The sequence below is a fragment of the Chromobacterium subtsugae genome, from assembly GCF_035919665.1.
In the GTDB taxonomy this organism is placed as follows: Bacteria; Pseudomonadota; Gammaproteobacteria; order Burkholderiales; family Chromobacteriaceae; genus Chromobacterium; species Chromobacterium subtsugae.
Genome location: NZ_CP142381.1, coordinates 113,993 through 168,504, shown reverse-complemented (window position 1 = coordinate 168,504; position 54,512 = coordinate 113,993). Strand labels below are relative to the sequence as shown.

The following is a 54,512-nucleotide window of genomic DNA, read 5'->3' as shown; positions in this document are numbered from 1 at the left end:
AGCGCGATGCTGGCGCTGGCCGCCGGCGTGCTGCAGCCGCTGGGCGTGGTGGCGACGGCCGCCGCCGCCGGCCTCACTTGCAGCCTGCGCCGCTATCCGCGGCCGGAGTGGTACCTGGTGTGGGTGGCCTTGCTGCTGGCGCTGGCGGTGCACGCGCTGCCCGGCTTCGACAACCCCTTGCTGTGGCAGGGCAAGGCCAGCGCCGCCAGCGCGCCGTACCGGCTGTTCTGGAGCTACGACAAGGGCCTGGCCGGCTTGCTGCTGCTGCTCAACCTGTGCAATGCCCCGCTGCCCGGCCGCACGCTGGGCTGGCCGGCGGCGGCGGTGGGCGGCCTCGCGCTGCTGTTCGTGCTGGGCATCGCCGCCGGCTTCGGCATCATCGGCCTGGCGCCGAAATGGCCGGCCTGGCTGCTGCCCTGGCTGTTCGCCAATTGCTTCCTGGTGTCGCTGGCGGAGGAGGCCTTCTTCCGCGCCGGCGTCCAGCGCTGGCTGGAAATCCGCACCGAGCCTTTCGCCGCGCTGATGGCGGCGTCCTTGCTGTTCGGCCTGGCGCACCTGGCCGGCGGCTGGGCCTGGGCGGGGCTGGCCACGCTGGCCGGCATCGGCTACGGCCTGATCTACGCCGCGCGCCGCCAGCTGTGGCTGGCGGTGCTGGCGCATGTGGCTTTCAACACCGTGCATCTGCTGCTGTTCACCTATCCGAAACCGGCGTGAACGGCGGCGATCCCGGGTGGTTATATTCGCTAACTGTCTTGATATGAAAATAAAAAACCATAACGGGTAGCCGGCGGCATCGGTTAAAATCGCGGTCTTCGTTCACCATCCGCGAGCAGCACCGCCATGATTGAAGTCGGCATCGTGATGGGTAGCAACAGCGACTGGGAAGTGATGCAGCACGCCGCGAGCATGCTGAAGCGCTTCGGCATCGCCTGCGAAACCCGCGTCGTCTCCGCCCACCGCACCCCGGACCTGCTGTTCCAGTACGCCGAAGAAGCCGCGCCGCGCGGCCTCGCGGCCATCATCGCCGGCGCCGGCGGCGCCGCCCACCTGCCGGGCATGCTGGCCGCCAAGACCCACGTGCCCGTGCTGGGCGTGCCGGTGCCGTCCAAATACCTGCGCGGCGAGGACTCGTTGCTGTCCATCGTGCAGATGCCCAAGGGCATTCCGGTGGCCACCTTCGCCATCGGCGAGGCCGGCGCCGCCAACGCCGCGCTGTTCGCGGTGGCGATGCTGGCCACCACCCGGCCGGAGCTGGCCGAGAAGCTGGTGGCTTTCCGCAAGGCGCAAGAAGAAACCGTGCTGGCGATGACGCTGCCGGAGGCCGAATAATGGCCGCCATCCTGCCGCCGGCGATGCTGGGCATCCTGGGCGGCGGCCAGCTGGGCCGCATGTTCGCCGTCGCAGCCAAGACCATGGGTTACAGCGTGACGGTGCTGGACCCGGACGAAAGCGCGCCGGCGGCGGCCTTCGCCGACCGCCACATCCAGGCGCCGTACAATGATCCGGCCGCGCTGGCCGAGCTGGCCGCCAGCTGCGCGGCGGTCACCACCGAATTCGAAAATGTCAACGCCGACGCGATGCGCGAGCTGGCCAAGCGCACCCGCGTGTCGCCGTCCGGCGACTGCGTCGCCATCGCCCAGGACCGCATCGCCGAGAAAAGCTGGATCCGCAAGGCCGGCCTCGCCACCGCGCCCTACCTGGCCATCGAGAGCGTCGAGGACATCCAGGTGGACCTGGCGCCCTATCTGCCGGGCATCCTGAAAACCGCGCGCCTGGGTTACGACGGCAAGGGCCAGGTCAGAGTGAACACCCAGGACGAGGCGCGCGCCGCCTACGCCAACCTGGGCGGCCAGGCCTGCGTGCTGGAAAAGATGCTGGACCTGCAATTGGAAGTGTCGGCCATCGTCACCCGGGTCAGCAGCGCGCAAAGCGCGGTGTTTCCGTTGGCGGAAAACATCCACAAGAACGGCATCCTCGACGAATCCATCGTGCCGGCGCGCGTCGCCCCGGCGCTGGCCAGGCAGGCGCAGGAGATGGCCCGGAAGCTGGCCGAGGCGCTCGACTACGTCGGCGTGCTGGCGGTGGAGTTCTTCGTGCTGGCCGACCACAGCCTGGTGGTCAACGAGATCGCGCCGCGGCCGCACAACTCCGGCCACTACACCCTCACCGCCTGCCTGACCGACCAGTTCCAGCAACAGGTGCGCGCGATGTGCGGCCTGCTGCCGGGCCGCACCGACCTGCTCAGCCCGGTGGTGATGGTGAACCTGCTGGGCGACGTCTGGAGGGAAGACGGCCGCGAGCCGCACTGGGACGTGCTGGCCGAAGCGCCCAACGCCCAGTTGCACCTGTACGGCAAGAAAACGGCGCGGCCGGGCCGCAAGATGGGCCACTTCAACGTGATGGCGGCCACGGCCGACGAGGCGCTGGAGCAGGCCAGGGCCTTGAAGGACACCCTGTAGCGAAAGAAATGGCGAGGCCGGCGGCTTCGCCATTTCTCATCGCGATGACGCTGAACGGACGCCATTTTCATTCCCGGCCCGCAGCCGGGGCGGTCATTTCCGCCGCGGCGGCCGGTGCGGTAGGCTTGGCCGTATGCCGGCCAGACCGGCCGGCGGCAACCAGATCAAGAAAGAGCACCGTGATGAATCCTTCCGCATTTTCCAAGACCCTGTCGCAAGCGCTGCGGCCGGCGGCGCTGCTGCTGGCGCTGGCCTGCGCGCCCGCGCTGTCCGTCCATGCCGAGACGCCGGCCGCCGGCCAGAGCCAGCCGCTGGCGCCGCAAGCCAGCGCCAAGCCGATGGGCGACCAGGCTTACCAGCTGATGCAGGCCGGCCAGCAGGTCAAGGCCCACGAATTGTTCATGAGGGCCGCCGAGATGGGCGACCGCCGTTCGCTGTCGCTGCTGGCGGACAGCTATGGCCGCAATCCTAACGGCTACCTCAAGTCGCCGGCGGTGAAGAAGGACTACCCCAAGCTGATCCAGCTGCTGGAGCGCGCCGCGCGCTATCCGGAGCCGGAGGGCAGCGGCTACAGGCTGAAGCAGGACTTCGCCAGACTGCTGATTACCGCGCCCGCGCCCTACCGCGACGCGCCGCGCGGCAGCCGGCTGCTGGTGGCGGCCACCGGGCAGGATGACGACGGCACCGAGAATTACTACCTGCTGGGCCAGATGTACGAGCGCGGCGAAGGCGTGCCGGCGGATGGCAAGCAGGCCGTCTATTGGTACGAGCGCGCGGCCAGCGCGCTTTCCGGCTATACGCCGCCCAAGGTCCAGCGCGCGCTGGCGCGCATCTACAAGACCGGCGCGCCCAATCTGCCCGCCGATCCCAAGAAGTCGCGCGAATGGTCTGACAAGGCCAAGCACAACCCGGGCTTCCAGTCGTGAACGGCGGGATGGGCGGCTAAGCGATGGAAAACGCGCTCGTCGGACTGCCGGAGCTGCGCCGCCGGCTGGAGGCCGCCGCCGACCCCGCCAAACGGCCGGCGATGCGCGACTATATGCGCGGGCAGTTCGATTTCCTGGGAGTGGCGACGCCGGCCAGGCGCAAGGCCGCCGGAGCGTGGATCCGCTCACAGGACGCGGCGGGTCCCGATGGCTGGCTGGCGGCGGCGGAAACGCTGTGGCGCCAGCCGGAGCGCGAATTCCAGTACGTGGCGGTGGACCTGCTGGCCCGCCATGCCGCCGAATTGCCGGCGGCCGCCCTGCCGCGGCTGCTGGCGCTGGTTGCCGCCAAATCCTGGTGGGACACCGTCGACGGGCTGGCGGCCTGGATCATAGGCGAGCTGGTCCACGCCCGGCGCGAACTGCAAACCGACATGGACAGACTGTCCGGCGACGGCGATTTCTGGCTGCGCCGCGTCGCCATCCTGCACCAGCTGTACTGGAAGCGCGACACCGACGCCGCGCGGCTGTTCCGCTACTGCGCGGCCAACGCCGCCGACCCCGAATTCTTCATCCGCAAGGCGATAGGCTGGGCCTTGCGCGAATACGCCTATACCGATCCCGACGCGGTGCGCGGCTTTGTCGCCGCCGCTCCGCTTGCGCCGCTGTCGCGGCGCGAAGCGCTCAAACGCATTGAACCCTTGCCTGTGAAGGAAGCATGATGACCGGACTCACCACCACCAATCTGACCAGCCTGAAGAAGATCTACTCCGGCAAGGTGCGCGATCTGTATCAGATCGACGAGCAGCGCATGCTGATGATCGCCACCGACCGGCTGTCCGCCTTCGACGTGATCCTGGACGACCCCATCCCGGCCAAGGGCCAGATCCTGACCGCCATCTCCAACTTCTGGTTTGAAAAACTGAAGGACGTGGTGCCCAACCACCTGACCGGCGAAAAGCCGGAAGACGTGGTGGCGGCGGAAGACCTGCCGCAGGTGGAGGGCCGCGCGGTGGTGGCCAAGCGGCTGAAGGCGGTGCCGATCGAGGCGGTGGTGCGCGGCTACCTGGCCGGCTCCGGCTGGAAGGAATACCAGCAGTCCGGCGCCATCTGCGGCGTGGCGCTGCCGGCCGGCCTGCGCGAGGCGGACCAGCTGCCCGAGCCCATCTTCACCCCGTCCACCAAGGCGGCGGTGGGCGACCACGACGAGAACATCAGCTTCGCCCAGTGCGAGGCCATCGTCGGCAAGGAGCTGGCGGCCCAGGTGCGCGACACCGCCATCCTGCTGTACAAGACCGCAGCCGCCTATGCGGCCACGCGCGGCATCATCATCTGCGACACCAAGTTCGAGTTCGGCCTGGACGAAAACGGCGTGCTGACGCTGATGGACGAGGCGCTGACGCCGGACTCCAGCCGTTTCTGGCCCGCCGACAGCTACCAGCCGGGCAGCAACCCGCCGTCGTTCGACAAGCAGTTCGTCCGCGACTGGCTGGAAGCCTCCGGCTGGAACAAGCAGGCCCCGGCCCCGGCCGTGCCGCTGGACGTGCGCGAGAAAACCGCCGCCAAGTACCGCGAGGCGCTGGAACGGCTGACCGGCTGAAACCAGGCGGCAGCCTGGCAAGCGTATGCCAGCGATTTCGCCGCCAGAGCCTCCCGCCGCCGGCCCCGCGCCGGCGGCATGGCTTGAGCATTGTCCGGCATTGCGACTACTATCTACTGCCTTGTCATAAAAACGCCATGCCATGACCGTCGTCCAACCGATACTCGACACCCCCCGCCTGCGGCTGCTGCCGGCCCATCCGGACAAGGCGGCCGCGGTGCTCGACTACCAGCTGCGCAACCGCGCCCACCTCGAGCCGTGGAACCCGACCGCCGGACCGTTGTTCTATACCGAATCCCATTGGGCGATGCAGTTGCGCCAGGCCGCCCGCAACTGGGAAGAGGGCGCCAGCGCGCGCTTCCTGCTGGCGACGCAGGCCGAGCCGGAACGGATCATCGGCACCGTCAGCTTCAGCAACATCGTCCGCGGCGTGTTCCAGGCCTGCCATCTAGGCTACGGCATCGACTGCGCGCGCGAAGGGCAGGGCCTGATGCGCGAGGCGCTGCAGTCGGCCATCGCCTTCGCCTTCGACGAGCTCAAGCTGCACCGCATCCAGGCCAATTACCAGCCGCACAACGTCCGCAGCGCCGCGCTGCTGCAAAGGCTGGGCTTCGCCGTCGAAGGCCAGGCCAAGGATTACCTGTTTCTCGACGGCGCCTGGCGCGACCACGTGCTGACTGCGCTGACCAATCCGCATTTCGACAGCCGGCCGCTGCTGGGCTGACGCGACGGCCGCGCGCCGCGGCCTGGCAAACCCGCTCCACCAACGCAAGGGCAAGCGCATGCACCGTACCTTTCTGACCGCCGCCGACGGCGAAGCCATTCCGCTGTGCGAATGGCTGCCTGACGGCCCGCCGCGCGCCGTGGTGCTGATTTCCCACGGCATGAGCGAATACGCCGCGCGCTATGACCGTTTCGCCCAAACGCTGACGGCGGCCGGCTGCGCGGTGTACGCGCACGATCACCGCGGCCACGGCGCCTCCCCCGCGCCGCGCGGCTTTTTCGCCGCCGAGGACGGCTGGCGCAAGGTGGTGGATGATGTGGAAACCGTGCGCCGCCACGCGGCGGAGCGGCATTCCGGCCTGCCCGTCGTCCTGCTGGGCCACAGCATGGGCAGCTTCATCGCCCGCGCCTATTTTCTGCGCTACGGCGGCCTGCTGTCCGGCCTGATGCTGTCGTCTACCGGCTACCGCCAGCGGCCGCTGGCGCGGCTGTTGGGCGCCGTCGCCCGCTTCCTCGGGCGGCGCAAGGGCTGGGACCGGCCCAGCCGGCTGATGGCGGCGCTGGTGTTCGGCAGCTTCAATCTGGGCTTTCCGCCATGGCGGACCAAGATGGACTGGCTGAGCCGCGACGCGGGCGAAGTGGACGCCTACCTCGCCGACCCGGACTGCGGCTTCGACCCTACGCCGGGCCTGTGGGCCGACCTGTTCGCCGGCATCGTCGAAATGGAAAACGGCGAGGCGGCGGGCCAGGGCATCCAGCGCCGCTGCCCGGTGCTGTTGTTCGCCGGCAGCCGCGATCCGGTCAGCCTGGGCCGGCTGGCGCTGGGCCAGCTGGAAATCCGCTACCGCGACGCCGGCGTGCTGGACTTGCAGAGCCAGGTCTACCCCGGCGGGCGGCATGAGATGCTGAACGAAAGCAACCGCGCCGAGGTGGAAAGCGATATCCTCGCCTGGCTGGCGCGCGTCGCGCCCGCCGCCTGAATCCCCGACCGGAGCCGCCATGATAGAAGTCCACCACCTGAATCAATCGCGTTCGCGCCGCATCACCTGGCTGTTGGAAGAACTGGGCCAAGACTATGCCGTCGTGCGCTACGAGCGCGATCCCAAAACCCGGCTGGCGCCGCCGGCGCTGAAGGCCATCCATCCGCTGGGCAAGGCGCCGGTGCTGCGCGACGGCGACGCGGTGCTGATCGAATCCGGCGCCATCGTCGATTACCTGATCCGCACTTACGGCAACGGCCGCTTCGCGCCGGACATCGCCTCGCCCGACTACAACCGCTACGTGCAGCTGATGCACTACGCCGAAGGCTCGGCGATGCTGCCCATCCTGCTGCAGCTGTATGTCGGCACGCTGGGCGAGGCCGGCGCGCCGCTGCATCCGCGCATCCACAGCGAGCTGGACAACCATCTGGGCTATCTGGACGGCGAACTGGCCGGCCGCGATTACTTCGTCGGCGACGATCTCACCGGCGCCGACGTGCAGCTGTCCTTCGTCGCCCAGATAGCGGTGCGCGGCGAGGGCCGCCAGCGCTATCCCAATCTGGCGCGCTTCGTCGACCGCATCGAGGCCCGCCCGGCTTACCGCCGCGCCGCCGAGCGCCACGGCGAATAAGCCCGCCCGCCTGGCGTTTGCGCAACGCGGGCGGGCCGCCGGCCATGCCCGCGAGCCTTACGGGCGCGGTGGCGGCCCGCGCCGGCGCTCAGGCGGCGATCGCCTCCACTTTGCCGTCCAGCGCCATCAGGTAACGCTCCACCTGCAGTTGCGGGTGCTTGGCGACGATCATGCCGCTCAAGCGCCTCAGCGTTTCGGCGTGGACCTGGGTTTCCCTGGCCGGCTGCTGGCCGAAATCCTCTCCCAGAATCACCTTGTAAGCGCCGCAGTCGCGGTGGTCCAGCAGCACCACCTTCTTGATGTGGTGCAGGTCTAGCGCGATGCCCAGGTGCTGCCAGAATGTGGCGTTCCAGGCCGGGAACTTGTCGGTGACCGCGCCCAGCGCCGCGCCGGCCAGCACGATGTGGTCGTAATTGTCGCGCAGGCCCAGGCTGTCCATGAAGGCGGCGGTTTCATCCACCAACCGGTAGTCCATGCAGGACAATAGCAGCACGTCGGTGCCGCCGGCCGCCCAGGCCGTACGCGGCACAAAGCTGCCCAGCAGCGCGGCGCCGCCGCCCAGCGCGGCCAGGCGCAGGAAGCCGCGGCGGCCCAGCGGGCGCTGTTGCAGCGGGGTCAGGCAATCGGTGTGAGCGTGGTGCGTTTCTTGGCACATCTGTTGTTCTCCTTTGTGAGGGCAGCTTCAAGCTGCCTGCCGCGATTATAAGAGCCTGCGCGCGCAACATGCCAAGCGGTTTGCCGGCGGCCGCGTTGACAACTTACTTACCAGTAAGTATCTTGACTGGCAGAGCTGACATCGCCAGACGAATCAAAGGCTTGGGCGCGCAGCGCCCGGGCCGCTACATAACGGACACGAGGAAGAAACATGAGCGTTTACCCGCACCTGCTGGCGCCGCTGGACCTGGGCTTCACCACGCTGAAAAACCGCGTGCTGATGGGTTCGATGCACACCGGCCTGGAAGAATCCCCGAACGGCTTCGAAAAAATGGCGGCCTTCTACGCCGAGCGCGCGCGCGGCGGCGTCGGCCTGATCGTCACCGGCGGCGTCGGCCCCAATGCCGAAGGCTGCGTCGCCGAGGGCGCGGCGCAGCTGTCCGACGCGCATGAGGTGCCCAAGCACAAGCTGGTCACCGACGCGGTGCACGCCGCCGGCGGCAAGATCGCGCTGCAGATCCTGCATTCCGGCCGCTACAGCTTCCAGGAAAAGTGCGTGTCGGCGTCCCCCTTGATCGCGCCGATCAATTTCTACACCCCGCGCGAGCTGTCCGACGCCGACGTCTGGCAGACCATCGCCGACTTCGCCAACTGCGCCAAGCTGGCGCAAGAGGCCGGCTACGACGGCGTCGAGGTGATGGGCTCGGAAGGCTATCTGATCAACCAGTTCATCGCCCGCGCCACCAACAAGCGCACCGACGCCTGGGGCGGCAGCTTCGAAAACCGCATCCGCTTCGCCATCGAAACCGTCAAGGCGGTGCGCGCGGCGGTCGGCCCCGAGTTCATCATCATCTACCGGCTGTCGATGCTGGACCTGGTGCAGGACGGCAGCAACTGGGACGAGGTGGCGCAGCTGGCGCTGGAAATCGAGAAGGCCGGCGCCACCCTGATCAACACCGGCATCGGCTGGCATGAAGCGCGGGTGCCGACCATCGCCACCATGGTGCCGCGCGGCGGCTTCGCCTGGGTGACCAAGAAACTGATGGGCAAGGTGAAGATCCCGCTGATCACCACCAACCGCATCAACACGCCGGAAGTGGCGGAAGAGATCCTGGCCGGCGGCTGCGCCGACATGGTGTCGATGGCGCGCCCCTTCCTGGCCGACCCGGACTTCGTCAACAAGGCGGCGGCAGGCCGCGCCGACGAGATCAACACCTGCATCGGCTGCAACCAGGCCTGCCTCGACCACATCTTCCAGGGCAAGCTGACCTCCTGTCTGGTGAATCCGCGCGCCTGCCGCGAAACCGAGCTCAACTACGACCAGGCCGCCGCGCCGAAGAAGCTGGCGGTGGTGGGCTCCGGCCCGGCGGGTCTCGCCTTCGCCACCGTCGCCGCCGAGCGCGGCCACGCGGTGACGCTGTTCGACGCCGCGGCCGAAATCGGCGGCCAGTTCAATGTCGCCAAGCAGATTCCGGGCAAGGAAGAGTTCTACGAAACGCTGCGCTACTTCAAGCGCCGCATCGAAACCACCGGCGTGGAACTGAAACTGAACACCCGCGTGGCCGCGGCCGATTTGGCCGGCTTCGACGAGGTGATCCTGGCCACCGGCATCGCGCCGCGCCTGCCGGCCATCCCCGGCGTCGACCACCCCAAGGTGCTCAGCTATCTCGACGTGCTCAAGCACAAGAAACCGGTGGGCAAGAAAGTGGCCATCATCGGCGCCGGCGGCATCGGCTTCGACACCGCCGAATACCTGTGCCACGAAGGCCAGTCCACATCGCTGAACGCCGAAGCCTTCATGCGCGAGTGGGGCGTGGACATGACGGGCGACACCGCTGGCGGCCTGGCGCCGCAGGGCGCGCAGCCGCACCCGAGCCCGCGCGAGGTCTATCTGCTGCAGCGCAAGACCAGCAAGATCGGCGAAACCCTGGGCAAGACCACCGGCTGGATCCATCGCGAAAGCCTGAAGATGAAGCGGGTGAAGATGGTGTCCGGCGTCAGCTACGACCGGATCGACGACGCCGGCCTGCACATTACGGTGAAGGGCGAGCAGCAGCTGCTGCCGGTGGACACGGTGGTGATCTGCGCCGGCCAGGACCCGCTGCGCGAACTGCAGCAGCCGCTGTTGGACGCCGGCAAGCCGGTGCACCTGATAGGCGGCGCCGACGTGGCGGCCGAGCTGGACGCCAAGCGCGCCATCGACCAGGGCTCGCGCCTGGCCGCCGCCATCTGATCGCCCAGTCCGCGCAGCAAAAGCCCCCGCCTCGGCGGGGGCTTTTTATCTGGAAACGAGGCGGGCTAGCGCTGCGCCGACACCAACAGCAGCATCGGCCGCTCTCTTTCCTCGGCCAGCTCCGGCATCGCCGCCACCTGCTCGGCGCTGGGGCCCCAGTCCTCGATGTGGCGCAGCGCGAAGCCGGCGGCCATCACCTGATTGAGCAAGGTGCCGAGGGTGCGGTGCTGCTTGATCACGCCGTCGGTCAGCCAGTGAGTGACGCGCGGCCCTTCGTCCTGGTAGCCGCTGACCGGCCAGCAGCGCCCGCCTTGCGCATCCTGCAGCCACGCCGGCTGCCGGGCGGCCATGAAGATCGGATGCTCGATCGAGAACACCAGGCGGCCGCCCGGTTTCAGGGCCCGGTAGCAGGCGGCCAGCAGGCCGGCCAGGTCGGCGATGTAGTGCAAGGTCAGCGAGCTGTAGACCAGATCGAAGGCGGCAGGCGGCAATTGCAAGGTTTCCAGGTTCTGGCGCCGATATTCGATGGCGTCGTCGCGGGTCATCGCCGCGGCCTGGGCCAGCATCTTTTCCGAAACGTCCAGGCCCAGCGCGGCGCTGGCGCCGGCCTCGCGCGCCCAGCGGCAGAACCAGCCGTAGCCGCAGCCCAGATCGGCCACCGCGGCGCCTTGCAATGCCGGCAGCAGCGCCCGCAGGCTGGGCCATTCCGGCGCGCCGGCCAAACCGTGCACTGAGCGGTTCAATTGGCTGTAGCCGTGGAAGAATTCGGGGGTGTCGTAGATGTTTTGCGTCATTGTCAAAAAACTCCATGTCGGGAAAAGCCGACGGCTGGGCGTTTGATGCCAACAAGACAAGCCCGGCCGCGGACGGCGGGGCTTGAGAGGGACGGAGCTAGGCTCCCGGAATGCGCGCGCGCGTTTCCCTCTCACCCCGCGATGGGGTGACGCGGGGTCTGGAGACGATCAGGATGTCGAGTGCGCGCATCCGTCCATTCTAACCCGTTTTCCCGGCGCGCGCCGGCTTGTGGATAATTGCGATGGCGACGCATGGCTGTGGATAAGTGGACACTTGGTTAACATCTGTTGCGGCGGGGCGCGTCTTAAAGCTTTCGAAATAATACTCAATCAGCATGGCGCGCGGTCGACATTTTCAGACCGCCCTACGATACCTACAAAGGAGAAACGCCATGACTGTTCCCACCGCCTTACGCCGCGCCGCCCTGGCCGCCGCGCTCAGCCTCGCCGCGCTTGGCAGCGCCCACGCCGCCCCATCGCCGCTGCTGGACGCCAGCCACCCGGTCAACTGGTGGTTCGCCTTCAAATTCAACGCCGCCTCCTTTCCCGGCTGCGGCGGCGCGGCCCAGGTCAACAGCTGCCAGTTCGGCGGCAACCCGCAAAGCTATACCAGCGGCGGCAGCTACAGCCAGCAGTACGTCTACGCCAGCAGCAGCCAGCCCAGCCTGAGCCAGGGCGGCGGCTGCATCGGCGATACCCCGGCCGATCCGGTGGGGGCCACCTTCAACCAGATCTACAACGGCACGCTGAACTACGTGGTGTGGAACGACCAGTTCTACGACGACCCGGCCATCCCGTCCTGCTCCGGCAACGCCTGCAACGCGCCGTGGGGGCATTCCAAGGGCGTGCTGGCCTGGGACGCGCAGGGCAACGGCGTGGTGATGCAGGTGAGCACGCCGTCGTGGCCGGCTTCCGGCAGCGCGCAATATCCGCGCAGCAGCGACGGCAACACCCTGGGCTGCGTGCAGGACAACGATGTCGAAGTCAGCCAGCACTTCTTCTCGCTGAAACTCAGCCATGCCGACGTACTGGCGGTGCTGCAGGGCCTGGCCAACGCCAGCGCGGTGACCGATCCGGGCAATCCGCAGATCGTCAAGAACGGCGGCCCGGCCGACATCCAGAGCGCGGTCAGCCAGCTGGGCCAGCAATCGGACAGCGTGACGCCGCAGGTGAGCAAGCTGTCCAGCGGCGTCACCCTGATCGCCAAGCCTTCCGCGCTGCAAGTGGCGCCGTGGCAACTGGTTTCGGCCGAGCTGGGCGGCATTTCGCTGCGCGCCGCCACCTGGTGGGAAGCCAGCAAGAGCTACGCGATTCCGACGACCACCAAGGCCGGCGCGCCAGCCTGCTGGGATAGCAGCCTGCCGGCGCCGGGTCCGGTGGCCATCGCCACCTCCGGCAGCTGGGCCGGCCAGACCTTCTCGCTGAAGGGCGGGCTGGGCAAGAACTTCAACCACGCCAAGATCGGCGTCAGCACCAGCGGCGGCACCGCCTACGCGATTTTCGGCGACATGAACCAGGAAGGCGCGCTGTCCGGCAATTGCGCCAGCGCCCAGAACGGCCGCGGCGGCCTGTTCTTCGCGCTGCCCAACGCCGCGCTGGCGCAGTCCATCGGCAAGCTGATCGGCGGCAGCACCGCCGCCGCCGCGCGCTGACGCGGTCCGGCGCTCAGGCGAAGGCGGCCAGCATGAAGTCGATGAAGCTGGCCAGCTTGGGCGTCGGCCGGCGATCGGCCGGGTAGAGCAGATGCATGGGGCGGCTAGGCAGCGGATGGTCGGGCAGCAGGCGCAGCAGCCGGCCGGCGGCGACGTCGTCGGCCAGCAGCGCCTCCGGCTGCATCACGATGCCCAGGCCGGCGAGGGCGGCGGTGCGCAGCGCCTGGCCGTTGTTGGCGGTGAAGCGCCCGCGCACCGCCACGTTTTCGCCGGAGCCGAAGCGCCAGCGGTTCTTGTGGCGCCAGTAGGCGAAGCCCAGGCAATCGTGCCCGGCCAGCTGCGCCGGCTCGGAGGGCGCGCCGCGTTCGGCCAGGTAGGCCGGCGCGGCGCATAGCCACATCCGGTAGGGCTGCAGCGGCCTGGCCACCAGGCTGGAATCGGCCAGCTCGCCTATCCGCACCGCCGCCTCGTAGCCTTCCTCCACCAGGTCCACCATCCGGTCTGCCAATGTCAGGTCCACTTCCACCTCGGGGTGGCGGCGCAGGTAGACGGCCAGCGCCGGCGCCAGGCGCAGGCTGCCGAAAGTCACCGGCGCGTGGATTTTCAGCAGGCCGCGCGGCGCGGCGCGCAAGGCGTCGGCGCAGCCGTCGGCGACGGCGATGTCCGCCAGCAGCTGGCGGCAATGCTGGTAGTAGATGCGGCCGACCTCGGTCAGCGATTGCTGGCGGGTGGTGCGGTTGAGCAGGCGCGCGCCGACGCGCGCTTCCAGCGCGCGGACATGTTTGCCCACCATGGTGGCCGACAGGCCGCAGGCGTCGGCGGCGGCGGTGAAGCTGCCTTTGTCCACGGCCTGCACGAATATCGCCATGCTGCTGCAAAGATCCAGCATTGAGAACTCCTGGTGCGCGGTGATCGCACCGTTCACGCGTTTATCAATCCATTCATCGCAATGATACTGATGACGGACGCATTTGCGTCGGCACGCACAGGAGAATTTCGATGATACGCAACGACGCGCAATACCAAAAAGGGCTGGAGCTGATGGCGTTTCTGCATGGCGGCCACACCGGCGGCGCGCGGGTGGCGCAGATCCAGGACATTTGTCCGGACTTCGCCGACATGGCCATCGCCTGGGCTACAGGCCACATCCTGAGCCGGCCGGGGCTGGACCTGGCCACCCGCGAGCTGATCCTGGTGGCGTCCTGCGCCACCCAGGGCTTCGCGCAGACGCAGCTGGTGGCCCATGCCGAGGCCGCGCTGCGCGCCGGCGCCAGCCGGCGGCAGATCATGGAGACCGTGCTGCAGCTGACTTTCTACGCCGGCGGGCCGGCGGTGAGCAATGCGCTGCTGGCCTTGAAGGACGTGCTGGCCGAGGAGGCGTGAAGCGAGCGGGCCGGAAATCGGCATGCCTGACATTTGTCATTGATTTTCAATGAATTATTTGCCATATTCATATTTCCCGGCCGCCACCGGCATCTCGCCGGCGGGGACGGCCTTTCATTGCAAGGAGCGTTCATGAGCATCAGGCATGTGATTCTGCTGGCGGCCGCCTTGGCCTTGCCGGCCTGGGCGGCGGAGCCGCTGCCGGCCTTCCACGGCGACGCCCGCCAGTCTTCGGTGTCCGGCTTGTCGTCGGGGGCCTTCATGGCGGTGCAGTACCAGGTGGCGTATTCGGCGTCGGTGGTGGGCGTCGGCGTGGTGGCCGGCGGTCCGTACTATTGCGCGCTGGGCAGCTTCGCCGGCACCGCCGCCTGCATGAGCGGCCCGCCGCCCAGCGCGGCGCAGTTGCTGGCCGCGGCGGGCATCTTCGCCGCCGGCGGCCATATCGACCCGCTGCCCAACCTGGCCAGGAGCCGGGTCTACCTGTTCAGCGGCAGCCAGGACAACACGGTGAAGACGCCGGTGGTCGACAGCGCCGCCGCCTTCTTCCGCCTGGCCGGGGTGCCGGACAGGCAGATCCAGTACGAGCGCCGGCTGCCGGCCGGCCATGCGCAGATCACGCCGACCTACGGCAACGATTGCGGAACCACCGCCTCGCCCTACATCAATCATTGCAGCTGGCAGGGACAGGGTTACGACCAGGCCGGCGTGCTGCTGCGGCACATCTACGGGCCGCTGCAGCCCAAGGCGCAGGCGCTGGGCGGCCGGGTGGTCCGCTTCGACCAGCGGCCGTATGCCGCCGTCGGCAGCAGCCTGGCCGACGAGGGCTTCGTCTACGTGCCCAAGGCCTGCGAGCAAGGCGAGGCGTGCAAGGTCCATATCGCGCTGCACGGCTGCAAGCAGTACGCCGGCGCGGTGGGCGACGACTTCTACGCCCACGCCGGCTACAACGAGTGGGCCGACAGCAACCGCATCCTGGTGCTGTATCCGCAAACCACCACCTCGGCGGCGAATCCGCAGGGCTGCTGGGACTGGTTCGCCTACACCGGGCCGGCTTATGCCTGGAAGGAAGGCCTGCAGATGCAGGCGTTGAAGGCGATGGCCGACCGCCTGGTTTCCGCGCGCTGAGGCGGCGCCGAAAAGCGGACGCCCCGCTTGGCGCGGGGCGTTTTCATTGCGGCGGGCTGGGCTTACTCGGCCGCGCCGGCGCGGCGCGCCTTCACCGCTTCGGCCAATTGGGTCAGCAGCTTCTCGGTGTCGCTCCAGCCCAGGCAGCCGTCGGTGATGCTCTGGCCGTAGGTCAGCTCGCAGCCGGGCTTCTGGTCCTGGCGGCCTTCCACCAGGTGGCTTTCCACCATCACGCCGAAGATGTTGCGGTCGCCGCCGGCGATCTGGCCGGCCACGTCGGCGCTCACTTCCATCTGGCGGCGGTAGTCCTTGCGGCTGTTGGCGTGGCTGAAGTCCACCATCAGCTTGTGCGGCAGGCCGACCGCGGTCAGTTCGGCGGCGGCGGCGCGCACGTGCTCCGGCGAGTAGTTGGGTTCCTTGCCGCCGCGCAGGATCACGTGGCAGTCCGGATTGCCGCCGGTGGAGACGATGGCGGAATGGCCGGTCTTGGTCACCGACAGGAAGTGGTGCGGCACGCTGGACGAACGGATGGCGTCGACCGCGATTTTCAGGTTGCCGTCGGTGCCGTTCTTGAAGCCCACCGGGCAGGACAGGCCGGAGGCCAGCTCGCGGTGCACCTGGCTTTCGGTGGTGCGCGCGCCGATGGCGCCCCAGCTGATCAGGTCGGCGAAGTACTGCGGCGTGATCATGTCGAGGAATTCGGTGGCGGCCGGCATGCCCTGGTTGTTCAGCGTCAAGAGCAGGCGGCGGGCGATGCGCAGGCCGGCGTTGATGTCGTACGACTCATTCAGGTGCGGATCGTTGATCAGGCCCTTCCAGCCGACGGTGGTGCGCGGTTTCTCGAAGTACACCCGCATCACCACCACCAGCTCGCCGGCCAGCGCGGCGCGCAGCGGCGCCAGCTTCTGCGCGTATTCGATCGCGGCGTCGGTGTCGTGGATCGAACAGGGGCCGATCACCACCAGCAGGCGGTCGTCCTCGCCGCGCAGCAGCGCCGAGATGTCGCGGCGGGTGTTGTAGATCAGCTCGGAAGCCTGTTCGCTGATCGGCAGCTCATACAGGTGGGCGATAGGCGGGAGGAGTTCCTTGATCTCGCGGATTCTGACGTCGTCGGTCTGGCGTTGCATGCTGGTGTCCCTTGGCTAACTTGTTTTCTGCATAGCAGCAAGATAACCGCATTTGTCGGCCCCAGACAACCCAGCATGCAAAAAGCGCCACGGCCTGGCGGCGGTGGCGCTGGATTAGGGAAGGCGCGGGGTATCAGTCCGCGTACTGGCGCTTCATGCGTTCGCGGCGCTCTTGCGCCTCCACCGACAGCGTGGCGGTCGGGCGCGCCATCAGGCGTTTCAGGCCGATGGGTTCGCCGGTGTCCTCGCAGAAGCCGTAGGAGCCGTCGTCGATCTGGCGGATGGACGCCTGGATCTTCTGCAGCAGCTTGCGCTCGCGGTCGCGGGTGCGCAGTTCCAGCGCGTATTCTTCTTCCAGCGTGGCCCGGTCGGCGGGATCGGGTGTCGCTTCCTGTTCCTGCAAATGGTTGGCAGTGGCGTTGGCGTTTACCAGCAACTCCTGCTGCATTTGCAACAACCGGTCCTTGAAGAACTCAAGATGGTCGGCGTTCATGTAATCATCGCCTTCCCAGTTGAGGATATCCTGTTCGGTCAGTTTAGCCATGTTTGGTGCTTCCAGCATAGAGTTGGCAACAGGCGGAGAAGATTACCGGCGGGCCAATGTTTGCGCAACTGTCTTGAGCTTGAAATCCAAATAATCACCCACTGCCGCTAACATTCGGTATAGCCCGGTTTCGCACCGATAACAAGCTCGCCCATTTTGGGAAACGTAATCAGAGTGCGGGTTTCGACCGGATATTCCCATACAAGTTCAAAGGCGGCTTTTGCCGCCTTTGAATTGAGGCAAGCCTGGTTGCGGACTTGCCGCACACAGACAATGCCGGTGTTTATTTCTGGCTGAGCACCCATTTGACCAGCGCCTTCAGGTCGGCGTCGGGAATATTCGGGTGCGGGGTCATCGGGATCGGGCCCCATACGCCGGAGCCGCCGTTTTTCACCTTGGCCATCAGCATCGCCTCGGCGCCTTTCTGGCCGGCGTATTTCTTGGCGACGTCCTTGTAGGCCGGGCCGACGATCTTCTTGTCCACCGCGTGACAGGCCGTGCAGCTGTACTTCTGGGCCAGTTGCAGGCTGGCCATCGCCGGCGCGGCGGCCAGGCCCAGCAGCAGGGCGGCAAGCAGGGTCTTTTTCATGTGATTCTCCCTATCGTTTCACGTGGCCGCCGGCCAAAACGGCCGGCAGCTGTCCAAAAGTATGACAAATAACCCGCTTTACTGGAGTACGACCTTGAGTTGGGTCAAGAAGCCTGCTTCCAGCGCCTGCACCGGCAGCATCATGATGACTTGGATGATCAGCAGCAGCACCAGCGGCGACAGGTCGACGCCGCCCACCACCGCGCGGCGGAACGGACGCAGGAACGGCCGGGTCAGGCTGTCCAGCACCGGCGCGATCGGATTGTAGGGGTTGACCCAGCTGAGCACCGCTTGCACCACCACCGCGCCCATCAGCAGGGTCAGCGACTGCTTGAACACTTCCAGCACCGACAGCAGGAACAGCGAAACCCACACCTGCGGGAAAGCGAACACCTCGGGCAGCGAGCCCAGCAACAGCCTCAGGATATTGGCCAGCAGGCAGACCAGCCAGGCCAGCAGCAGGGTGGCGGTGTCGTAATTCCGCACCGAGGGCACCAGCTTGCGCGTCGGCAGCACCAGGAAGTTGGTGGCGGCCATCACGAACTGGCACAGCGGGTGCTTGAACGGCGCGCGCGCCACCTGCAGGTAGAAACGCAGCAGCAGCACCAGCACGAACAGGCCGGACAGGGTCTTGATCAGGAACTGCAGGGTATCGACAAACATGATTTCGGCTTACTCCTGGCTGAGTTGTTGGCCCATTTCGATTGAACGCTCGCGGCAATCCATCGCGCCGGCGACGATGGCCGCCTTGACGCCCTCGGCTTCGAAGCGGGCGATGGCGCGCTCGGTGGTGCCGCCCTTGGACATCACGTTCTGCCTGAGCGTGGCCACCGGCAGCGGGCTTTGCCGCGCCAGCTCCACCGCGCCGTCGAAGGTCGCCAATGCCAGCTCGCGCGCCTGGGTCTCGCTGAAGCCGGCCTTCACGCCGGCCTCTATCATGCTTTCTATGAAATAGAACACGTAAGCCGGGCCGCTGCCGGACACGCAGGTGATGTCGTCGATGCCGGTTTCGTCGTCCAGCCAGACGGTGAGGCCGGCGGCGCGCATGATGGTTTCGGCGGCGGCGCGGTCGGCCGCGGGCACGGCGGCGTCGGCGTACAGGCCGGACACGCCCTTGCCGACCATGGCCGGGGTGTTGGGCATCACCCGCACGATGCGCGTGCTGCCCAGCCAGCGCGCCAGCGCGTCCAGGCGGATGCCGGCGGCGATCGACACCACCAGCGCGCCGTCAAGCGCAGGCGCCAGCGCCAGGCACAGCTCGCGCAGCTGCTGCGGCTTCACCGCCAGCACCACCACGTCGTCGGCGGAAAAGCGTTCGGGCAAGGTCTGGCCGCCGCTGGCGCCGAAGTCGGCCGCCAGCCGGTCTATTTTGTCCTGCTGATGCTCCACCACATGGATGCGGTGGCCGCCCTGGCGGGCCAGGCCGCCGATGATGGCGCCGGCCATATTGCCGCCGCCGATGAAAGTGATGCGCATGATGCTGTCCCCTTGCGATTGCGGCTCCCGGCCCGGCCGGGAGCCGATGTTTATTGCGGCTGGCCGCGCCGGCCGAAGATGGCCGAGCCCACCCGCACCAGGGTGGCGCCTTCGGCCACCGCCAGCTCCAGGTCGGCCGACATGCCCATCGACAGCGTGTCGAGCGGCAGGCCTTCGGCGCGCAGCCCTTCGGCCAGCGCGCGCAAGGCGGCGAACTGCGCCGCCAGCCTGGCTGCGTCGGCGGTCGGCTCCGGTATGCACATCAGGCCGCGCAGGCGCAGGCGCGGCAGCGCCGCCACCGCTCGCGCCAGCGCCGCCGCCTCTTCGGGCGCGCAGCCGCTCTTGCTGGCCTCGCCGGACACATTGACCTGCACGCAGACGTTCAGCGGCGGCAGAGAGTCCGGCCGCTGCGCCGACAGCCGTTCGGCGGTTTTCAGCCGCTCTATCGAGTGCGCCCAATGCGCGAGTTCGGCGACGATGCGGGTTTTATTCGACTGCAGCGGGCCGATGAAGTGCCATTCTATCGCCAGGTCGGCCAAGGCTTCGCACTTCTGTTGCAATTCCTGCACGTAGTTTTCGCCGAAGGCGCGCTGGCCGCAGGCGTAGGCTTCGCGCAGGTCGGCGGCGGGGAAGGTTTTGCTCACCGCCAGCAGCGCGGCCGCGTCCGGCGCGCGTCCGGCCTGGCGGCAGGCGTCGGCCAGCCGCGCGCCGACCTGGCGCAGCCGGGTGGAAAGGGTGTCTGTCATGTCGTTTTTGTCCGTTAGCCTCCGCGACGGGGGATATCCGGCTGTCCGGCCAACGCATACAATGCATTGCAGGACCGGCCATGCCAGCGGGGAATCGGCGGCGGCGATGTCATCGAGGAGAATTATATGGAAATTTCCGAGCTCCTGGCTTTTACCGTCAAGAACAAGGCCTCCGACCTGCACCTGTCGGCCGGCTTGCCGCCGATGATACGGGTGAACGGCGACATCCGCCGCATCAACCTGCCGCCGCTCGACCACCATGACGTGCACGACATGGTGTACGACATCATGAACGACTACCAGCGCAAGATCTTCGAGGACGTCTACGAGTGCGACTTCTCGTTCGAGCTGCCCGGCATCGCCCGCTTCCGCGTCAACGCCTTCGTGCAGAACCGCGGCATGGCGTCGGTGTTCCGGGTGATTCCCAGCAAGGTGCTGTCGCTGGAACAGCTGGCGGCGCCGAAGATCTTCCAGGAGATCGCCGGCTATCCGCGCGGCCTGGTGCTGGTGACCGGGCCGACCGGCTCGGGCAAGTCCACCACGCTTGCGGCGATGATAGACTATGTCAACGAAAACGACTTCTCGCACATTCTTACCGTGGAAGACCCGATCGAGTTTGTCCACGAAAGCAAGAAAAGCCTGATCAACCAGCGCGAGCTGGGCTTGCAGACCCAGAGCTTCGCCAACGCGCTGAAAAGCGCGCTGCGCGAGGACCCCGACGTGATCCTGGTCGGCGAGCTGCGCGACCTGGAAACGATACGGCTGGCGCTGACCGCGGCCGAAACCGGCCACCTGGTGTTCGGCACGCTGCATACCAGCAGCGCCGCCAAGACCATAGACCGCATCGTCGACGTGTTCCCGGCCGGCGAAAAGGAAATGGTGCGCTCGATGCTGTCGGAATCGGTGCGGGCGGTGATCGCCCAGACGCTGCTGAAGTCCAAGGACGGCCAGGGGCGGGTGGCGGCGCACGAGATCATGATAGGCACGCCTGCGATCCGCAACCTGATCCGCGAAAACAAGATCGCGCAGATCAACTCGATGATACAAACCGGCCAGCAGCACGGCATGCAGACGCTGGACCAGTGCCTGGCGGAGCTGGTGCGGCGCAATATGGTGTCGCCGGGCGAGGCGCGCGCCAAGGCCAGCAACAAGGATTCGTTCTGAAACCGCGCTTTTGGCAGAAGGCCGCGGCCGCAATCTCCCGCTGCGAATGGCGTCGGCGGGCTAGACTGGAAGCAGTTTCACGCAGGGTAAGCCGCCATGGAAAAAGACCAGGCCTCCAAATTCATCCATGATCTGCTGAAGCACGCGATCGGCAAGAACGCCTCGGACATCTTCATTTCCGCCGAATTTCCGCCGGCGATGAAGATAGACGGCAAGATCACGCCGGTGGCGCCGCAGCCCTTGTCCGCGCAGCAGAGCAAGGAGCTGGTGCGCGCCATCATGAACGACCGCCAGACCGAGGAGTTCGAGGCGAAGAAGGAAGCCAATTTCGCGATCAACCCGCCCGGCATCGGCCGCTTCCGCGTCAGCGCCTTCGTCCAGCAGGGCATGGTGGGCATGGTGCTGCGCAAGATCAACACCGACATCCCCAACTTCGACCAGTTGAACCTGCCCGAGGTGCTGAAGGACATCGCGCTGATCAAGCGCGGCCTGGTGATCTTCGTGGGCGGCACCGGCTCCGGCAAGTCCACCTCGCTGGCGGCGCTGGTGGACTGGCGCAACACCCACAACCAGGATCACATCATCACGGTCGAAGACCCGATCGAATACGTGCATACCCACAAGAAGTCCATCGTCACCCAGCGCGAGATCGGCGTCGACACCGAAAACTGGGAAGTCGCGCTGAAGAACACGCTGCGCCAGGCGCCGGACGTGATCCTGATGGGCGAGATCCGCGACCGCGAAACCATGGCCTACGGCCTGCAGTTCGCCGAAACCGGCCACCTGTGCCTGGCCACGCTGCACGCCAACAACGCCAACCAGGCGCTGGACCGCATTCTCAACTTCTTCCCGGAGGAGCGCCACCAGCAGGTGCTGATGGACCTGTCGCTGAACATGCGCTCCATCATTTCGCAGCGGCTGGTGCCGCACAAGTCCGGCCGCGGCCGGGTGGCGGCGGTGGAGATCCTGCTCAACAGCCCGCTGGTGTCGGACATGGTGTTCAAGGGCGAGATCGCCGGCCTGAAGGAGGTGATGGCGCGCTCGCGCGAGGCCGGCATGCAAACTTTCGACCAGTCGCTGTTCGAGTTGTTCGAGGCCGAGCTGATCACCTACGAGGACGCGCTGCGCAATGCCGACTCCATCAACGACCTGCGCCTGAGAATCAAGCTCTACAGCGAAAGCGGCCGCAACCGCGACCCGCTGGAGGGCATCGACCACCTGGATATTGTCTGAACGGCGCCACGCCATAAGCCATCATGCATTTTGACGCCTCTACCACCGTATTGATCATCGAAGACTCCCACACTGTGCGCCAGGGTCTGCGCACCATGCTGTCCATGGCCGGCATCACCCGCTCGGAAGCCGTCAGCAACGCCAGCGAGGCGCGCAACCGCCTGCGCGGCAAGCCTTACGACGTGGTGCTGTGCGACTACAACCTGGGCGAAGGCATGGATGGCCAGGAATTGCTGGAAGCCATGCGCAAGGGCGGCAACCTGCCCTTGGCCACCATCTGGATCATGATCACCGGCGAACGCCACTACGAAAGAGTGGTGGCCGCCGCCGAGATGGCGCCGGACGACTACATCCTCAAACCGTTCGCCTCGCAGCTGCTGCTGGACCGGATGAACCTGGCCGGCCAGCGCAAGGCCTTTCTCGCGCCGGCGCACAAGCTGCTGTCCGCCGGCAAGGTGGAGCAAGCGATCCAGGTGTTGCAGCAGCTGGCGCGCGAAACCTCCAACCCGCAGTACCGGCTGGACGCGCAGCGCCTGGCCGCCGAATTGCTGGTCAACGAAGGCCGCCAGGGCGAGGCGCTGTCCATCTACCAGGAGCTGCTGACCCAGCGGGTGATTCCCTGGGCCAAGATGGGGGTGGCGCGCATCGTCGCCGAGCAGGGCGAAAGCCAGGAATCCAACGCGCTGCTGCGCGAGATCATCGCCGAAGCGCCGCGCTATACCGACGCCTACGACCTGCTGGCGCAAAACCTGATCGACGACGGCCAGTACCAGACCGCCGCGGTGGTGCTGGAGAAGGCGGTGGCGATCTCGCCGCGCAACTTCAACCGGCTGAAGAGCTGCGGCACCGCGCTCTTGCGCTGCGGCGACCCGACCAAGGCCGCCGACTACCTGCAGCGGGCGGTGGAAGTCGGCCGCAACAACAATTTCTTCGGCCCCGACGTGCTGGTGGACCTGCTGCAGGCCTATAGCGAAAGCGGCCAGACCCAGCAACTGGACCGGCTGCAGGCGGAAATCTCCAGCCGCATGGACGAGTTGCCCGGCGGCCAGCTGACGATGGCGGTGTGCCGGGCGCTGACCGCGCTGGCGCAGAAGCGCCCCAGCGACGCGCTGGCCCAGTTGCAATCGGTGGCGGAAGACCTGCGCGCCCGCGAAACCGACTTCCCCAGCGCCCAGCGCTTCCTCGCCGCCGCGGTGCGGCTGCCGGCGGAAGTCAACAGCGAGCTGCCGCCGCAGTGGGCGCACAGCATCGCGCTGCGCTTCGCCGACGGCCGCCACGAGCTGGGCACGCTGCTGGAGATCGCGCATAAGCACGAGGCCTGCCACGGCGCCATCGAAACCGCCTACGACACGCTGCAGACCGAAAGCAACAAGGCGGTGGAGCTGGCCAGCACCGGCAAGCTGGAAGAGGCCGCCGCCATGCTCTACCTGCTGTCGCAGAAGACGCTGAACGAGCGCATCAGCATGAACGCCTGCGCGCTGCTGCTGCGCACCTGCGAAAGCCGCAGCAAGGCCGGCAAGCCGTACCCGGAGGAAGACCGCCAGGTGCTGCAGCTGATGCACTGGCTGCCGCAGGACAACGAGCGGGTGCGCGGCTTCATCCGCCGCCACCATGCGCTGGACCCGGAATGCGAATGAGCGCGCCGCCGCGGCGCGGCAGGCTAGACTGGTAGCAATCGACGCCGGGTCCGCCCGGTCCGCCATCCACCCCGCCGCGGCCGCCGGCCGCCGGCACCCGCGAGGCTGTCCATGGCTTTCAAGGCGAACACCACGGTATTGATCGTCGACGACGCGCTGACCATGGCCCAGGGCATCCGCGCCATCCTGGCCATGGCCGGCGTCACCCAGTCCGAAACCGCCAGCCACGCCGGCGAGGCCAGCAACCGCCTGCGCGCCAAGCGCTTCGACATCGTGCTGTGCGACTACAATCTGGGCAGCGGCATGAACGGCCAGGAGTTGCTGGAACTGATGCGCAAAAGCGGCACGCTGCCGCTGTCGACGCTGTGGGTGATGATCACCGGCGAGCGCAATTACACCCAGGTGGTGACCGCCGCCGAGACCGCGCCGGACGACTACTTCCTCAAGCCGTTCAGCTCGCAGCAGCTGTTGGACCGGCTTGAGCTGGCGCTGCAGCGCAAGGCTTACCTCGCGCCGGCGCACCGGCTGCTGGAGAAGGGCAAGACCGAGCAGGCGATCCAGACGCTGCAGGAATTGGCGCAGCAGGCCGACAGCCGGCAAAGCCGGCTGGACGCGCTGCGGCTGCGCGCCGAGCTGCTGGTGAGCGAAGGCCTGTACGAGCCGGCGCTGCAGGTTTACCAGGGGCTGCTGGCGCAGGAGGAGATTCCCTGGGCCAAGATGGGGGTGGCGCGCATCCTGGCCGAACAGGGCGACAGCTCCCGCTCCAATGTCCTGCTCGACGAGGTGATCGCCATCGCGCCGCGCTACACCGACGCCTACGACCTGCTGGCGCAGAACATGGTGGACGACGGCGCTTACCAGGAAGCGGCCGCGGTGTTGGAAAAGGCGGTGGGCATCTCGCCGCGCAACTTCACCCGGCTGCACAACTACGGCAAGGCGCTGCTGCGCAGCGGCGAGGCGGCGCGGGCGGCCGACCAGCTGCAGCGCGCGGTGGACATCGGCCGCAACAACGCCTTCTTCGGCCCGGAAGTGCTGGTCGACCTGATGCAGGCGCGCAGCGAAAGCGGGCAGACCCAACAGCTGGACCGGCTGCAGAACGACATCTCGACCCAATTGGGCAAGCAGCCCGGCGGCCAATTGATGCTGGCGGTGTGCCGGGCGATGGCGGCGCTGGCGCAGCAGCGGCCGGAGCAGGCGCTGGGCCAGCTGGAGGAGGGCGCGGAATGGCTGCGGGCGGCGGAAACCACTTTCGACGGCGCGCTGCGCTTTTTGGCGGCGACGGCGCGGCTGCCGGCCGGCCAGGCCGCCGCGCAGGCGCCGGAATGGGCGCGCGTGATCGCCTTGCGCTTCGCCGACGGCCGCCACGAGCTGGGCAGCCTGCAGGAGGCCGCGCGCCAGCATCCGGCCTGCCTGGCGGCGATCAGGACCGCCTACGACGAGCTGCAGGGCAAGAGCCAGGCGGCGCTGGAACTGGCCAACCAGGGGCAGCTGGAGGCTGCCGCCGACATGCTGCGCCGCGACGCGATGGCCACCCTCAACCAGCGGCTGGGCATGTATGGCTGCGCGATGCTGCTGCGCATCTGCGAAAACCGCCAGCAGGCCGCGCAGGACTACGCCGACCCGCTGCAGGATCTGCGCCAGCTGCTGCAATGGCTGCCGCAGGACAACGAAAGGGTGCGAGGCTTCGTCAGGCGGCGGCAGGCGCTGCTGCGCCCGCGCGCCTGAAATGGTCCATGCGCGTCTTCCTGGCCTGTCTGCCGCCGCCCGGCTGTCTGCCGCGGCTGGCGCAGTGGCAGCGGGCGATGCAGCGCGAGGCTGGCGGCCGTTGCCTGCCCTTGCCGCAGCTGCATCTGACCCTGGCGTTCCTGGGCGAGCTTGGCCCGCTGGCCCTGCAGCGCGCCGCCGATTGCGCCGAGCGGGCGGCGGCGGACCTGCCGGCCAGCCTGACGCTGGATTGCCTGGGCAGCTGGGAAGGCGGAATAGGCTGGTGCGCGCCCGCGGCGGCCGACGCGGCGCTGCAGGCTTGGGTGATGGCGCTCAGGCGGGATTTGCGCGCGCAGGGGCTGCGGCTGGACGCGCAGCCGTTCCGGCCGCATCTGACGCTGCTGCGCAAGCTGCGACAGCCATTGCCGCCGCAGACTGTGCCGCCGTTGCGGCTGGCGCTGCGCGAGCTGGCGCTGATCGCGTCCAGCCTGAGTGCCGACGGCGCGCGCTACCAGCGCCTGGACGGTTGGCGCGGCGGCGCGGCTCGCTAGCCGGCGCAGGTCTCGGTCAGGCGGACGCGTCCGCCGCGCCGGCATCCCAGCGCGCCGCGGCTTCGGCGTCGCTGTCGCGCGCCTCCACCCAATGCCGGCTGCCGTCGGCGAGGATCTCGCATTTCCAGAACGGCGCCTGCTGCTTTAGATAGTCCATCAGGAAGGAGGCGGCTTCGAAGGCGTCGCTGCGGTGGCTGCTGGCCGCCACCACCAGCACGATGGGGTCGCCCAGCGCCAGGCGGCCGACGCGGTGGATCAGCGTCACGCCCTTCAGCGACCAGCGCTTGCGCGCCGCGCAGACGATGTCGGCCAGCGCCTTTTCCGTCATGCCTGGGTAATGCTCCAGTTCCAGCGCCACCACGTCCTGGCGGTCGCCGTAGTCGCGGACCAGGCCGGTGAAGCTGACCACCGCGCCGCAGGCCGGGTTGGCCGACCAGCGCCGCACCTCGGCGCCGACGTCGAAGGCCTCGGCCTGCACCCGGATATGGTTGATCGTCATGTCAGCCTCCGGTCACCGGCGGAAATACCGCCACTTCGTCGCCGTCGGCCAGCGGGGTGTCGCCGCTCGCCATGTCCTGGTTGACCGCCACCCGGAAGGTTTGCCCGGCCGCCAGCGCGCGCGCCCACTCGCCACCGCGTTGGCGCAGCTCGGCCAGCAGCTCGGCCACGGTGGCGGCCTCGCTGTCCAGTGTTTCCGAATCCAGCCCCAGCGTGTCGCGCAGCCGGGCGAAATACAGCATGTTCAATTGCATCGTGCGATCTTTCCTGTAGGCGGCCGGCAGCGGCCGCGCCTCGATGGGGCTAGTGTAAGCAATCGGCGCCGGCCAGCCAATGCCGGCGCTGGCCTAGGGTTTGGGCGGCCGGTCGCGCAGGGGGTCGTACCACATCGACTTGTCGTTCAGCGGCGCGCTGTCGGGCAGCAGCGGATTGGCGAACGGGATCAGCCGGCGTTCGCTCATCCGCGCCTGGCGCAGCGCGTCGCGGTGGTATTTCCAGAAGATGGCGTCGAAGCTGCCGTCGGCGCGCATCCGCGCCAGTCCCAGCCGCAGGCGTTCCGCCAGCGCGGGATCGTCGCGGTTGCAGAAAAAGTAGTAGGGCCACGGGTAATAGAACAGCAGGCGCTGCTCGACCTCCAGATTCGGGTATTTGCCGTGGAAATGCCGGTATTCGTCGAATACCTCCAGCACGCTGCGCGGCAGCAGGTCGAAGCGGCGCTGGCTTAGCATGCCGAACAGCATGTCGTAGCGGCCGGTGCTGACCCGCAAGTCGGCGGCCTGGTAGACCTTGATGTCGCCCCAGCCCTTGCCCTGGCCGATCAGGAAGCGGCCGAGGTCGGTGCGGCTATGCACCTGGTCGAATTCCGGCTGGCGCTTGCCGTCTATCAGCGCGATGCGGTAGCCGAGCAGCCCCTTGCGCAGGTCCACCCGCACCGGCAGCAGGTTCAGCTCGCGCGCTTCCGAGGTGGAGCTCCAGGCGACGTTGACGGCGTGGCCGCGGCGCAGCTCTTCCAGCGAGCGCTCTTCGTCCATCGGCCAGCTGCTGGGCTGCAGCGTGTAGGGGCCGTAGGCGTCGGCGGTTTTGTCCAGCGCGGCGCGCAGCAGTTCGCGGATGTCGTCGTAACGGAACGCGTCGGCGCTGTCGCCGGCCGGGTACACCACGCGCATCGGCTCGGCCGCGAGGACGGCCGGCGCCAGGCAAAGCAACAGCAGCCACCGCCACATCGCCGCTCTCCCTCGGGAATGTCACTCCATTCAGCATAGCCGCGCCGATGGCGGCTGGCGGGCGGGCATAAAAAAACCCGCCTGGACGGCGGGTCGGGCAGAAAGCATGGCTTCCGCTTGCCGCGGCGGCTGGCTTGAGCGCGGCGGGGCGAGCAAAGATGTCATGCGAAACCCTTTCCTGAAATGACAAATGAATTATTGCAGCAAGCGCCGCGCGCCGCAAGGCTTTTTACAATAGCCCTACAAACCGCGGCGGCATTCATCGCCGGGCGGGCTCAGCGCACGATCTGCGCGAGCTGGCCTTTCAGGTAGAGATTGGCCATGGTGTCCAGATTGATGGCCTTGATCTTGCTGGCCTGGCCGCAGGCGCCGAAGGCTTCGTAGCGGGCGATGCAGATGTCGCGCATCGCGTCGGTGGACACCTTCAGGTATTTGCGCGGGTCGAATTCCTTCGGGTTTTGCGCCAGGAAGCGGCGGATGGCGCCGGTGGAGGCCAGGCGCAGGTCGGTGTCGATATTGACCTTGCGCACGCCGTGCTTGATGCCTTCGACGATTTCTTCCACCGGCACGCCGTAGGTTTCGCCCAGGTCGCCGCCGAATTCGTTGATGATCTGCAGCCACTCCTGCGGCACGCTGGACGAGCCGTGCATCACCAGGTGGGTGTTGGGGATGCGGGCGTGGATTTCCTTGATGCGGTCGATGCGCAGCACGTCGCCGGTGGGCTTCTTGGTGAACTTGTAGGCGCCGTGGCTGGTGCCGATGGCGATGGCCAGCGCGTCCACGCCGGTGTCCTTGACGAAGCGGGCGGCTTCTTCCGGGTCGGTCAACAGCTGGCTGTGGTCGAGCACGCCTTCAGCGCCGACGCCGTCTTCCTCGCCGGCCATGCCGGTTTCCAGGCTGCCCAGGCAGCCGATCTCGCCTTCCACCGACACGCCGCAGGCGTGGGCGAAGTTGACCACGGTGCGGGTGACGTCGACGTTGTAGCCGTAGTCGGCCGGGGTCTTGCCGTCGGATTTCAGCGAGCCGTCCATCATCACCGACGAGAAGCCCAGCTGGATCGAGCGCTGGCAGACGTCGGGGCTGGTGCCGTGGTCCTGGTGCATCACCACCGGGATGTGCGGGAATTCTTCCACCGCCGCCAGAATCATGTGGCGCAGGAAGGGCGCGCCGGCGTATTTGCGGGCGCCGGCCGAAGCCTGCACGATCACCGGCGCGTCGACCTTGTCGGCGGCTTCCATGATGGCGCGCATCTGCTCCAGGTTGTTGACGTTGAAGGCCGGCAGGCCGTAGCTGTACTCGGCAGCGTGGTCCAGCAGCTGACGCATAGAAACGAGTGCCATGAAATTCTCCCTCATGGGCTTCGCCGGCGGCGAAGCTTGTTTGCAAAAAAATGAAGCGGCTGGCGTATCGCCGGCCGCCGAAACTATTGACGCGACAGGCTGGTCAGCAGCACGCCGGCGCCGACGAAGGCGCCGCCGCTGAAGCGGTTGACCAGCTTCAGCCGGCGCGCGCTGTTCATCCAGCCCGCCAGCTTGGCGCCGCTGCTGGCGTAGGTCAGTTGCCAGCTCGACTCGATCACGAAGAACGACAGCGCCAGGATGGCCAGCTGCGGCCCCTGCGGCTGGTGGGTGTCCATGAATTGCGGGAACAGCGCGGCGAAGAAGATCAGCGCCTTGGGGTTGCTCATCGCCACCAGGAAGCCGCGGCGGTACAGCGCCCAGGGGCCGTGCTGGCCGGCGGCGTCCTCGCGCAGTTCGGCCACCGGTTGCGGCGGGCTGCGCCAGGTTTTCACGCCCAGATACACCAGGTATACCGCGCCGGCGTACTTGATGGCGGAGAACAGCACTTCCGAGGTGGCCAGCACCGCGCCCAGCCCGGCCACCGAGGCCAGCATCAGCAGGCCCAGCGCGCTCATCAGGCCGAAGCAGGTCATCAGCGTGCGGCGCACGCCGTAATGGATGCCGTGGGTCATCGCCAGCAGCATATTGGGGCCGGGCGTGGCGGACACGAAAAACATGGTGGTGATGAACATCAGCCAGGTGTGCAGCGGCATCATTTCTCCTCGGTTGTCGCGGGCATCCGCCGGTAGGATTCCGACCTTGCGATTATCGCCCATCCTGGGCCGGCGCGCAGGCCGGCCGCGGCATGGGTAGTTTTCCTTACTGCGCGCGCTCGGCCAGGATGGCCACCGCCGGCAGCTGCTTGCCTTCCAGGAATTCCAGGAAGGCGCCGCCGCCGGTGGAGATGTAGCCGATGTCGCCGGTGATGCCGTACTTGGCGATGGCCGCCAGCGTGTCGCCGCCGCCGGCGATAGAGAACGCCTTGGATTGGGCGATGGCCTGGGCCAGCGTCTTGGTGCCGTTGCCGAACTGGTCGAACTCGAACACGCCGACCGGGCCGTTCCACACGACGGTGCCGGCCTGGGCGATGATGCCGGCCAGCTCTTTGGCGGAATCCGGCCCGATGTCCAGAATCATGTCGTCGGCGCTCACCTCGGCCACGTTCTTGGTGGCCGCGGCGGCGGTTTCGGCGAATTCCGTCGCGCAGACCACGTCGGTGGGCAGCGGCACGTCGCCGCCGCGGGCGCGGATCTTGGCGATGACGCGCTTGGCGTCTTCGACCAGGTCGGCCTCGGCCAGCGATTTGCCGATGGCCTTGCCTTCGGCCAGCAGGAAGGTGTTGGCGATGCCGCCGCCGACGATCAGCTGGTCCACCTTGTCGGCCAGCGCCTCCAGGATGGTCAGCTTGGTCGACACCTTGGAGCCGGCGACGATGGCCACCAGCGGGCGGGCCGGCGCCAGCAGCGCCTTGGACAGCGCGTCCAGCTCGGCCGACAGCAGCACGCCGGCGCAGGCGAGCGGGGCGAACTGCGCCACCGCGTGGGTGGAGGCCTCGGCGCGGTGGGCGGTGCCGAAGGCGTCGTTGACGAACACGTCGCACAGCGCGGCGTAGGCGCGGCCCAGCTCGGCGCTGTTCTTCTTTTCGCCTTTGTTCAGGCGGATGTTTTCCAGCATCACCACCTCGCCGGCGGCGAGCGGCACGCCGGCCTGCCAGTCGGCTACCAGCCGCACCGGCTTGCCCAGCAGGCTGGACAGGCGCTCCACTACCGGCGCCAGGCTGTCTTCCGGCTTCGGCTCGCCTTCGGTCGGACGGCCCAGGTGGGTCATCAGCATCACGCCGGCGCCGGCTTGCAGGCACAGCTCGATCGACGGCAGGCTGGCGCGGATGCGGGTGTCGTCGCCGATCACGCCGTTTTTCAGCGGCACGTTCATGTCGACGCGGATCAGCACGCGCTTGCCGGCAAGGTTCTGTTCGGAGAGTTTGTTGAATTTCATCGTTTCACTCACTCGGGTTTGGATGCGGGATGATCGGGCAAGGCGGCGGGCCGGGCCACGGCGCCGCCGCATTTCTTGCAGAACGGGAAAAAGGCGAAATTGCGCGCGCCGCAGGCGCAGACGCGGAACAGCTGCAGGCCGCAATGGATGCAGTAGTCGGCGTCGTCGCCGGCGATATTGTATTGATGGTCGCACGACGGGCAGCTGCGCTTCTGATAGGACAGCAGCGCCTTGGCGTAGGCGATGCGGCCGGCGCGCTGGCCCTGGCTTTGCTGCAGCTCCGCGCGTTTTTTCTCGGCGTAGCGCTGGAAGGCCTGGATCATGCGCATGCCGGCGAACACGGTGAGCGCGATGCCGACCAGGAAGCGCACATAGCCGCCGAAGCTGGGCAGATAGGGCAGCAGCTCGACGAAGAAGGCGAACAGGGCGAACAGGCCGAAGCCGTAGACGAAGAACCAGTAGCGGTGGCCGCGGTAGCGCAGGAACAGCCACACGCCCAAGAGCAGCAGCGGCAGGATCACCGCCAGCCGCAGCGCGAACACTTTCAGCTCGAAGCGGTCGCTGGCCTGCTGGTATTGCTCGCCTGCTTGTTGCTCCAGCCGGTCGACCTGGGCTTGCAGCGTCTGTTGCCGTTGCGCCAGCGCCAGCAGGCCGGAGCTGGCCTGGTCTTCTTTCTGCTGCCATTGCAGGATCTGCGCCTGCAGCGCGTCCAGCGCGCGCGCGCGTCGCACCACCTCGCCGCTCTGGCCGGCATCGGCGGTGGCGGCGCGGCTGGCCAGCCAGTTGTCCAGCCCCTGGCGCTGGGTCTGGTAGCTGCGCTCCAGCTGGCCGCGGGTGGCGGCGAGCTTCTCTTGTTCGGCGCGCTGCGCTTCGGTTTGCCGCTGCAGCTGTTCCTGCTGCCGTTTCAGCGGGTCCAGCCCGATGCGCTGTCGGAAAGCTTCCTGTTGCGGCGGCCCGCCTGCCGGCAGGTAGAACAGGTCGCGGATCACCAGTTCGCCGAGGCCGGCCAGCAGCGCGGCGAATACCAGCGCCACCAGCCACGAGGCCAGGCGAACCATTTTTTCCGGCCGGGACAAGGCCTGCCCTTGCTGCATCGCGTTCTCCATCTCAGTGTCCGGGGGGCCGGCCGCCTGGCGCGGGATGGCGGGCCCTGTTGGCAAGTGTATGCCGAAACGACGGCGCAACTTTAACACCAATCAAATTTCATGCGCGCTTTATGTAACAAAACAACAGGGCGAATGGCATAACAGCCGCTCGCCCCGTCGCCATGCGCGCCTGATTCCGGACTCAGCAGCGGAACATCGCGCGCGCGGTGCGCAGCATCTGGCAGCTGAAACCCCACTCGTTGTCGTACCAGGCCAGCACCTTCACCATATTGCCGCCGGTGACCTTGGTCAGCGTGGAGTCGAAGGTGGAGGCTTCGTCGGTGTGGTTGAAGTCGCCGGAAACCAGCGGCAGCGTGTTGTAGCCCAGGATGCCCTGCATGCCGCCTTCGGCCGCGGCCTTGAGGATGTCGTTGACCTCGTCCTTGCTGGTGTCGCGGCTGGCGGTGAAGGTGAGGTCCACCAGCGATACGTTGATGGTGGGCACCCGCACCGAGAAGCCGTCCAGCCGGCCTTTCAGTTCCGGCAGCACCAGGCCGACGGCCTTGGCGGCACCGGTCTTGGTCGGGATCATGTTGTCGGTGGCGGAGCGGGCGCGGCGCAGGTCCTTGTGCTTGACGTCGGTCAGCACCTGGTCGTTGGTGAAGGCGTGGATGGTGGTCATCAGGCCCTTCTTGATGCCGATCGCGTCGTTCAGCGCCTTGGCCACCGGCGCCAGGCAGTTGGTGGTGCAGCTGGCGTTGGACACCACGGTCATTTCCGGCTTCAGCGTGTCGTGGTTGACGCCGTAGACGATGGTGGCGTCGACATCGTCGCCGCCCGGGGCCGAGATCAGCACCTTCTTGGCGCCGGCGTCGATGTGGGCCTGGCACTTTTCCTTGCTGGTGAAGGCGCCGGTGCACTCCAGCACCAGGTCCACGTCCAGTTCCTTCCACGGCAGCTCGGCCGGGTTGCGGGTGCTGAAGAACGGAATCTTGTTGCCGTTGAGGATCAGGTGGCGCTCATCCTGCTCCACGCTGCCGGGAAAGCGGCCATGCACGGTGTCGAACTGGGTCAGGTGCGCGTTGATGCCAAGGTCGCCGGAGGCGTTGACCGCCACTACCGTGAAATCGTCGTGCAACTTGTTTTCATAGATGGCGCGCAAAACCTGGCGGCCAATGCGACCGTAACCGTTGATGGCGAGGCGGATGGTCATGCTACAGGGTCTCCCGGTAAAACTTTTGTAGTGCGGCGACTACATGGTGTGGCGAAAAAAAGGCCATCGCGTCGCCGCGATGGCCTGATTGCTGGCTTAGCGTATCACGGAGCGGGTCTTGGCGACCACGTTTTCCACGGTGAAGCCGAATTCCTTGAACAGCTGGCCGGCCGGCGCGGATTCGCCGAAGGTGGCCATGCCGACCACCGCGCCGTCCAGGCCGACGTATTTGTGCCAGAAGTCCGGGTGGCCGGCTTCGATGGCCACGCGCGGCAGGCCCGCCGGCAGCACGCTGTGCTGCCAGGCCTTGTCCTGGGCGTCGAACACGTTGGTGCAAGGCATCGACACCACGCGCACCGCGATGCCTTCGGCCGCCAGCGCTTCCTGCGCCTTCAGCGCCAGCTCCACTTCGGAGCCGGTGGCGATCAGCACGGCGCGGGCGCCTGCGGCGTCGCGCAGCACGTAGCCGCCCTTGCGGATGTCGGCCAGCTGGCGCTCGTCGCGGGCGACGAAGGGCAGGTTCTGGCGGCTGAGGATCAGGCTGCTGGGCGTGGTTTTCTGTTCGATCGCATGCGCCCAGGCCACCGCGGTTTCGCTGGTGTCGCACGGACGCCAGGTGTGGTGGTTGGGGATGTAGCGCAGGGTGGCCACTTGCTCCACCGGCTGGTGGGTGGGACCGTCTTCGCCCAGGCCGATCGAATCGTGGGTGAACACGAAGATCGGATTGATCTTCATCAGCGACGCCATGCGCAGCGCGTTGCGGGCGTATTCGCTGAACATCAGGAAGGTGCCGCCGTACGGGCGCAGGCCGCCGTGCAGCGTCATGCCGTTGATGATGGCGGCCATGCCGAACTCGCGCACGCCGTAGCTGATGTAATTGCCGTTGCCTTCGCCGTCTATCCACTTGCTGCCGGACCAATTGGTCAGGTTGGAGCCGGTCAGGTCGGCGGAGCCGCCGACGAATTCCGGCAGGGACGGCGACAGCGCTTCCAGCGCGATCTGGCTGGCCTTGCGGGTGGCCACGGTCTGGGCGGCGTCGCTGATCTTGGCCAGCGCGGCGTTCAGCGTCTCGTGCCAGCCGGCCGGCAGCTCGCCCGCCATCCGGCGCTCGAACTCGGCGGCCAGCTGCGGGTGGGCGGCGCGGTAGGCGTCGAAGCGCTGGTTCCATTGGGCTTCGGCGGCCGCGCCCTGGTCGCGGGCGTTCCATTCGGCGTAGATCTCGGCCGGAATCTCGAACGGCGCGTGCGGCCACTTCAGGCCTTCGCGCGCGGCGGCGATTTCGGCGGCGCCCAGCGGCGCGCCATGGCAGTCGTGGCTGCCCTGCTTGGTGGGCGCGCCGAAGCCGATGGTGGTCTTGCAGCAGATCAGCGTCGGCTTGCCGGCGCTCTTCTTGGCGGTGGCGATGGCGGTGGCCACTTCCACCGGATCATGGCCGTTGACGTTGCGGATCACTTGCCAGCCGTAGGCTTCGAAGCGGGCCGGGGTGTCGTCGCTGAACCAGCCTTCGACATGGCCGTCGATGGAGATGCCGTTGTCGTCCCAGAAGGCGATCAGCTTGTTCAGGCCCCAGGTGCCGGCCAGCGAGCACGCCTCGTGGCTGATGCCTTCCATCAGGCAGCCGTCGCCGAGGAAGGCGTAGGTGTGGTGGTCGACGATTTGATGGCCGTCACGGTTGAACTGGGCGGCCAGCATTTTTTCCGCCAGCGCGAAGCCGACGGCGTTGGTGATGCCCTGGCCCAGCGGGCCGGTGGTGGTTTCCACGCCCGGCGCGTAGCCGTATTCCGGGTGGCCCGGGGTCTTGCTGTGCAGCTGGCGGAAATTCTTGAGGTCGTCGATGGAGAGATCGTAGCCGGTCAGGTGCAGCAGGCTGTAGATCAGCATCGAGCCGTGGCCGTTGGAGAGTACGAAGCGGTCGCGGTCGGCCCAGGACGGGTTGGCCGGGTTGTGCTTCAGGTGATCGCGCCACAGGACTTCGGCGATGTCCGCCATGCCCATCGGGGCGCCGGGGTGGCCGGATTTGGCTTTTTCCACGGCGTCCATGGAGAGGAAGCGGATGGCGTTGGCAAGCTCGGTGCGGGTAACCATTTCGGTAAAACCTCAAGACTATTGGGAAACCGGTACGACGGCTCGTCCCTGCGCCACCATGCTGCTGGAGACTGGGGTCCACCGCCGCAAAACCGCCGGATTATCGCCGATTTCGGCACTTTCAGGCAACCGGCCGCCGCGCGCGCAAATTGAGTAGAATCAAGCAGAACCATGGCCGGATGGCATGGTCTAGCTGTATTTTCCCCAAAACACGGCGCCGAGCGCGCCGCCATGGAGACCGAGTATGCAGTCATTCGACATCCCGCCACTTCCCCGCAAGGTGGGCGCCGGCCGCGGCTGGCGCTGGTGCGTGGAGGCGTTCCACATCGTGCGGGAACAACCGCTGACCTGGGTGCTGCTGACCCTGGTCTACCTGCTGATCCATTTCGCCATCAACGCGGTGCCGATGATCGGCGGCCTCGTCGGCGCCATCATCGGCCCGGTGTTCGCCGGCGGCTTCGTGATGGCCGCGCGCAAGTCGGAACGCGGCGAGGAACTGGAGCTGGCCGATCTATTCGCCGGCTTCCGCCTGATGCCCGGCCCGTTGCTGCAGGTGGGCGCGCTGTTCTTCGCGCTGATGCTGGCGGCGATGTTGGCCTTGGTGGCGGTGGGCGCGGCCAGCGGCGTGACCAGCGGGCTGCTGGGCGGCCATCTGCAGCTGCAGGCGCACAGCGATGCGCTGTTCGGGGTGGTGCTGGCGCTGGTCGGCCTGATGACGGTGGTGATGTTCATCGTCAGCCTGTGCTACTGGTTCGCGCCGGCGCTGGTGGCGCTGGGCGGCGTCGCGCCGTGGCAGGCCATCCGCAGCAGTTTCTCGGCCGGCCTGAGCAACTGGGCGGCATTGCTGGTGGCCGGCCTGGCCTTGTCCTTGCTGGGCCTGCTGGCTTTGGTGCCGCTGGGCCTGGGCCTGCTGCTGTGGTTCCCGGTGGTCTACGTCACCGCCTATACCAGCTGGAAGGACATTTTCGGCCAAGAGGACGCGGCGCGATAGCGCGGCGCTTTGCGCCAAGCGAAACGCCGTCCGTTCGACGAGGAGCGGACGGCGTTTTTTATCGGGACAGCCGCGCGATCAGGCTTCGGACAGCACCAGCCGCACGCTGTGCTCCTCCAGCAGCTTGCTCACCGGCTCCGGCGGCATCGCGTCGGTGAACACGGTGTGGAATTCGCTGATATGGCCCATGCGCACCAGCGCGTTGCGGCCGAACTTGCTGTGGTCGGCGGCCAGGTAGCGGTGGCGGGCGTTGTTCATCATCGCCTGCGCCACCCGCACTTCGCGGTAGTCGAAGTCCAGCAGCGAGCCGTCGGACTCGATGCCGGACACGCCGATGATCGCGTAGTCGACCTTGAACTGGTTGATGAAGTCCAGCGTCGCCACGCCGGTGATGCCGCCGTCCGACGCGCGCACGGTGCCGGAGGTGATCATCGCGGTGAAGTCCGGGTTGGTGGACATGATCGAGGCGACGTGGATGTTGTTGGTGATCACGCGCAGCCCCTTGTGCGTCGCCGTCAGCGCCTGCGCCACCGCTTCGATGGTGGTGCCTATGCTCATGAACAGCGAGGCGTGGTCGGGGATGCTGCGTGCGATCATGTCGGCGATATGGGCCTTTTCGCTCTGGAATTTTCCCTTGCGCGCAAAGTAGTCCTCATTCTCCACGCTGTTGCCCAGCGCGGCGCCGCCGTGGTAGCGGCGCAGCAGGTTGGCCTCGCACAGCTGGTTGATGTCGCGGCGGATGGTTTGCGGCGTGACGTCGAGCAGACGGGCCAGCTCTTCGATCGGCATGAAGCCGTTTTCGCGGACCAGTTGCAGGATCTTGTCGTGACGTGGAGAGCGGCTCATAACTATTCGGAATCGAAAATCACGTTACTTTAGTAACATATTTGCCCCCCGGATAGCAAATGCCGGCTGCAAATTCCGCCGCGCCGGCTCAGTGTGCTATCACCACCTTGCCCAGATTGCGGCGGCTGGCGAAATGCTCCCAGGCCGCGCGGGCGTCGTCGAAGGCGAACACGCGGTCCAGCGCCGGACGCAGCCGGTGCTGCTCTATCGCGCGCAACATCGCTTCGAATCCTTCGCGGTGGCCGACGGCGATGCGGCGCAAGGTGGCGCCGCTCAGGAAGAAGCGCATGAAGTCGAGCGGGGCCGCGCCTTCGTCCAGAAAGCCTATCACCGCGATCTCGCCGCCGATGGCCGTCGCCTGCAGCGACTGCTCCAGCGTGCCTTGGCCGCCGACTTCCACCACCCGGTCCACGCCGCGGCCGCCGCTCAACTCGCGCGCCGCCGCGCCCCAGTCCGGGCTGGCGCGGTAATCTATCACCTCGTCGGCGCCAAGCTCCCGCAGCCGCTGCGCCTTGTCGGCGCTGGAAGTGGTGGCGATCACGCGGGCGCCCAGCAGCTTGGCCAGCTGGATCGCGAACAGCGACACGCCGCCGCTGCCCTGGGTCAGCACCGTGTCGCCGGCCTTGACCGGCTGCGGCCCGGTCAGCGCGGTCCAGGCGGTGAGCGCGGCGCAGGGTAGCGTCGCCGCCTCGGCCCAGTCCAGGTGATCCGGCGCGCGCACCAGCGCCTCCTCGCTCACCGCCTTGTATTGGCACAGCCAGCCGTCCAGGTTGCTGCCGTACTGGCGCGCGGCCTGCGGCGGCGGAAACGGGCCGCCGAACCATTCCGGGAAAAAGGTGTTGCAAACCCGGTCGCCGACCGCGAAGCGGCGGCAGTCCTCGCCCAGCTCGACGACTTCGCCGGCGGCGTCGGACAGCGGGATCAGGCCGTCTTGATGGCTCATCGGATAGCGGCCGTTGAGCAGGGCCAGATCGCGGTAGTTGAGCGCGCTGGCGCGCACCCGCAGCAGGACTTCGCCGCGGCCGGGGCGCGGCATGGCGTCGTCGCGGCGTTGCAGGTGGTCGAGATGGCCGAAGCGGGAGAAACGGTAGCTTTGCATGGGGAAAGTCCTGATGCGGTGGGAATGCCGCCATCTTGCCGCGCCGGCTTGATATGATGAATGCTTTGAAACGCCGTTCTATTCACCATTCGTCCAGACTTCAGGAAAAGCGCATGGACTTGCTGGAAGACATTTTCACCGCGATGCAGGTGGAGAGCGCGCTGTACGCGCAGCTGGAGGCGGGCGCGCCGTGGGGGATCGCGTTCAGCCCGCACGCGTCGGCCCGTTTCGGCATCGTCAGCCATGGCCGCTGCTGGCTGTCCGGCGCCGGCCTGGCCGAGCCGCTGGCGCTGGCCGCCGGCGACTGCTTCATCGTCAGCGGCGGCAGCCCTTTCACGCTGATGGACCAGCCGGGACGGCCGGCGGTGCCGTGCGAGACGATCTTCGCCGGCCGCACCGAAGGGGTGATCCGTTTCGGCGGCGGCGGCGAGGAAACCGCCATCGTCTCCGGCCGCTTCCTGTTCGACGCCGCCGGCGGCGCGCCGCTGATGGACCTGTTGCCGCCGGTGCTGCATCTGCATCTGGACGACGAGCACGCCCGCCTGCTGCAGGCGACGCTGCAGCTGATCGCGCGCGAGAACGCCGGCCAGGCGCTGGGCGCGCGGCTGGCGGTGCAAAAGCTGGTGGATGTGTTGCTGATCCAGGCGCTGCGGATCTTCTGCCTGGGCGGCCAGGGCGGCGGCTGGCTGGCGGCGCTGGGCGACCGCCACCTGGCGCCGGCGCTGCAGGCGCTGCACCGCGATATCGCCGCGCCGTGGACCGTGGCGCAGCTGGCCGGGCTGGCCGGCCTGTCGCGCTCGGCCTTCGCCCGCCATTTCCGCCAACTGGTCGGCGACACGCCGCTCAATTACCTGACCGGCTGGCGCGTCTACCGCGCGCAAACCCTGCTGCGGCAAAGCCGGCTGCCGCTGGCCGAGGTGGCGCAGCGGGTCGGCTACGACAGCGACGGCGCCTTCCAGCGCGCGTTCAAGCGCGTTTGCGGCGTGCCGCCGGGCGAATACCGCCGCGCCAGCCGGACGGGCTGACTCAGGCGCAGGCCCGGGCGATCGCGGCCTCGGCCAGCGCCAGCGTGGTGTCTATCGCCGGCACGCCGCAATTGGCGTCGTTCAGCGCCAGCGGCAGCTCGGTGCAGGCCAGCGCCACGCCGTCGCAGCCCTGCGCCTTCATCGCCGCCACCACCTGCAGCAGCGCGGCCAGCGTGGCCTCGCTGGCGCGGCCGCTGGGCACCAGCTCTTCGAAAATGGCGCGCTGGATCACCGCCTGCTGCGCCTCGTCGGGAATCACTTCCTCGATGCCGCGCGCGGCCAGCGGCGCCTGGTACAGATGCCGGGCCATGGTCCAGCGGGTGCCGAGGATGGCCACCCGCTTCAGGCCGCGGGCGGCGCAGGCGTCGGCCACCACGTCCAGCATGCTGATCAGCGGAATCGGCGAGCGCGCGCGGATGTCTTCCACCACCAGGTGCACGGTGTTGGCGGGAATCACCGCCAGTGCGGCGCCGGCGCCGGCCAGGCGTTCGAGCGAGCCGACGATGGAGTCGGCGACCTTATCCCAGCGGTCGTCGTCCTGCGCCTGGTGCACCACGCCGAAATCCGGCTGGTCCAGCGCGAAGCGCGGGTGATGGTGGGCGGCGAAGCGGCCGGCGCACAGCCGGTGCATCTTGGACAGGCAGTCTACGGCGCCGGGCACGGTGACGCCGGCGATGCCTATGGTTTTTGCGTGCATGTTCTGCTCGGTGGGTGGCGTGTGGTCAAGAGTCGGCAAGCTAGACTTTCGTCATAAAAAAGTCAATTGCTCGTACCTTGTTGCCAGGTGTCGCCGGCGCGCAGGCGCTGGATGAACTCCTCCAGCGGCATCGGCCTGGCGATGTGATAGCCTTGCAGCCAGCCCACGCCCAGCTGGCTCAGGTAGTCGAATTGCGCCTGGGTTTCCACGCCTTCGGCCACCGTTTCCAGGCCCAACTTGGCCGCCAGCTCGGCCACGCTGTCGACGATGTGGGCGGACAGGCCGTCGCTGCCGATGCCGGCGACGAAGCCCTGGTCTATCTTCAGCCCGTCCACCGCCAGTTGCTGCAGATACACCAGGCTGGAATGGCCGGTGCCGAAGTCGTCCAGCGCGATCTTGACGCCCAGATCGTGCAGCTTCTGGAACAGTTCCGCCACTTCAGGCGTGATTTCGACGATTTCGCGCTCGGTCAGCTCCAGCGTCAGCGCCGCCTGGCTGCCGGCCAGCAATTGCTGCAGCTCTTGGCAATCGGCGTAGAAGTGGGGGTCATGCAGGTGGGCGCGGCTGATATTGAAGCCCAGATGGAAACCGGCCGGCAACGGCTGTTGCCGCAGCCGGCGCGCCACCTGCTTCATCATCCGCCGCGTCATCGGCACGATCATGCCGCTTTCCTCGGCGCGGGGAATGAACAGGTCGGGCCGGATCAGCCCCTCGCGCGGATGGCGCCAGCGCATCAGCACTTCCGCGCCCTGCCAGCCCGGCGCGCCGGGCTTCACCACCGGCTGCAGAAAGCCTTCGAATTCATCATTGGCCAGCGCGCGCTTGAGCTCGTCGGTGGGCGAGGCCGGCCGGCCCAACAGCCAGTACAGCGTGGCGCCGGCGAGCAGGCCCAGCAAGGCCAGCGTCACGGTCAGCGCGGCGTGGTCGTCCCACAGCAAGCTGTGCCAGGGCGGCATGTCGTAGCCTGTCACCACCGAGTAGGGGTAAACCGACGAATGCGCGGTGGCGCGGAATCTCCAGGCCAGCGGCGCCTGGCCGTCGCCGGCGAGGCGCGGCCCTATCCATTCGTCGCCTATCTGCATGAACACCGGATTGCTGTCGCTGGCGTCTTGCAGCGCCAGTTGCAGGTAGCGGCCGTCCACCGTGGCCATCGCGTCGCCGCCCGCGCCTTGCAGCCGGTAGTACAGCAGCGGCACGCCAGGCGTGATCTTGTTGCCGTGGGTCAGGTTCAGCCGCTTGTCGGTGAAGTCGCGCTGCGGCATCGCGATGGCGACCTGGCCGGACACCGAGGTGCAGTACATCAGGTCGCCGCGCGCCAACGACAGGCTGCGCACGAAGGGGGAGGCGGCGGTTTGCCGCCGCAGCGCGTATTCGGCGTCGGCGCATGCGCCGCCGGCCAGCGGCAGGATCGCGCGGGTGGCGCGGGCGGCCTCGTCCAGGATGTCGTCCACCATGGCCACGCCGTGCCGGGTTTGCTGCTGCGCCGTCTGGCGCAGGTCCTGCTGTTCTTGCCATACCAGCGCCGGCGCGGCGGTCAGCAAGGGAATCAGGCAGACCAGCAGGGCCAGCAACTGGTGTGACAGCCGGTGTTGGCGGCGCGGGTGCAGGGGGTTCATCGGGTCTCCAGGGCGGGCGGCGCCATTATGCGCCTAGTATTGGATGTTTATAATTTTCGCCTTATTTTAAACAAAAATGCAAAAGGCCCTCCGTTTCGGAGGGCCTGGTCACTAGGCCTGGGCCGGGACGGGCTGTCTCAGCCCAGCCTGCCGCGGTGGCGGGCGATCTGCGCCGCCACCTGCGCCGGCGCGGTGCCGCCGACATGGTCGCGCTGGGCGAGGCTGCCCTCCGGCGTCAATACGGTATAGACATCATCGGCGATCAGCGCACTGAAGCCTTGCAGCGCCGAGAGCGGCAGCTCGGCCAGATCCACGCCCTGCCGCTCGGCGTGGCGCACCGCCAGCGCCACCACTTCGTGGCTGTCGCGGAACGGCAGGCCCTTCTTCACCAGGTAGTCGGCCAGGTCGGTGGCGGTGGCGTAGCCCTGCAGCACCGCCGCGCGCATCGCCTCCGGCTTCACCGTGATGCCGCGCATCATGTCGGCGTAGATGCGCAGCGTGGCCTGCAGCGTGTCGACGGTGTCGAACAGCGGCTCCTTGTCTTCCTGGTTGTCCTTGTTGTAGGCCAAGGGCTGCGCCTTCATCAGGGTGACCAGCGCGATCAGGTGGCCGACCACGCGGCCGGACTTGCCGCGCACCAGCTCCGGCACGTCCGGGTTTTTCTTCTGCGGCATGATGGACGAGCCGGTGCAGAAGCGGTCGGCGATGTCGATGAAGCCGACGCGCGGGCTCATCCACAGGATCAGCTCTTCCGACAAGCGCGACAGGTGGATCATCACCAAGGACGCCGCCGCGGCGAATTCGATGGCGAAGTCGCGGTCGGACACCGCGTCCAGCGAATTGTGGCAGACGTCGTCGAAGCCCAGCAGCTGGGCGGTGTGGCGGCGGTCGATCGGGAAGGTGGTGCCGGCCAGCGCCGCCGCGCCCAGCGGCAGGCGGTTGACGCGCTTGCGGCAGTCCTGCATCCGCTCGGCGTCGCGCGCCAGCATTTCCACATAGGCCAGCAGGTGGTGGCCGAAGGTGACCGGCTGCGCCACCTGCAGGTGGGTGAAGCCGGGCATCACGGTGGCGGCGTGCTGTTCCGCCAGGTCGAGCAGGCTCTTTTGCAGCTCGGCCAGCAGGTGGACGGTGGCGTCGATCTCGCCGCGCAGCCACAGCCGGATGTCGGTGGCCACCTGGTCGTTGCGGCTGCGGCCGGTGTGCAGGCGCTTGCCGGCGTCGCCGATGCGGTCGGTCAGCCGGCGCTCGATATTCATGTGCACGTCTTCCAGGTCCACGCTCCATGCCAGCTCGCCGGCGCGGATCTGGTCGCGGATTTCGGCCATGCCCTGGCGGATCGCCGCCAGGTCGGCGTCGGACAGCACGCCGGATCGGTTCAGCATCGCGGCGTGGGCCAGCGAGCCTTCGATATCCACTTCGGCCAGTCGGTAGTCGAAACCGATGGAGGCGGTGTAGTGCTTGACGAGTTCGGATACCGGCTCGGAAAAGCGGCCGGACCAGGCGTGTTGGTCTTGCATGGCGTTGCGTCCCACAGGTGATAGTGCAAAGACCCTACTATGCCAGCCGCAACCGCTCAGGGCCAGCCTGGCTTGCGCCGGCGCCCTCAGCGCGGCACGGCGGGGGCCGGGCGCAGCGGCAGCCCGGCCAGGATGCGGGCGATGCTGCCGTCGTCCAGCATCGCCTGCAGCGCCTGCGAGACGCGGGCCTTTTCGGCGTGGAACGGCGAGTTTTGCGCCAGCGCCAGCCGGTGCGGGCGCAGGTCGTCCAGCGTCAGGCCGGCGCGCCGCACCCGGCCGGCGAATTCGTGGCTGGCCGCCAGCAGGCCGGTCTGCTGCTCGTTGCCGATCAGCACGTCGATGCGGCCGGCGGCCAGCTTGCGGAAGCTGGATTCCATCGTCAGCGCGGTGTCGCGGCGCAGGCGCCCGTCCTGGTCGAAAGCTTCCTGGTATTGCACGCCCTCCACCACGCCCACCGTCAGCGGCAGCAGGTCCTGGTAGCGGCGGATCACGCGCGGATCGTTGCCGCGCTGGTACAGCGCCAGCCGGTTGCCGCTGGCGAAGGGCGGCTCCAGGTAGTCCAGGTAGCGGGCGCGCTGCGGGCTGTGCTGCACGCCTATCATCAGGTCGGCCCGGCCCTGCTGCATGGCGGCCAGGCAGCGCGGCAGCGGGCAGTTGAGGAAGCGCAGCGGCAGCCGCAGGCGGCGCGCCAGCTCGCGGACGATTTCGGTGTAAGGGCCGGAGGGCTGGCCCTGGCCGTCGTAGTTTTTCCACGGCGCGAAGGCGTTGTAGGCCAGCACCAGCGGGCGCGGTCCGTTGTCGGAGGCGAGCGCCGGCTGGGCCAGCAGTCCCAGGCAGGACAGCAACAGGGCAAGCAGTGTCTTCACGGCGGCTTTGCTTGGAAATGTTTTCAGCAATCCTAACTGCTAATCGGACAGGGCAACATGTTTGTCGCGGCTTGGCTTCGGCGCTGTTGCAAAAACGACGCGGCCGGCAGGCGGACGCGAAACAGCCCGCGCCGTGGCGCGGGCTGTGTCCGGGCGGGAGCGGGGCCGCTCAGTGCTGCAGGATCTTGGACAGGAACTGGCGCGCGCGCTCGCTGCGCGCGTCCAGGTCGCCGAAGAATTCGTCCTTTTTGCAGTCCTCGACGATGCGGCCCTGGTCCATGAAGATCACGCGGTCGGCCACGCGTCGGGCGAAGCCCATCTCGTGGGTCACGCACATCATGGTCATGCCTTCCTGGGCCAGCTCGGTCATCACGTCCAGCACTTCGTTGATCATCTCCGGGTCCAGCGCGCTGGTCGGCTCGTCGAACAGCATCGCGATCGGGTCCATCGCCAGCGCGCGGGCGATGGCCACCCGCTGCTGCTGGCCGCCGGACAGCTGGCCGGGGTGCTTGTCGGCGTGCGCCTTCAGGCCGACGCGGTCCAGCAGCTTCAGGCCCTTGGACATCGCCTCCTCGCGGCCGCGGCCCAGCACCTTGACCTGGGCGATGGCCAGGTTTTCGGTGATGGACAGGTGCGGAAACAGCTCGAAGTGCTGGAACACCATGCCGACGCGGCTGCGCAGCTTGGGCAGGTCGGTTTTCGGATCGCCGACCGAAATGCCGTCGACGACGATCTCGCCCTGCTGGAACGGCTCCAGCGCGTTGACGCACTTGATCAGGGTGGATTTGCCGGAGCCGGACGGGCCGCACACCACCACCACTTCGCCCTTGGATACCTGGGTGGTGCAGTCGGTCAGCACCTGGAAGCTGCCGTACCATTTGCTGACCTGGTTCAGTGAAATCATTGCGCTCATACAGCCAATCCTTGTTGCAGGCGCTTCACCAGCCGGGAAGCGCCGAAGCTGATCACGAAGTAGACCAGGCCGGCGAATATCAGGAATTCGTGCGGCAGGCCGACGATGTCGCCCTTGGAGCGGGCGGTGTTGAGAAAGTCCATCAGGCCGACAGCGTATACCAGAGACGTGTCCTGGAACAGGATGATGGACTGCTGCAGCAGCAGCGGCATCATCTTGCGCAGCGCCTGCGGCAGCACCACCAGCGCCATCACCTGGTGGTAGCGCATGCCCAGCGCGTAGGCGGCGGCGGCCTGGCCCTTGGGGATGGACTGGATGCCGGCGCGGACGATCTCGGCGAAGAACGCCGCCTCGAACATCACGAAGGCGGTGAGGCAGGAGGTGAACGCGCCCACCGGCTCCAGGCTGCCGGTCAGCCAGTTGATCAACAGCGGCACCGCCAGGTAGAACCACGAGATCACCAGCAGCAGCGGAATGGAGCGGAAATAGTAGACATAGGCGGTGGCGAAGCCGGCCAGCAGCTTGTTGCCGGACAGGCGCGCGAGCGCCAGCAGGATGCCGAGCAGCACGCCGCCGGCCACGCCGCCCACCAGCAGCTTCAAAGTCACCGCCATGCCCTGCGACAGGCCCGGCAGCGCCGGGAGGATCTGGCTGAAATCCATCATTTGCCTCCCATCGTGCCGGGCACGCGCAGTTTCTTCTCCAGCGCGTTCATCGACAGCATCAGCGCCATATTGATGACGAAATAGATCACCGTGGCCAGCGTGAAGGCCTCGAACAGATTGGCCGAGAATTCGGCGGTCTGCTTGGTCTGCGCCAACAGCTCGGCCAGGCCGATCAGCGACGCCACCGACGAGTTCTTGATGATGTTCAAGAATTCGCTGGTCAATGGCGGGATGATGATGCGCATCGCCTGCGGCAGCAGCACGTGGCGGTAAGTCTGGCCCAGGCCGAAGCCCATCGCCATCGCCGCGTTGCGTTGGCCGATGGGCAGCGCCTCGATGCCGGTGCGCACCTGCTCCGCCACCCGCGCGGCGGTGAACAGGCCCAGGCACACCACCACCGACAGGAACTGCGAGGTGGTCGGCGACAGGTCCTGCTTGAACCAGGTTTGCGCGCCTTGCGGCAGCAGGTCCGGCACCAGGAAGTACCAGACGAACAGCTGCACCAGCAAGGGCACGTTGCGGAACAGGTCGACATAGGCGGTGGCGAGGCCCGCCACCCAGCGATTGGGCAGGGTGCGGGCCACGCCCGCGGCCACGCCCACCAACAGGGCGATGACCCAGCCGGTCAGCCCCACCGCCAGCGTCCAGCCCAGGCCGCTGACGAACCAGTTGAGGTAGATCTCGCTGCCGACGCCGGTCGGCTTGAAGAACACGCCCCAATCCCAGTGGTAATTCATGATGCCACTCCCCAGCCGCGCCGCAGGATGCGGGGCGCGGCTATCCATGCCCCCCGCCGGCTGGCGCCGGGCAGGGTGAAACCGCCGCCCGCGGCGAACGGGCGGCTGCAGTCGCTATTTCAAGCCGAACCGGCCGCCGGGCGGCCGGATTGCGGCTTATTCGGCGGGCTTGTCCGTCGGCTTGGCCAGCAGCGCCTTCAGCTCGTCGGACATCGGGAAGTTGAGGTTCAGGCCCTTGGGCGGCACCGGGCTGGTGAACCACTTGGCGTAGATCTTGTTGACTTCGCCGGACTTGAAGGTGTTGGCCAGCGCGGTGTCCACCACCTTCTTGAAGGCCGGGTCGTCCTTGCGCAGCATGCAGCCGTAGATCTCATACGATTGCGATTTGCCGGTCACCGTCCAGTTGGCCGGATTCTTGGCCTTGGCCATTTCGCCGTACAGCAGCGCGTCGTCCATCATGAAGGCGACGGCGCGGCCGGACTCCAGCATCAGGAACGATTCGCCGTGGTCCTTGGCCGAAATCACGTTCATGCCCATGTTCTTGCTGGCGTTCATCGCCTTGATCAGGCGCTCCGACGTGGTGCCGGCGGTGGTGACCACGTTCTTGCCCTTCAGATCGGGGAAGTCCTTGATGCCGGAAGTCTTGGCGGTCAATAGGCGGGTGCCGATCTCGAAGATGCCGACCGAGAACGCCACCTGGCGGCCGCGCTCGGTGTTATTGGTGGTGGAGCCGCACTCCAGGTCCACTGTGCCGTTCTGCACCAGCGGGATGCGGGTCTGCGAGGTGACCAGGTTGTAGCGCACCTGCAGGTTCGGCATTTTCAGCTCTTTCTTCACCTCGTCCACTACCTTGTTGGCCAGGTCCACCGAATAGCCGATCGGCTTCTGGTTGTTGTCGTAGTAGGAGAACGGGATGGAGGAATCGCGGTTGCCCAGCACGATCACGCCGGAGTCCTTGATCTTCTTCAGGGTGCCGGTCAGTTCGGCGGCGGAGGCGGTTTGCGCCGCCAGCGATGCCAGGGCGGCGATGGTACATCCGGCGATGACGGAGGTGCGAATGCGCATGAGTGTTTCTCCTTATGACTCTCTTTGCGGGAAAAGCGGCGCCGCCGTAGACAGCGGCGCCTTGATCTTCTTTGTAGTGATTGTCCGACAGTATGCTGTTATTTTTGGTCGGCGTCAGGCCTTGACGCCCTTGTCGGACAGATGGTTGGCCAGGCGGACGTAGTCTTCCACCGCCAGGTTCTCCGGCCTGAGGCCCGGATCGATGGCCAGCGCTTCCAGGTCGGCGACGTCGGCCAGGCCCTTGAGGTTGTTGCGCAGCGTCTTGCGGCGCTGGGCGAAGGCCTGGATCACCAGCTTTTCCAGCAGCGCCTCGTCGCACGCCGTGCCGCAGCGGCCCGGCGCCGGGATCATCCGCACCACGGCGGAGTCCACCTTCGGCGGCGGCCAGAACGCTTCCGGCGGCACGAACAGGATGTTTTCCATGTAGAAGCGGTATTGCAGCATCACCGACAGCCGGCCGTAATCGGCGGTGGAGGGCTCGGCCACCATCCGCTCGATCACTTCCTTCTGCAGCATGAAGTGCATGTCCAGCACCCGGTTGCCGTAAGTGGCCAGGTGGAACAGCAGCGGCGTGGAGATGTTGTACGGCAGGTTGCCGACGATCTTCAGCGGCGCCGCGCTGACCGAGCCGAAATCGAAAGCCAGCGCGTCGCCGGCGTGGATGGTCAGCTTGTCGGCCGGGTGCTCGGCGCGCAGCCGCTCGATGATGTCGCGGTCTATCTCCACCACGTGCAGATGCTTGAGGCTGGACAGCAGCGGCTTGGTGATGGCACCGAGGCCGGGGCCGATTTCGACGACGATGTCGTCCGGCTGCGGGTTGACCGCATGGACGATGCTGGCGATGACGCCGGCGTCCTGCAGGAAGTTCTGCCCGAAACGCTTGCGTGGAATGTGCTTGCTCATGAATCTGCCAAATCTTGGAACAGCGGGGATTGTAAACCTTGCACCCGCAAATGTCCCATGCGATTCAGGCAGTTGGCGTCAGGCCTTGCGCTGCAGGAACAGGCATAGCAGCGACAGCGCGACCACCGCGCCGCCCAGCGCCGTCTCGCCCGCCACCGGCAGCGCGGCCAGCGCGGCCGACAGCACCGCGGCGAACAGCATCTGCACGCAGCCCAGGATGGCGGCGGCGCGGCCGGCGGCTTCGCCGAACGGCGCCATCGCCATGCCGGCGGCCGGCCCCAGCGTGCAGGCGAAGCCCACGCTCAGCACCGCCACCGGCAGCATGTAGTGCCAGGCGCCGGCGTGGCCGGCCAGAATCAGCAGCAGCGCGCCGGCCGCCAGCATCACCACCAGGCCGCTCTGCAGCACCGCGCGCTGGCCGAAGCGGCCGATCAGCGCCAGGCCGATGAAGCTGGCCGCCATGATCAGCAGCGCGTTGGCGCCGAACAACAGGCCGAAGGTTTGGCTGGACAGCCCCTCGCGGCCGATCAGCACGCCGGGCGCCAGCGTGACGTAGCTGATGATCAGGCCCAGCGCGGTGCTGCCGCAGGCGCCGTTGCGCAGCATCGCCGGATGGCGCAGCACCGCGGCGAAGCCGGGGCCGGCCGGTTTGTCGGTCCGCTCCGGCCGGGTTTCCGGCATCAGCCAGTACAGCGCGGCGAAGGCCAACAGCGCCGCCGCCGCCAGGAACACGAAGCAGGCTTGCCAGCCATAGGCGACGCTCAGCCAGCCGCCGCAGGCCGGCGCCAGCGCCGGCACGATGTTGAGCGCGCCGTTGAGCAGGCTGTAGCGCTGGCCGGCGGCGTTGCCGGAGAAGCAGTCGCGGATGATGGTGAAGGCGCTGACCGTGCTGGCGCTGGCGCCCAGTCCCTGCAGCAGCCGCAGGGACAGGAACAGTGGCAGCGAATCGCAGCGGCTGGCCAGCAGCGCGCTGGCGGCGTAGACCAGCAGGCCGCCCAGCGCCACCGGGCGGCGGCCGACGCGGTCGGCCAGCGGGCCGAACAGCAATTGCCCCAGCCCCAGGCTGAACACGAACACGCTGATGCTGGCCGCCGCGTCGGCCTGGAAGAACTGCCGCATCGCCGGCAGCGCCGGCAGGTACAAGTCTATGCCCAGCGGATTGAACAGGATCAGCAGGATGGCGGCGGCGGTGGCCGGGTTGGCCTGGCGGACGGCGAGACTGGTGGGCGACATGGCGGGCCTGCGGCGGAAAAGGCGCTCATCATAACAAATGCCATCGCCAAACCCTAATTTGCCATTTGAATATTTGGTTAATACATTGTTTCCTTTGTCATTTAGTCGCTGGGCGAGGCTTGTCGGGCGCTTACAATCGTTCACTATTTATTACGCGCCGCAAGCGGCTGTTTCCGCAGCGCTTTTCCATCGGCGGCGACGGCCGCGCCGCACTAGTGATGGTTGCCGGATGGCCGCTCTGGTAACCTAGGCGACAGCCAAAGAACAAACGAGCAGCCAGACATGAGCACCAATGACACCCGAATATACCTGGCCTCCGGCAGCCCGCGCCGCCGCGAGATACTGGAACAGCTGGGCCTGCATCTGGAACGCATTCACGCCGACATCGACGAATCGGTGCTGCCGGGCGAGGACGCCGTCGCCTACACCGAGCGGTTGGCGCGAGAAAAAGCCGAAGCCGGCTGGAAAGTGGTTTCTTCCTGCGGCCTGCCCGAACGCCCGCTGTTGGCCGCCGACACCACGGTGACGCAGGACGGCGAGATCTTCGGCAAGCCGGCAGACGCCGACGACGCCCGCCGCATGCTGCGCGCCTTCTCCGGCCGCAGCCACCAGGCCATCACCAGCGTCGCCGTGATGCGCGGCGCCAGGCTGCTCGTCAAGACTTCGGTCACCGATGTGTTCTTCAAGCCGCTGTCCGACGCCGAGATCGAACGCTACCTCGCCAGCGGCGAGCCGTTCGACAAGGCCGGCGCCTACGGCATCCAGGGCAAGGCCGGGGTGTTCGTCGAGCATATCGAAGGCAGCTACACCGGCGTGATGGGCCTGCCGGTCCATGAAACCGCGCTGCTCTTGGCCGAATTCGGCTTCGAGCTGCCATAAGCCGGAGGGGGACCGCATGCTGCATCAATCGATAGCCTTGCCGCGCGACCTGCCGCGGCCGCAAGAACAGATCCTGGTCAACATCACGCCGCAGGAAACCCGCGTCGCGGTGCTGGAAGAAGGCATCGTCCAGGAGCTGCATGTCGAACGCGCCGCCAGCCGCGGCATCGTCGGCAACATCTACCTGGGCCAGGTGAAGCGCGTGCTGCCCGGCATGCAAAGCGCCTTCATCGAGATCGGCCTGGAGCGCGCCGCCTTCCTGCATATCGCCGACGTGCTGGAACAGCGCCAGCACCCGACCGAGCCGCAGCGCATCGAGAAGATGCTGTTCGAAGGCCAGACCGTGCTGGTGCAGGTGATCAAGGACCCGATCGGCACCAAGGGCGCGCGGCTATCGACGCAGATTTCGCTGGCCGGCCGCTTCCTGGTGCACCTGCCGCAGGAAGAGCACATCGGCGTGTCGCAGAAGATAGAAAGCGACGCCGAGCGCCACAGCCTGAAGGCGCGGCTGGAAAAGCTGCTGCCGGACGGCAGCCCCCGGGGCTACATCATCCGCACCAGCGCCGAGACCGCCCGCGACGACGAGTTGGCGGCCGACGTGGAATATCTGTCCAAGCTGTGGACCGACATCCGCCTGAAGTCGCAGACGCTGCCGGCGCAAAGCCTGCTGTACGACGATCTGCCGCTGGCGGTGCGGGTGCTGCGCGACATGGTCAGCGGCTACACCGACAAGGTGCTGGTGGACTCCAACGAGAACTACGGCCGCATGGTGGAGTTCGCCGAGCAGTACGTGCAGATCGCCGTCGACAAGATCGAACGCTACGCCGGCGAGCGGCCGCTGTTCGAGATGCACGGCATCGAGGCCGAAATCGACAAGGCGCTGGCGCGCCGCGTCAACCTGAAGTTCGGCGGCTATCTGATCGTCGACCAGACCGAGGCGATGACGACGATAGACGTCAACACCGGCGGCTTCGTCGGCAACCGCAACTTCGACGAAACCATCTTCAAGACCAATCTCGAAGCCACCCAGGTGATCGCCCGCCAGCTGCGGCTGCGCAATCTGGGCGGCATCGTCATCGTCGACTTCATCGACATGGACAACGACGAGCACCAGGCGGCGGTATTGGCCGAGCTGGCCAAGGCGATGGCGCGCGACCGCACCCGGGTGACGCTGAACGGCTTCACCAGCCTGGGGCTGGTGGAAATCACCCGCAAGCGCACCCGCGAGAGCCTGGCCCACGTGCTGTGCGAGCCTTGCCCGACCTGCCAGGGCCGCGGCGAGATCAAGACCGCGCAGACGGTGTGCTACGAGGTGCAGCGCGAGATCGTGCGCGAGGCGCGGCAGTACGACGCCAAGGGCTACCGCATCCTGGCGGCGCAGTCGGTGATCGACATGTTCCTGGACGAGGAATCGCAAAGCTTGGCGATGCTGGTGGACTTCATCGGCAAGCCGGTGTCGCTGTCGGTGGAGTCCAGCTACACCCAGGAGCAGTTCGACGTGGTGTTGTTGTGAGCTAGCGCCGGGCGCGCTTGGCGCGCCGCGGCGACGCGAAAACGGGCAGCGGCCGCGAGGCCTCTGCCCGTTTCTCATGCGGCGAACGCCTGCGGCTTACATGCGGGCCAGCTGTTGCTTGGCCTTTTGCGCGGCGTCGCTCTTCGGGTACAGCTTGATCAGGCGGCGGAAAGTGTTTTTCGCCTGGTCCACCTGGCCCAGCTCGCGCTGGCAGTTGCCGATATTGCGCAGCGCGTCCGGCGCGAAATGGTGGCCGGGGTTTTGCTCGACGAAGCGGCGGTGGATGTCGATGGCGGCGTCGTACTGGCGCAGCGCGGTATGGGCGACGCCCAGCCAGTAGCTGGCCTCGACCGCTTGCGGCGCCTGCGGATTCTGCTGGATGTAGAGGCCCAGCGCGTTGATGGCGTTGGGGAAGTCGCGCGCGCGCAGCAGGTTCAGCGCCTTGTCGTAGTCGGGGCTGGCCTGGCTGTCGCCGGCGGCGGCTTGCCGGGCGGCGGCCGGTTGCGAGGCGTCCTGCTTGCCGGCGCCCTCCAGATGGGACAGGCGGCCGTCCAGGTCGTTGTAGAGGTCGTTCTGGCGCTTCTGCGTGGTTTGCAGATTGTAGTTCAGCACTTCGATGTCGCCGCGCAGCTTGGCGACTTCGGCCTTCAGGCTGTCCACCTGGCTGACCATTTCCAGCAACTTGTCGTTGGACAGCTTGGTCTCCACCGCGGCGATGCGGTTGGTGGCCTGTTGATTCACCAGGTCCAGCTGGCGGCGGGTGGCTTCCAGGTCGCTGTTGCTGGCGCAGCCGGCCAGCGTCAACAGCAGGGCGCTACTGATGGCGATGCGGTTCATGGGCTTTCCGATGGGGGAAGACTGCCGGATATCATAGCGGCTTGGCCGCCGCTTGGCACCCGGCAGCGGAAACGACGGCGGACGGCCCGCGGGCCGTCCGCGTCAGGCGCTTACTGGCCCTGGTAGACGATGTCGGCGCGGCGGTTTTCCGCGTAGTCGGCGTCAGACGTGCCGGTAGCCTTCGGCTTTTCCTTGCCGAAGCTGACCGCTTCCAGCTGGTTTTCCTTCACGCCCAGCACTTCCATCGCGTGCTTGACGCTTTCGGCGCGGCGCTGGCCCAGGGCCAGGTTGTATTCGCGGCTGCCGCGGGCGTCGGTATTGCCCTGGATGATCACTTTCTTGTCGTGGCCCTTCAGGTAGTCGGCGTGGTTGGCGACGGTGTTCTTGCCTTCGCCGTCGACGGTGGAGGAGTCGAAGGCGAAGTAGACGCTGCGCTTGGCCAGCGGGCTGTTCGGATCGTTCAGCGGATCCATCGCCACTTGGCCCTGGTTGCTGGCGGAGGTGTCTGCCGGCGCCTGGGTGACCGGCGCCTGGGCGGCCGGGGCTGCCGGGGCTTCAGCGGGCTTGGTGCTGGCGCAGGCGGCGAGCAGGGTGGCGACCGCGCTGCCGAGGACGAGTTGTTTCCAGTTCATTGTTGGCTCCCTCAAGGATTGTTGAATGGACCCCATGCCGGGTCCTGCACATCGCCATTGAGCACCGCCAGCTTCACTTTGCTGCTGCCGTCCGCGGTGGCCGCGTACAGCACGCTGCGGCCGCCGATATCGCTGGAGTACAGCACCATGCGGCCATTGGGCGCGAAGCTGGGGCGTTCGCTGTAACTACCATCTGACAATAGACGCGTGTCATTAGTTGCGAGATCTTGCGACATCACGCGGAAATTTCCGGCTTCGCGACGGATGTAGACCAGGGTCTTGCCGTCCGGCGACAGCTTGGGAGACACGTTGTACTTGCCTTCCCAGGTAACGCGCTGCGCGTCGCCGCCGTTTACCGGCACGCGATAAATTTGCGGGTTGCCGCTGCGGTCGGAGACGAAATACACCATCGAGCCGTCCGGGCTGAACGCCGGCTCGGTGTCGATGCCGCCGTTGTACATCAGCCGGCGCGGGCTGCCGCCGGCGGCGTTGAGGATGTAGACCTGCGAATTGCCGCTGGTGGTCAGCACCACCGCGAGCTTGCTGCCGTCCGGGCTCCAGGCCGGGGCGGAGTTGCTGCCCTTGAAGTTGGCCACCGCGCGGCGCTGGCCGGTGGCCAGATCCTGCACCCACACCACCGGTTTCTGGCTGGCGAAGGAAACGTAGGCGATGTAGCGGCCGTCCGGGCTCCAGCTGGGCGAGATGATGGGTTCGCTGGAGCGCAGGATGGTCTGGCTGCGCTGGCCGTCGACGTCGGAAATCTGCAGCGCGTAGCTGCGGCCGGATTTCAGCACGTAGGCGAGGCGGGTGTTGAAGAAGCCCTTCTGGCCGGTGATCGCCTCGTAGATCATGTCGGCGATCGCATGCGCCACCTGGCGGCTGCGGTCCGGCGTCACGGTGAATTCGCCGCCGGTCAGCTGCTTGCGCTGCGACGCGTCCATCAGGCGGAAGCTGATCTTCAGCTGGCCGCCGGCGGCCTGCTCCACCTTGCCGATGGCGATGGATTGCGCGCCGGCGGCCTGCCACAGCGGGTAGCGGATGTCGGCCGGCTCGAACGGCACGTTGGCGACGGCGGACGGGTCCACCAGGCGGAAGGCGCCGGACAGCGCCA

The 54,512-nt window shown here is 67.3% G+C and carries 55 protein-coding genes (2 of these 55 running past the window's edge); 22 read left to right on the top strand and 33 right to left on the bottom strand.

Translation table 11 applies throughout. The features are described 5' to 3' along the window. The 9 genes from U6115_RS00785 to U6115_RS00745 form a co-directional block, all read left to right on the top strand. Positions 1 to 714 carry the 3' portion of a CPBP family intramembrane glutamic endopeptidase gene (locus tag U6115_RS00785; protein WP_043572874.1) on the top strand. It extends 108 nt beyond the left edge of the window, so only the last 714 of its 822 coding nucleotides appear in the window; its start codon lies off the left edge, out of view; the stop codon is at positions 712 to 714. 126 nt (positions 715 to 840) lie between these two features. Further along, positions 841 to 1,329 (top strand): 5-(carboxyamino)imidazole ribonucleotide mutase, encoded by a 489-nt coding sequence (gene purE, locus U6115_RS00780; RefSeq protein WP_043572872.1) that lies wholly within the window; start codon positions 841 to 843, stop codon positions 1,327 to 1,329. Further along, positions 1,329 to 2,459 (top strand): 5-(carboxyamino)imidazole ribonucleotide synthase, encoded by a 1,131-nt coding sequence (locus U6115_RS00775; RefSeq protein ID WP_043572869.1) that lies wholly within the window; start codon positions 1,329 to 1,331, stop codon positions 2,457 to 2,459. Before purE ends, U6115_RS00775 begins: the two co-directional genes overlap by 1 nt. Positions 2,460 to 2,641: 182 nt before the next feature. After that, the gene (locus U6115_RS00770; RefSeq protein ID WP_043572868.1) at positions 2,642 to 3,385 is read left to right on the top strand and encodes a tetratricopeptide repeat protein; all 744 of its coding nucleotides are present in this window, start codon (positions 2,642 to 2,644) and stop codon (positions 3,383 to 3,385) included. Between the two features lie 23 nt (positions 3,386 to 3,408). Beyond that, on the top strand, positions 3,409 to 4,104 hold the full coding sequence (locus tag U6115_RS00765; protein ID WP_043572865.1) for a DNA alkylation repair protein: 696 nt from the start codon (positions 3,409 to 3,411) through the stop codon (positions 4,102 to 4,104). Beyond that, positions 4,104 to 4,982 (top strand): phosphoribosylaminoimidazolesuccinocarboxamide synthase, encoded by an 879-nt coding sequence (locus U6115_RS00760; RefSeq protein WP_043572862.1) that lies wholly within the window; start codon positions 4,104 to 4,106, stop codon positions 4,980 to 4,982. Before U6115_RS00765 ends, U6115_RS00760 begins: the two co-directional genes overlap by 1 nt. Positions 4,983 to 5,124: 142 nt before the next feature. Next, entirely contained in the window at positions 5,125 to 5,706 is a 582-nt protein-coding gene (locus tag U6115_RS00755; protein ID WP_043572861.1) for a GNAT family N-acetyltransferase, read from the top strand. Between the two features lie 58 nt (positions 5,707 to 5,764). After that, entirely contained in the window at positions 5,765 to 6,685 is a 921-nt protein-coding gene (locus tag U6115_RS00750; protein ID WP_043572859.1) for an alpha/beta hydrolase, read from the top strand. Between the two features lie 19 nt (positions 6,686 to 6,704). Then, on the top strand, positions 6,705 to 7,316 hold the full coding sequence (locus U6115_RS00745) for a glutathione S-transferase family protein (protein ID WP_043572858.1): 612 nt from the start codon (positions 6,705 to 6,707) through the stop codon (positions 7,314 to 7,316). 88 nt (positions 7,317 to 7,404) lie between these two features. Here U6115_RS00745 and U6115_RS00740 read toward each other — a convergent pair whose 3' ends face one another. Further along, positions 7,405 to 7,971: a carbonic anhydrase gene (locus tag U6115_RS00740; protein ID WP_043572857.1), complete on the bottom strand. Its 567-nt coding sequence runs from the start codon at positions 7,969 to 7,971 to the stop codon at positions 7,405 to 7,407. 210 nt (positions 7,972 to 8,181) lie between these two features. On the opposite strand from U6115_RS00740, the gene U6115_RS00735 reads away from it, so the two are divergent. Beyond that, positions 8,182 to 10,203 carry an NADPH-dependent 2,4-dienoyl-CoA reductase gene (locus tag U6115_RS00735; RefSeq protein WP_043572855.1) on the top strand — a complete coding sequence of 674 codons (2,022 nt, stop codon included), beginning with the start codon at positions 8,182 to 8,184 and terminating at the stop codon, positions 10,201 to 10,203. A 65-nt stretch (positions 10,204 to 10,268) separates the two neighbouring features. On the opposite strand, the gene U6115_RS00730 is transcribed toward U6115_RS00735, so the two are convergent. Next, a complete protein-coding gene (locus U6115_RS00730; protein ID WP_043572852.1) occupies positions 10,269 to 10,997 on the bottom strand; it encodes a class I SAM-dependent methyltransferase in 729 nt (242 codons plus the stop codon). 392 nt (positions 10,998 to 11,389) lie between these two features. On the opposite strand from U6115_RS00730, the gene U6115_RS00725 reads away from it, so the two are divergent. Then, complete coding sequence (locus U6115_RS00725; protein WP_043572850.1) at positions 11,390 to 12,649, top strand: deoxyribonuclease II family protein; 1,260 nt, start codon at positions 11,390 to 11,392, stop codon at positions 12,647 to 12,649. 13 nt (positions 12,650 to 12,662) lie between these two features. Here U6115_RS00725 and U6115_RS00720 read toward each other — a convergent pair whose 3' ends face one another. Beyond that, on the bottom strand, positions 12,663 to 13,538 hold the full coding sequence (locus U6115_RS00720) for a LysR family transcriptional regulator (protein WP_197466039.1): 876 nt from the start codon (positions 13,536 to 13,538) through the stop codon (positions 12,663 to 12,665). Between the two features lie 110 nt (positions 13,539 to 13,648). Between U6115_RS00720 and U6115_RS00715 the strand changes: the two genes are divergently transcribed. Continuing rightward, entirely contained in the window at positions 13,649 to 14,032 is a 384-nt protein-coding gene (locus U6115_RS00715) for a carboxymuconolactone decarboxylase family protein (protein ID WP_043572848.1), read from the top strand. A gap of 132 nt (positions 14,033 to 14,164) precedes the next feature. Further along, on the top strand, positions 14,165 to 15,157 hold the full coding sequence (locus tag U6115_RS00710; protein ID WP_043573106.1) for an extracellular catalytic domain type 2 short-chain-length polyhydroxyalkanoate depolymerase: 993 nt from the start codon (positions 14,165 to 14,167) through the stop codon (positions 15,155 to 15,157). 62 nt (positions 15,158 to 15,219) lie between these two features. On the opposite strand, the gene aroG is transcribed toward U6115_RS00710, so the two are convergent. The 6 genes from aroG to U6115_RS00680 form a co-directional block, all read right to left on the bottom strand. Beyond that, positions 15,220 to 16,284: a 3-deoxy-7-phosphoheptulonate synthase AroG gene (gene aroG / locus U6115_RS00705; protein WP_043572845.1), complete on the bottom strand. Its 1,065-nt coding sequence runs from the start codon at positions 16,282 to 16,284 to the stop codon at positions 15,220 to 15,222. A gap of 133 nt (positions 16,285 to 16,417) precedes the next feature. Further along, positions 16,418 to 16,828, bottom strand: a complete 411-nt coding sequence (gene dksA / locus U6115_RS00700) for an RNA polymerase-binding protein DksA (protein ID WP_021478430.1) — start codon at positions 16,826 to 16,828, stop codon at positions 16,418 to 16,420. Between the two features lie 283 nt (positions 16,829 to 17,111). Then, on the bottom strand, positions 17,112 to 17,417 hold the full coding sequence (locus tag U6115_RS00695) for a c-type cytochrome (RefSeq protein WP_043572841.1): 306 nt from the start codon (positions 17,415 to 17,417) through the stop codon (positions 17,112 to 17,114). A gap of 78 nt (positions 17,418 to 17,495) precedes the next feature. Further along, on the bottom strand, positions 17,496 to 18,080 hold the full coding sequence (locus U6115_RS00690; protein WP_043572839.1) for a YggT family protein: 585 nt from the start codon (positions 18,078 to 18,080) through the stop codon (positions 17,496 to 17,498). Positions 18,081 to 18,089: 9 nt separating this feature from the next. Next, on the bottom strand, positions 18,090 to 18,893 hold the full coding sequence (gene proC, locus U6115_RS00685; protein WP_043572836.1) for a pyrroline-5-carboxylate reductase: 804 nt from the start codon (positions 18,891 to 18,893) through the stop codon (positions 18,090 to 18,092). Between the two features lie 50 nt (positions 18,894 to 18,943). Beyond that, a complete protein-coding gene (locus U6115_RS00680; RefSeq protein WP_043572834.1) occupies positions 18,944 to 19,639 on the bottom strand; it encodes a YggS family pyridoxal phosphate-dependent enzyme in 696 nt (231 codons plus the stop codon). Positions 19,640 to 19,765: 126 nt separating this feature from the next. Between U6115_RS00680 and U6115_RS00675 the strand changes: the two genes are divergently transcribed. From U6115_RS00675 to thpR, 5 genes are all read left to right on the top strand, one after another. Continuing rightward, on the top strand, positions 19,766 to 20,803 hold the full coding sequence (locus tag U6115_RS00675) for a type IV pilus twitching motility protein PilT (protein ID WP_043572832.1): 1,038 nt from the start codon (positions 19,766 to 19,768) through the stop codon (positions 20,801 to 20,803). A 96-nt stretch (positions 20,804 to 20,899) separates the two neighbouring features. Continuing rightward, positions 20,900 to 22,036 (top strand): PilT/PilU family type 4a pilus ATPase, encoded by a 1,137-nt coding sequence (locus U6115_RS00670; RefSeq protein WP_043572830.1) that lies wholly within the window; start codon positions 20,900 to 20,902, stop codon positions 22,034 to 22,036. A 23-nt stretch (positions 22,037 to 22,059) separates the two neighbouring features. After that, positions 22,060 to 23,673: a response regulator gene (locus tag U6115_RS00665; protein WP_052257934.1), complete on the top strand. Its 1,614-nt coding sequence runs from the start codon at positions 22,060 to 22,062 to the stop codon at positions 23,671 to 23,673. 111 nt (positions 23,674 to 23,784) lie between these two features. Next, on the top strand, positions 23,785 to 25,398 hold the full coding sequence (locus tag U6115_RS00660; RefSeq protein WP_043572828.1) for a response regulator: 1,614 nt from the start codon (positions 23,785 to 23,787) through the stop codon (positions 25,396 to 25,398). 8 nt (positions 25,399 to 25,406) lie between these two features. Next, on the top strand, positions 25,407 to 25,928 hold the full coding sequence (gene thpR, locus U6115_RS00655; protein ID WP_043572826.1) for an RNA 2',3'-cyclic phosphodiesterase: 522 nt from the start codon (positions 25,407 to 25,409) through the stop codon (positions 25,926 to 25,928). Between the two features lie 16 nt (positions 25,929 to 25,944). Here the strand turns inward: thpR and moaE are convergent, their stop codons facing one another. From moaE to tkt, 9 genes are all read right to left on the bottom strand, one after another. Beyond that, entirely contained in the window at positions 25,945 to 26,427 is a 483-nt protein-coding gene (moaE, locus tag U6115_RS00650; protein WP_043572825.1) for a molybdopterin synthase catalytic subunit MoaE, read from the bottom strand. A gap of 1 nt (position 26,428) precedes the next feature. After that, on the bottom strand, positions 26,429 to 26,680 hold the full coding sequence (moaD, locus tag U6115_RS00645) for a molybdopterin converting factor subunit 1 (RefSeq protein WP_043572823.1): 252 nt from the start codon (positions 26,678 to 26,680) through the stop codon (positions 26,429 to 26,431). Positions 26,681 to 26,773: 93 nt separating this feature from the next. Further along, the gene (locus U6115_RS00640; protein WP_043572821.1) at positions 26,774 to 27,649 is read right to left on the bottom strand and encodes a type 2 periplasmic-binding domain-containing protein; all 876 of its coding nucleotides are present in this window, start codon (positions 27,647 to 27,649) and stop codon (positions 26,774 to 26,776) included. A gap of 275 nt (positions 27,650 to 27,924) precedes the next feature. Beyond that, positions 27,925 to 28,989 carry a class II fructose-bisphosphate aldolase gene (fba, locus tag U6115_RS00635; protein ID WP_043573101.1) on the bottom strand — a complete coding sequence of 355 codons (1,065 nt, stop codon included), beginning with the start codon at positions 28,987 to 28,989 and terminating at the stop codon, positions 27,925 to 27,927. A gap of 83 nt (positions 28,990 to 29,072) precedes the next feature. Then, on the bottom strand, positions 29,073 to 29,705 hold the full coding sequence (locus tag U6115_RS00630; protein WP_231882465.1) for a LysE family translocator: 633 nt from the start codon (positions 29,703 to 29,705) through the stop codon (positions 29,073 to 29,075). A 103-nt stretch (positions 29,706 to 29,808) separates the two neighbouring features. Then, entirely contained in the window at positions 29,809 to 30,984 is a 1,176-nt protein-coding gene (locus U6115_RS00625) for a phosphoglycerate kinase (protein ID WP_043572819.1), read from the bottom strand. 8 nt (positions 30,985 to 30,992) lie between these two features. Then, on the bottom strand, positions 30,993 to 32,078 hold the full coding sequence (locus U6115_RS00620) for a zinc ribbon domain-containing protein (protein ID WP_043572818.1): 1,086 nt from the start codon (positions 32,076 to 32,078) through the stop codon (positions 30,993 to 30,995). A gap of 193 nt (positions 32,079 to 32,271) precedes the next feature. Then, complete coding sequence (gene gap / locus U6115_RS00615; RefSeq protein ID WP_043572817.1) at positions 32,272 to 33,282, bottom strand: type I glyceraldehyde-3-phosphate dehydrogenase; 1,011 nt, start codon at positions 33,280 to 33,282, stop codon at positions 32,272 to 32,274. A 96-nt stretch (positions 33,283 to 33,378) separates the two neighbouring features. After that, positions 33,379 to 35,367 (bottom strand): transketolase, encoded by a 1,989-nt coding sequence (gene tkt, locus U6115_RS00610; protein WP_043572816.1) that lies wholly within the window; start codon positions 35,365 to 35,367, stop codon positions 33,379 to 33,381. Between the two features lie 244 nt (positions 35,368 to 35,611). Here tkt and U6115_RS00605 point away from each other — a divergent pair, with 244 nt between their 5' ends. After that, positions 35,612 to 36,358 (top strand): BPSS1780 family membrane protein, encoded by a 747-nt coding sequence (locus U6115_RS00605; protein WP_047243031.1) that lies wholly within the window; start codon positions 35,612 to 35,614, stop codon positions 36,356 to 36,358. A gap of 78 nt (positions 36,359 to 36,436) precedes the next feature. On the opposite strand, the gene U6115_RS00600 is transcribed toward U6115_RS00605, so the two are convergent. After that, positions 36,437 to 37,204 (bottom strand): DeoR/GlpR family DNA-binding transcription regulator, encoded by a 768-nt coding sequence (locus U6115_RS00600; RefSeq protein ID WP_043572813.1) that lies wholly within the window; start codon positions 37,202 to 37,204, stop codon positions 36,437 to 36,439. Between the two features lie 88 nt (positions 37,205 to 37,292). Further along, positions 37,293 to 38,303: a zinc-dependent alcohol dehydrogenase family protein gene (locus tag U6115_RS00595; RefSeq protein ID WP_043572812.1), complete on the bottom strand. Its 1,011-nt coding sequence runs from the start codon at positions 38,301 to 38,303 to the stop codon at positions 37,293 to 37,295. A 113-nt stretch (positions 38,304 to 38,416) separates the two neighbouring features. On the opposite strand from U6115_RS00595, the gene U6115_RS00590 reads away from it, so the two are divergent. Further along, complete coding sequence (locus tag U6115_RS00590; RefSeq protein ID WP_043572811.1) at positions 38,417 to 39,328, top strand: AraC family transcriptional regulator; 912 nt, start codon at positions 38,417 to 38,419, stop codon at positions 39,326 to 39,328. A 1-nt stretch (position 39,329) separates the two neighbouring features. Here U6115_RS00590 and U6115_RS00585 read toward each other — a convergent pair whose 3' ends face one another. The 10 genes from U6115_RS00585 to U6115_RS00540 all read right to left on the bottom strand — a co-directional run bounded on the left by U6115_RS00585 (position 39,330) and on the right by U6115_RS00540 (position 49,540). Then, the gene (locus tag U6115_RS00585; protein WP_052257933.1) at positions 39,330 to 40,025 is read right to left on the bottom strand and encodes an aspartate/glutamate racemase family protein; all 696 of its coding nucleotides are present in this window, start codon (positions 40,023 to 40,025) and stop codon (positions 39,330 to 39,332) included. Between the two features lie 62 nt (positions 40,026 to 40,087). Next, positions 40,088 to 41,641, bottom strand: coding sequence for an EAL domain-containing protein (locus U6115_RS00580; RefSeq protein ID WP_043572810.1), 1,554 nt, complete (start codon positions 41,639 to 41,641; stop codon positions 40,088 to 40,090). A 137-nt stretch (positions 41,642 to 41,778) separates the two neighbouring features. Next, a complete protein-coding gene (gene argH / locus U6115_RS00575) occupies positions 41,779 to 43,158 on the bottom strand; it encodes an argininosuccinate lyase (RefSeq protein WP_043572809.1) in 1,380 nt (459 codons plus the stop codon). An 86-nt stretch (positions 43,159 to 43,244) separates the two neighbouring features. Next, positions 43,245 to 44,024 (bottom strand): substrate-binding periplasmic protein, encoded by a 780-nt coding sequence (locus U6115_RS00570; RefSeq protein ID WP_181243344.1) that lies wholly within the window; start codon positions 44,022 to 44,024, stop codon positions 43,245 to 43,247. Between the two features lie 169 nt (positions 44,025 to 44,193). Further along, a complete protein-coding gene (locus tag U6115_RS00565; RefSeq protein ID WP_043573093.1) occupies positions 44,194 to 44,928 on the bottom strand; it encodes an amino acid ABC transporter ATP-binding protein in 735 nt (244 codons plus the stop codon). A 5-nt stretch (positions 44,929 to 44,933) separates the two neighbouring features. Then, positions 44,934 to 45,602, bottom strand: a complete 669-nt coding sequence (locus U6115_RS00560) for an amino acid ABC transporter permease (protein ID WP_197466040.1) — start codon at positions 45,600 to 45,602, stop codon at positions 44,934 to 44,936. Beyond that, positions 45,599 to 46,339: an amino acid ABC transporter permease gene (locus tag U6115_RS00555; RefSeq protein WP_043572807.1), complete on the bottom strand. Its 741-nt coding sequence runs from the start codon at positions 46,337 to 46,339 to the stop codon at positions 45,599 to 45,601. Before U6115_RS00555 ends, U6115_RS00560 begins: the two co-directional genes overlap by 4 nt. A 156-nt stretch (positions 46,340 to 46,495) precedes the next feature. After that, positions 46,496 to 47,404: a glutamate/aspartate ABC transporter substrate-binding protein gene (locus U6115_RS00550; protein ID WP_043572806.1), complete on the bottom strand. Its 909-nt coding sequence runs from the start codon at positions 47,402 to 47,404 to the stop codon at positions 46,496 to 46,498. Positions 47,405 to 47,518: 114 nt separating this feature from the next. Next, complete coding sequence (rsmA, locus tag U6115_RS00545; protein ID WP_043572805.1) at positions 47,519 to 48,307, bottom strand: 16S rRNA (adenine(1518)-N(6)/adenine(1519)-N(6))-dimethyltransferase RsmA; 789 nt, start codon at positions 48,305 to 48,307, stop codon at positions 47,519 to 47,521. 78 nt (positions 48,308 to 48,385) lie between these two features. Continuing rightward, positions 48,386 to 49,540, bottom strand: coding sequence for a Bcr/CflA family efflux MFS transporter (locus tag U6115_RS00540; protein ID WP_052257932.1), 1,155 nt, complete (start codon positions 49,538 to 49,540; stop codon positions 48,386 to 48,388). Positions 49,541 to 49,822: 282 nt separating this feature from the next. On the opposite strand from U6115_RS00540, the gene U6115_RS00535 reads away from it, so the two are divergent. Continuing rightward, entirely contained in the window at positions 49,823 to 50,419 is a 597-nt protein-coding gene (locus U6115_RS00535) for a Maf family protein (RefSeq protein ID WP_043572804.1), read from the top strand. Positions 50,420 to 50,435: 16 nt separating this feature from the next. After that, a complete protein-coding gene (rng, locus tag U6115_RS00530) occupies positions 50,436 to 51,932 on the top strand; it encodes a ribonuclease G (protein WP_043572803.1) in 1,497 nt (498 codons plus the stop codon). A 96-nt stretch (positions 51,933 to 52,028) separates the two neighbouring features. Here the strand turns inward: rng and ybgF are convergent, their stop codons facing one another. The 3 genes from ybgF to tolB form a co-directional block, all read right to left on the bottom strand. Then, positions 52,029 to 52,769: a tol-pal system protein YbgF gene (ybgF, locus tag U6115_RS00525; RefSeq protein ID WP_043572799.1), complete on the bottom strand. Its 741-nt coding sequence runs from the start codon at positions 52,767 to 52,769 to the stop codon at positions 52,029 to 52,031. A gap of 110 nt (positions 52,770 to 52,879) precedes the next feature. Further along, positions 52,880 to 53,401, bottom strand: coding sequence for an OmpA family protein (locus tag U6115_RS00520; RefSeq protein WP_043572797.1), 522 nt, complete (start codon positions 53,399 to 53,401; stop codon positions 52,880 to 52,882). Positions 53,402 to 53,412: 11 nt separating this feature from the next. Next, on the bottom strand, positions 53,413 to 54,512 hold the 3' portion of the coding sequence (gene tolB / locus U6115_RS00515; RefSeq protein WP_043572796.1) for a Tol-Pal system beta propeller repeat protein TolB. Its footprint extends 187 nt past the window's final position; only the last 1,100 of its 1,287 coding nucleotides appear in the window; the start codon falls outside the window, past its right edge; it ends in the stop codon at positions 53,413 to 53,415.

Excerpts from the sequence above, each read along its gene's own strand:
- U6115_RS00745 (WP_043572858.1), top strand. The coding sequence starts at position 6,705 with ATGATAGAAGTCCACCACCTGAATCAATCGCGTTCGCGCCGCATCACC.
- rsmA (WP_043572805.1), bottom strand. The coding sequence starts at position 48,307 with ATGAGCAAGCACATTCCACGCAAGCGTTTCGGGCAGAACTTCCTGCAG.
- U6115_RS00735 (WP_043572855.1), top strand. The coding sequence starts at position 8,182 with ATGAGCGTTTACCCGCACCTGCTGGCGCCGCTGGACCTGGGCTTCACC.
- gap (WP_043572817.1), bottom strand. The coding sequence starts at position 33,282 with ATGACCATCCGCCTCGCCATCAACGGTTACGGTCGCATTGGCCGCCAG.
- fba (WP_043573101.1), bottom strand. The coding sequence starts at position 28,989 with ATGGCACTCGTTTCTATGCGTCAGCTGCTGGACCACGCTGCCGAGTAC.
- U6115_RS00695 (WP_043572841.1), bottom strand. The coding sequence starts at position 17,417 with ATGAAAAAGACCCTGCTTGCCGCCCTGCTGCTGGGCCTGGCCGCCGCG.
- U6115_RS00675 (WP_043572832.1), top strand. The coding sequence starts at position 19,766 with ATGGAAATTTCCGAGCTCCTGGCTTTTACCGTCAAGAACAAGGCCTCC.
- U6115_RS00585 (WP_052257933.1), bottom strand. The coding sequence starts at position 40,025 with ATGCACGCAAAAACCATAGGCATCGCCGGCGTCACCGTGCCCGGCGCC.
- U6115_RS00580 (WP_043572810.1), bottom strand. The coding sequence starts at position 41,641 with ATGAACCCCCTGCACCCGCGCCGCCAACACCGGCTGTCACACCAGTTG.
- U6115_RS00600 (WP_043572813.1), bottom strand. The coding sequence starts at position 37,204 with ATGAGCCGCTCTCCACGTCACGACAAGATCCTGCAACTGGTCCGCGAA.
- U6115_RS00740 (WP_043572857.1), bottom strand. The coding sequence starts at position 7,971 with ATGTGCCAAGAAACGCACCACGCTCACACCGATTGCCTGACCCCGCTG.
- U6115_RS00720 (WP_197466039.1), bottom strand. The coding sequence starts at position 13,538 with ATGCTGGATCTTTGCAGCAGCATGGCGATATTCGTGCAGGCCGTGGAC.
- U6115_RS00755 (WP_043572861.1), top strand. The coding sequence starts at position 5,125 with ATGACCGTCGTCCAACCGATACTCGACACCCCCCGCCTGCGGCTGCTG.
- U6115_RS00750 (WP_043572859.1), top strand. The coding sequence starts at position 5,765 with ATGCACCGTACCTTTCTGACCGCCGCCGACGGCGAAGCCATTCCGCTG.
- U6115_RS00665 (WP_052257934.1), top strand. The coding sequence starts at position 22,060 with ATGCATTTTGACGCCTCTACCACCGTATTGATCATCGAAGACTCCCAC.
- U6115_RS00540 (WP_052257932.1), bottom strand. The coding sequence starts at position 49,540 with ATGTCGCCCACCAGTCTCGCCGTCCGCCAGGCCAACCCGGCCACCGCC.
- U6115_RS00640 (WP_043572821.1), bottom strand. The coding sequence starts at position 27,649 with ATGTGGCGGTGGCTGCTGTTGCTTTGCCTGGCGCCGGCCGTCCTCGCG.
- U6115_RS00725 (WP_043572850.1), top strand. The coding sequence starts at position 11,390 with ATGACTGTTCCCACCGCCTTACGCCGCGCCGCCCTGGCCGCCGCGCTC.
- dksA (WP_021478430.1), bottom strand. The coding sequence starts at position 16,828 with ATGGCTAAACTGACCGAACAGGATATCCTCAACTGGGAAGGCGATGAT.
- U6115_RS00605 (WP_047243031.1), top strand. The coding sequence starts at position 35,612 with ATGCAGTCATTCGACATCCCGCCACTTCCCCGCAAGGTGGGCGCCGGC.
- U6115_RS00770 (WP_043572868.1), top strand. The coding sequence starts at position 2,642 with ATGAATCCTTCCGCATTTTCCAAGACCCTGTCGCAAGCGCTGCGGCCG.
- rng (WP_043572803.1), top strand. The coding sequence starts at position 50,436 with ATGCTGCATCAATCGATAGCCTTGCCGCGCGACCTGCCGCGGCCGCAA.
- U6115_RS00670 (WP_043572830.1), top strand. The coding sequence starts at position 20,900 with ATGGAAAAAGACCAGGCCTCCAAATTCATCCATGATCTGCTGAAGCAC.
- U6115_RS00535 (WP_043572804.1), top strand. The coding sequence starts at position 49,823 with ATGAGCACCAATGACACCCGAATATACCTGGCCTCCGGCAGCCCGCGC.
- ybgF (WP_043572799.1), bottom strand. The coding sequence starts at position 52,769 with ATGAACCGCATCGCCATCAGTAGCGCCCTGCTGTTGACGCTGGCCGGC.
- purE (WP_043572872.1), top strand. The coding sequence starts at position 841 with ATGATTGAAGTCGGCATCGTGATGGGTAGCAACAGCGACTGGGAAGTG.
- thpR (WP_043572826.1), top strand. The coding sequence starts at position 25,407 with ATGCGCGTCTTCCTGGCCTGTCTGCCGCCGCCCGGCTGTCTGCCGCGG.
- U6115_RS00550 (WP_043572806.1), bottom strand. The coding sequence starts at position 47,404 with ATGCGCATTCGCACCTCCGTCATCGCCGGATGTACCATCGCCGCCCTG.
- U6115_RS00625 (WP_043572819.1), bottom strand. The coding sequence starts at position 30,984 with ATGAAATTCAACAAACTCTCCGAACAGAACCTTGCCGGCAAGCGCGTG.
- proC (WP_043572836.1), bottom strand. The coding sequence starts at position 18,893 with ATGCGCATCACTTTCATCGGCGGCGGCAATATGGCCGGCGCCATCATC.
- U6115_RS00715 (WP_043572848.1), top strand. The coding sequence starts at position 13,649 with ATGATACGCAACGACGCGCAATACCAAAAAGGGCTGGAGCTGATGGCG.
- U6115_RS00520 (WP_043572797.1), bottom strand. The coding sequence starts at position 53,401 with ATGAACTGGAAACAACTCGTCCTCGGCAGCGCGGTCGCCACCCTGCTC.
- moaE (WP_043572825.1), bottom strand. The coding sequence starts at position 26,427 with ATGACGATCAACCATATCCGGGTGCAGGCCGAGGCCTTCGACGTCGGC.
- tkt (WP_043572816.1), bottom strand. The coding sequence starts at position 35,367 with ATGGTTACCCGCACCGAGCTTGCCAACGCCATCCGCTTCCTCTCCATG.
- U6115_RS00760 (WP_043572862.1), top strand. The coding sequence starts at position 4,104 with ATGACCGGACTCACCACCACCAATCTGACCAGCCTGAAGAAGATCTAC.
- argH (WP_043572809.1), bottom strand. The coding sequence starts at position 43,158 with ATGCAAGACCAACACGCCTGGTCCGGCCGCTTTTCCGAGCCGGTATCC.
- U6115_RS00555 (WP_043572807.1), bottom strand. The coding sequence starts at position 46,339 with ATGAATTACCACTGGGATTGGGGCGTGTTCTTCAAGCCGACCGGCGTC.
- U6115_RS00630 (WP_231882465.1), bottom strand. The coding sequence starts at position 29,705 with ATGATGCCGCTGCACACCTGGCTGATGTTCATCACCACCATGTTTTTC.
- U6115_RS00680 (WP_043572834.1), bottom strand. The coding sequence starts at position 19,639 with ATGACAGACACCCTTTCCACCCGGCTGCGCCAGGTCGGCGCGCGGCTG.
- U6115_RS00765 (WP_043572865.1), top strand. The coding sequence starts at position 3,409 with ATGGAAAACGCGCTCGTCGGACTGCCGGAGCTGCGCCGCCGGCTGGAG.
- U6115_RS00590 (WP_043572811.1), top strand. The coding sequence starts at position 38,417 with ATGGACTTGCTGGAAGACATTTTCACCGCGATGCAGGTGGAGAGCGCG.
- U6115_RS00595 (WP_043572812.1), bottom strand. The coding sequence starts at position 38,303 with ATGCAAAGCTACCGTTTCTCCCGCTTCGGCCATCTCGACCACCTGCAA.
- U6115_RS00620 (WP_043572818.1), bottom strand. The coding sequence starts at position 32,078 with ATGCAGCAAGGGCAGGCCTTGTCCCGGCCGGAAAAAATGGTTCGCCTG.
- aroG (WP_043572845.1), bottom strand. The coding sequence starts at position 16,284 with ATGCAACGCCAGACCGACGACGTCAGAATCCGCGAGATCAAGGAACTC.
- U6115_RS00660 (WP_043572828.1), top strand. The coding sequence starts at position 23,785 with ATGGCTTTCAAGGCGAACACCACGGTATTGATCGTCGACGACGCGCTG.
- moaD (WP_043572823.1), bottom strand. The coding sequence starts at position 26,680 with ATGCAATTGAACATGCTGTATTTCGCCCGGCTGCGCGACACGCTGGGG.
- U6115_RS00565 (WP_043573093.1), bottom strand. The coding sequence starts at position 44,928 with ATGATTTCACTGAACCAGGTCAGCAAATGGTACGGCAGCTTCCAGGTG.
- U6115_RS00730 (WP_043572852.1), bottom strand. The coding sequence starts at position 10,997 with ATGACGCAAAACATCTACGACACCCCCGAATTCTTCCACGGCTACAGC.
- U6115_RS00710 (WP_043573106.1), top strand. The coding sequence starts at position 14,165 with ATGAGCATCAGGCATGTGATTCTGCTGGCGGCCGCCTTGGCCTTGCCG.
- U6115_RS00690 (WP_043572839.1), bottom strand. The coding sequence starts at position 18,080 with ATGTTTGTCGATACCCTGCAGTTCCTGATCAAGACCCTGTCCGGCCTG.
- U6115_RS00775 (WP_043572869.1), top strand. The coding sequence starts at position 1,329 with ATGGCCGCCATCCTGCCGCCGGCGATGCTGGGCATCCTGGGCGGCGGC.
- U6115_RS00560 (WP_197466040.1), bottom strand. The coding sequence starts at position 45,602 with ATGATGGATTTCAGCCAGATCCTCCCGGCGCTGCCGGGCCTGTCGCAG.